The organism is Rummeliibacillus pycnus, from assembly GCF_044359855.1.
Lineage (GTDB): Bacteria > Bacillota > Bacilli > Bacillales_A > Planococcaceae > Rummeliibacillus > Rummeliibacillus pycnus_A.
The window spans coordinates 115343-173013 of sequence record NZ_CP132291.1 but is presented as its reverse complement, the minus strand read 5'-3'; the positions used below and the strand labels follow the sequence as shown (position 1 = coordinate 173013).

Here is a 57671-nt window from a genome sequence, read left to right as displayed (position 1 = left end):
TCCTCTTTCTGAATGTCTATTAAACATATTATAAAATATTCTCAACAATAATTGACAATATTTTCTGTATTTTCATCAAATTTTCTTATTATTTACCTTACGATTACCAAGATACAAATTAGAATCAGTTGTGGTGACTTCCATAAAAAAAGAGCAAAGAGAAAAATTAATCTCCTTGCTCTTCATACGAAATTTTTATTCGAACGGTACATTTTCACCATTCAGAATTAGTGAATGTGTTATTTCCGCTTTTAGTGATGCGGATACTGCACAATATTTTTCTTCACCTAATTTAATGGCTCTCCATACTTTATGTGCGTCGATATTGCCGTCTACTTTAAAAGTAAGATTTGCTGCAGTAAAAGCAGTTGGCATTTCTTCACGGCGTGTACCATCTACTACAATCTCTAGGTTTGTGATTTTATCTAAATGTGGTTTTAAAATCATCGTTACATCAATTCCGATACAACCTGCTAATGAGCTTAGAAGCATTTCAGTAGGTGTTGGTGCTTGTCCTTCTCCACCATAATTTGCAGTTGCATCCATAGCCATTTTATAGCCAGATGCACCTATTGCTTCAAATGCACGACCACCTTGCCATTTTGCTGTGATTTGCATATCTATTTCCTCCTTAGAATTCATTTACCTGTTGCAAGAATTGTTGTGCTCTTGCGGTTTGTGGGTGTTCAAAAAATGCTTTTGGTTCAGCATCTTCTACAATGACACCATCTGCCATAAATAGAACACGATCTGCGACATTCTTCGCGAAGTTCATCTCATGCGTGACAATCATCATTGTCATGCCTTCTTCTGCTAAACTTTTCATTACTTTTAGTACTTCACCGACTAGTTCTGGATCAAGCGCTGAAGTGGGTTCGTCAAATAGCATCAGTTGTGGTTCCATAGCTAAAGCTCTTGCAATTGCTACACGTTGTTGTTGGCCACCAGAGAGTTGAGATGGATAGCTATCTTCTTTTTCTGATAATCCAACTCTTTTCAATAAATTAGATGCAATCTGATGAGCTTGGTCTTTTCGCATTTTCTTCACAACTAAAAGTGCTTCCATGACATTTTCTACAACGGTTTTATGTGGATACAAATTAAATTGCTGAAACACCATTCCTGTTTCTTGGCGAATGGAATAAATGGCTTTTTGTAGTACCTTTTTTGGTGCTTTCGCATCGATTTCATGTCCATTAACCGTAATCTTGCCTGCTGTAATTGTTTCTAATCCATTAATACATCTTAAGAATGTACTCTTCCCTGAACCACTTGGTCCAATGACGGCTACTACTTGATGTGCAGGAATGGATAAAGTCAGATTCTTTAACACTTCATGACTACCATAGTTTTTGTATAGTTGTTGAATTTCTATCATTTTCTGCACCTCCTAGTAAACCGATAAGCGTTTTTCAATTTTATTTAATATAAAGGTAAAGATTGTACTCATTACCCAATACATAATACCGATTGAAAGATAAAACGGCATATACACGTAATATTGAGCAACTAATAGTTGTGCTGAACGCATTAACTCTGTTACTGCTATAACAGAAACTAAAGATGTTTCTTTTAACATACCGACAAATGTATTACCCAGAGGTGGGATTGCATAGCGAATAGCTTGTGGAATAATTATACGTCGCATCGCTTGTTTTTCTGTCATCCCTGTTGCAAGTGCAGCTTCTATTTGACCTTTTGGCACTGATTGAATGGCGCCACGGAACGCTTCTGACACATATGCACCAATATTAATACTTAATGCGATATAAGCTGCTGTTAATGGGCCTAGTTCGATACCATAATCAACTAAGCCATAGTAGACGATAACAAGCTGTACAAGTGGTGGTGTTCCTCGAATAATTGAAACATAGACTCTTGCGATATTACGCAGAAAGCGATTGCCCTTAATTCGAGCAATCGCAGCAAGTAAGCCTATTATTAAGCCAAAGAACATGGATACCACTGTAATCAGTAATGTGTAATATGCCCCTTTTAATAGAAAGGGTATATTTTCAATAACTAAATCCATGTGTGTTTCCTACTTTCTTTATTCTGCTGGTGGTTCTTCACCAAACCATTTAACGAAGATCTTCTTATAAGTACCATCATTTTTCATATCTTCAATTGCTTTGTTAATCGCTTTAACTAATTTTGGATTTCCTTTTTTCACAGCTACTGCAGCTTTATCTGCTTTAATTGGATCTCCGACAGCTTTAATTTTAAAGCTATTTTTTTCAACAATTGGTTTTAATGCATAAACATTATTGATTGTTGCATCGATACGGCCTGCATCCAAGTCTTTTAATGTAGTGATGACATCATCATACGTGTTGATTTTGAAGTTGCCGACTTTTGGCATTAAATCGTTACGTAAATAAGCTTCATCATTTGTACCAAGACCTACACCAATTGTTTTGCCTTTAAAATCCGCAGTTGATTTAATGCTGTTGTTGTCTGATTTAACAATTGCTTTTACTTCGTTTGTAATATATGGGTCTGAAAAGTCAATCGCTTTTTTACGTTCATCTGTAATCGTCACTTGGCTTACAAGGACATCAAATTTACCTTGTTGTAAGCCTGGGATTAAACCCGAGAAATCTTGTGCAACAAATTTTGCTTTTACATTCATACGTTTTGCAATTTCTTTTGCAATATCTACATCGAAACCAGTATATTGTTTATCTTTGCCCATAAAGTTGTATGGTGCATATGTTCCCATTATACCGACTGTCATTTCTCCATGATCTTGGATATTTTGTAATTGATCTGTATAGTTATTGCCATGGTTGACATCTTTTTGAGTGCCTTTATTTCCACATGCACCAAGGACAAGAACTGCTACTGCTACAAAAGCTACTAACCATTTTGCTTTTTTCACTTTTTTTCCTCCTATTTTATACACCGAAAATACCAAAAAATTCGAAGTGTACAGTTTCCTCAATTATTTCTTGTAATGATTTGTCAGCGAATGCCTGATTTGCGTTTCGTTCTGTAAACAGCCATCTGGATAGCACACCTTCCAGCAAACTCATGATAAAAACTGCTTGCATTTTAGGCTCAATTGGTCGACTAAGCATACCTAATTCTTTTGCTCGACCAATATTATTGGCAAAGGCTGTTTCCATATCAGCTTTAATTCCATCAACTTTTTGTTGCAACAAAGGCTGAGAGTGGATTCCTTTTAACAGTATGTGCATTAAATAGGAATTATCCTCGGCAAAACGAAAAATATGTACAAATAAATGATTTGAGGATACAACGGATTCTTGAATCGAAGCTTTCGATTCTCTATATCCTATCGCGATTGCCTCTAGTATACTTTCTCGCCCGGATTCAAGCATCTTCAAAGCAATGGCTTCTTTACTTTTGAAATACCAGTAAAATGTGCCTTGCGAAACATTCGCCTGTGCTACAATATCCGAAATTTTCGTATTCTCATATCCTACAGTTGCGAATAATTCAAGTGCTATTTTAATCAATTGTTGCTCTCTCTCTTGTCTACGAACATCTGCTTGAACCACAATATTCACCTCGACTGACTCATTAGTCAATTAAATCCTATAAGATTACTATATATTAGTCAATAGATTTGACTTAATTTTTTTAGAAAAATAAATAAAACTTAATTCCTTCATTAAAATTAATTGGTTTATATATAATTTGCTGATTGACAATAAATACTGAAATCTGTTGAGCAACAGACGGCGCTTTCCACGGGTTTGGTTTCAATCTCCTCGGGCCAACACGATGTTGGTCACGAAGCCGATGCCACAGGACGTGGCATTCTTAGGCTTTGATGTCTAGCATCGTCGCAAGAAGGCAATGCGAATGCATTTTTCGAGGATTCGCCGTCTTTCGCTCCACAATGAACAAAGTTGGGAATTATTAAATGTTCTTAGATTTTCATATAAATTCTGCATTATGAAATTGATTTATATTATTAATTGTAAAAAAAGACTGTAGACAAACTGGAGTTTATCTACAGTCTGAGAATCAGTGTGAAGACAGATTCTCCTCATGATACCTATAAAAACATCTTTTAATTCTACATAAATACAATTCCTCGGCCTGTAAAGCTAGCTAAGAATCTTTTTTCTGACACAATGCTATTAGATTTGCCCCATTTTGATGGATCTCGGAATGAAATCATATATTCACCTTTTTCCTTATGTCTTCCGCATGCAACGATTAGGTGACCTCCTTTTCGACCATCTTCCGGAAGTTGACCAGTGACGGAGACAATCACAGGTCCATAATTTTTTAGTAACTTTTCAAGTTCTTCGCCATTTTGTAAAGCGATAGGTTTCGCACTTAAGCCGTATTTTGCTGCAATATTTGCTAAGCCTTGATGAATCCAGCCTTTTTCACAATATGCATTTAAATGAATTCCATCATTGAGTAAGTCATAAGCTGTAGCTACTGGGATTTGGTAATGTCCCATGATCATACGAATACATGCTAAACCGCAAACACTCTCTCCCCAATAATCTGCACCTTTTCCTTCAACTAATGTATTTTCTGGCCAGTCTCCCTCTTCAAAGTGTTGCCCAAAACGTGGCATATTCAGACAAAAGTTCAAATTGATTCTCTCCCTTCAATTAACAATTGGTTTCCATTTCCCTTGAAAATATAAAAATTTGTTTATGTAAATATAATGATTTTACACTTGAAATGACGTGCCTTTTTTATGCAAAAAAGGGGAGCACATTTTTTCATGTGCTTCCCTTTTCTCTACTCACGTTCAAGCGGACAATAACCACAAGCACCGAGTCCTGGAATATCTTTTGATAAACAACAGGATTTTCGAATTGGCTGATTAACGAGTGAAGCGGGTGCAATCCCTTTTGTATAATCATAAAATAATGACTTATCGCTAAAACGCGCCCATACTTCTTTCGATTCCAACATTTCTAAATCATCCATTGCTCGATCAGCAAGTAATGGATTATCGAGTAATTTAGCATAAACGCCTACGATATGCACGAAAAAGTTATCCCATATAACTCTTGGCGAAATTGACGTAGTATTACGCAAATCTTGAACGATTTGATAGCACTGTTTATATAAAATCGTGGACATTACATATTCACGTTCTGAATCATCAACGTAGCGCCAGTCATTAGGATTGGCAAACATACAAATCGTATAGAGACCGTTTTCTTTCGTAGCATCAAACTGCAAATCTCGTTCATCGCCATCCCAAATTACATCGTTAGCTGTTAACATATAAAATTGCATCGCGACAAATTGTCCGAAGCGTTTCGAAAAATGCGAAATGGCTGCTGTTTTCGATCTAGCATTCGTAATGCCAAGCATTAAGTCCGCAAACTCATCTTCTTGGAAAAATTCTTTGTGCACACGCTCTAGCGTAAAAAGCGAGCGCTCTGGTACTGTCGTATAAATATTGTACGAATCAAGTATCAAAACTTGATCTATCGTAAGTGCTGGCATTGTATCACCTGATTATTTCATATTATTTCTTCTATATCATATTACATTTTTTGATTTTTAGCTAAAATGATACTTTTATTTTGGGATTTTATATAAGCACTATGGTAGATGATAGACTCAAAGTATTTCGATTTTTTCCCCTAGTCTTTTTTTCAATATCTTTAATAATACTAAATAATCAATTCTCTTGAAATACTAGAACAAATGAAAAAAGCCATGACTACAAAACTGGACATGGTTTTATTCGGATGTCCATAGTTTTTAGAGAAGGTTAACGTATGAACCTCTTATTAAACTTATACTTTTAATATTTATTATTATTTCTTTAGTCAAGAATCTGTAATTCCATCAATTAATCACATTGTTTAATAATTATCTACTTGAATCAATTTAATAAATCGATTTTAGGCTTTTAAATACGAACATTTTAACAAATTATCTTTTAATATTCAGTTTTCGATGTTGCGCTACAGTCGGCGCTTTCCACGGGCTTGGCTTCAATCTCCTCGGGCCAACACGATGTTGGTCACTAAGCCGTTGCCACAGGATGTGGCGTTCTTAGGCTTTGTTCCTTAAAATCGTTCCTCGGGGCTTTCAGCTCAAGCTTTTCCCGTAGGACTTTGAATGAACTTCACTGAATTAACCTCGCACGAAGAAAATGCGAATGCATTTTCGAGGACTCGCCGTCTTTCGCTCCACAATGAATAAAAATTGGATATTATTAAATGTCTTATATTTTATATGAATAATAAAATTGTTTCACTTAGAAAATCAAAAATGATAGGTAGCAAAATCGACCCTACTTATTTTGAATACTTCTCTACACGTACTTCTAATTTTTCTCTCCATACATCGGCTAATTCTGGTACATTTAGAATTTTATTCATAGCTTCGACATCTTCTGTACTGTGAAAGTAAGTATCCATACAATATAGAACAGAGACTTCTTGAGGATGTTTTTTCACTAAAGAAATTACTGAATCACTTCTTACAATACCTTCTTTTATTACTCTACATAAATAACCTACAAATCCAGTCTCGACAAGTCTCTTTAAAATGAGTTGATTATCTACCCTCCTAGAGATGGTGCTACATGGAATTCTCCCTTGTGTAATTTGAATGACGGCATCTCCAACTTGATAAATATCTCCAATACAAACATTTTCCTCTAACATATTGGTAACAGTTAAATTCTCGCCAAAAGCAGCTGCATCTAATGGTTTTCCAAATTCTTTTTCCCATTTAGCATAATGTTCAAATGGGTAAATACATACAGCTCTATCAAAGCCACCATGATGTTTTAAGTCTGCCACACCATCTCCACGAAATCCATCTTTCGTTAGATATACTTCATCAATTGATTGTTTACAAATCCCCGTATCCATTACCTGACCTTTTCCGTATTTCATTTCATTAGGTAAACCTATTGAAAAATTCATAATATTCACTTTGTTATACACTTCCAACTGTTATGCCTCCTTTTGTAACCAATGTACTCAATATTTCCAAGTATTAATAGTACCTAATTATACCATATCAACTATCATTTTTCGTTATGTTAATATAGTAAAACTCTACCATTAATGTAGCGTGTTTTTGGTAACTCTCATAATCCTGTCGATATACAACAAGAAGTGGACTATATTGGAGGGAAGTTTTGCGAGAACCCAGCTTGTCCTTTTATTTCCACATGAAGAAGTCATTTTTCGTCACGTTCTCTATGGATACATGCTCCATCAACTCCTATATGGATGACAGAATCCTTATTCGGCATCATCATCACGTCATCACTTATGGAATTTGAAGACTCGATTTTTTTGCTTTAAATTAAAAGGAAGCCAAGAATATCGGTTCATCCACATTCTTGGCTTCTTGTCTCAACGCTATTTTTTAATATCGCATTAATATTAGTACCTACCCTATCACAATAGCTAGCAATATCTTATTCCCATAATCTTGTCCAAGTATATGGAATTTTATCGATTATCCACTTTTTCTGGGTAAAGATCATGATTCATCAAACGATGCTCCGCCATTTTTTCGTATTTTGTACCTGGACGTCCATAATTGCACCATGGATCAATTGACAAACCACCTCTAGGTGTAAATTTACCCCATACTTCGATATAACGAGGATCTATCAGTTTTATCAAATCATTCATAATAATATTGACACAGTCTTCATGAAAATCTCCATGATTTCTGAAACTAAATAAATACAATTTTAATGACTTACTTTCAACTAATTTCTTGTCTGGAATAAAAGAGATATACATTGTTGCAAAATCTGGTTGCCCAGTCATTGGACATAGGCTCGTAAATTCAGGGCAATTGAATTTCACAAAGAAATCGTTCCCTGTATGTAAATTATCAACCGCTTCAAGTACATCTGGTGTGTATTCAAATAAATAGTTTGTATTTTGGTTTCCTAAAAGGGTTAAATCTTTCAACCCTTGTTCTTCAGTTCTTCCTGACATTCAAAATGCCTCCTTAATAGTGAAAGAAGCACATAACCTAAACACCCCAAAACTAAAAGTAAAAACGCTCGTACTTCTATCAAATCCACGTTATGTGGGCACTCGAGTAACTAGCGTCCGAAGCAAAATAAAAAAAGCCATGTCCGCAAAAAGTGGACATGGCATTATTCACATGTTCCATAGTTTTTTAGAGAGGGTATGCGCTATGAACCTCTTATTAAATTCATAAATATGATACTTAAATAATCTAGGTTAGTCAAGAAAAGATATTGTAAGCTTAATCATCCTCTACCTCTAAAAGATAGATTCCCTCTGAAAAGCCCCCTCGTTTTTCTTTTTTAGCCAATCGTACTTGTTCTAATTCTTGGAACGATACATTGTAAACATCCAGTGCTGCATGAACGAGCTCTAAAACATCTGCTAACTCTTCTAAGGCATCTTTTTGTCCTTTTGCTTCTTTAAATTCAAAAGCTTCTTCTTGCATCTTTAATTTAATTGCTCCTAAAAGTTGTTCTGGTGCTAATATTCTTGTTGAACATTTCTTTCTATTTTTCTCAATCACTTCGGGAATTAAATCACGGACTAATTTATTGTAAATTGGCATTTTCATCTCACCTTTTATTTAAATAATCTCTATACAGCTGATTATTCAATTACATTTTCTGATAGCTGATAAACATTCAACATATCCACTGCAAATCGGCTGAACACCTCAGCGCCCCTCACCAATACTCGATCATCGAAGTTGAATTTTGGATGATGCAAGTCTAGATTTCCTGAATCTTCTTTTGCGATACCTAAGCGAAAATATAGAGCTGGGATTTGGTCTGCGTAATAGCCAAAGTCATCCCCTCCCATAGATGGTTCATTTAATAAATCAATTTCATCATCTGCCATGAAACTTCTTGCACATTTCTCTAATTGTTCTGCTAAGAAATGATCATTGAATATATGTGGTGCACCAAATTTCATTTGATAGTCGATTTGCACATTCCACATGTTAGCTAAACTTTCGCAAATATTTTTGATTTCCGCATCAATTTTATGTCTTAGCTCTTTAGAATAGGATCTTGATGTCCCTGTCATAACAAGTTCATCTGCTACTACATTTGCAGCTTCCCCTGCGTGAATGGAGCCAATATGAATAACATGTGGCTCTAATGGATTGAATTTCTTAATATTTATGTGATTTATATGCTGAATCAATTCAGTTCCTATTACAATGGCATCAAGTGCTTGATGAGGTCGGGCACTATGGCCACCCTTTCCTTTAATTTGAATGGTAAATGTATCACAACCGGCCGTTGCATTTCCTTTTTTAATCCCAATATGACCAAAAGGAAGATGTGGCCATAAGTGAAGACCAATAATTGATTTTACATTGGGATTGAGTAAAACACCTTCATTTACTAGTCTCAATGCTGCCCCGTCTGCCTCTTCACCAGGTTGAAAAATACAGCGAACTGTTCCTTTGATAAGTGATCGATTATTATGTAAAGTTTTTACCGCTCCTAGTAAAATAGCTGTATGGCCGTCATGACCACATGCATGCATAACGCCTTTGTTTTGAGATAGGAAATCGCTAACAAACTCCTCATTGATTGGCAAAGCATCTATATCCGCTCTTAAAGCAATGGTTTCTCCTTCAGTGTCACCGACGATATCTACGAATACCCCGGTGTTTGCAATTTCTTTATATAGGATGCCCCAATTCGTTAATGTTTGTTTTATAAAAGCTGAAGTTTCAAATTCCTGAAAAGACAATTCAGGATTTCTGTGTAAATGACGTCTAATTTCAATTAAATTATTTTCTAAAGATAGACCCATTTTAACCAAAATTCTTCACTCCCTTATAAATTTTTTTTAAACAGAAAGTTAATAATTACTACACTTTCAACATCTTATACAATATGTTCTGTATATACTTTAAAATTCCTTTCGATTCTTTAAATTCCAACAAATCCATATACATAAATCCATTTTTGGTTTTTAACACGAGCATTTTAACACATTTACTTTTCACTATACAGATTTGGATGTTCCGCTACAGACTGCGCTTTCCATGGGCTTGGCTTCAATCTCCTCGTCACTACGTTGTGGGAACTGAAAAAGTGTTTAAATACAAATATTAATAGTATTTATCTAATTGCTAAATGATGTGGAATTAGCTTCGCTTTCCGCGGGCGAGCGGTGAGCCTCCTCGGAAGCCCGTACCGTGCTTCACTGGGGGTCTCACCTGTCTCGCTTTCCCCGCAGGAGTCTTCGCTAATTCCACATCAACAAAGATAGCTATACAAGATTTTCATTATAAATTTTCAACTTTTCCAGTGCATTCACTACGTTTCCCAAAGGATTTCAGCACAAGCTTTTCCCGTAGGACTATGAAAACTATGAATACACCTCACTGAATGAACATCGCACGAAGAAAATGCTAATGCATTTTCAAGGCCTCACCTTCGTAAGCGTTGCAATTAACAATATTGGATAACATAAAATGTTCGTATAATTTATATAAATTTTGCATTATGAAATTAATTTACATAACAAAAAGATCGCTCCACTTAATAGAACGATCTTTGCTCTTTACTTTAGTTTTAGTTGAATTTCTTCTTCATGTTTTCCCCATTTTACCTTTACTTTAAGAATTTCTTGATTTTTCATTAGCGCACCACCTATAGAGCCATCATTCATTTTATATTCTCTTCGAACGGTAGATGAATTTAAATCTTCATTCATTTTAATATTAGATGAACCAGCTTCATAAGAAATATTCAATTTACCTGATGCGGCTAAATCCTTTAAATCACCTTTATAACGAATAATTAATTGCCCTTTATCTTTACTATGATATTTTAGACTTCCATAATTCTCATTCCAAATCTCTGATCCTGTATATTCGTATGTCGCTTTCCAATTTTTACTTTCACCAGCAAAATGTGATTTCTTTGCATTGGTATCGAATGTGTAGATAGAATGATCAGCATCCTCTGAGTTTATTACGAGTACGCCCTCTTCTGAAAACCTAGGATGTACAAGTCTTGCCGAAATTTTATCGAATACATGTGTGTTCTTTAATTTTGTATCTGAAATAGTATAGAGTTTTACAGTACTCTCTGTCCCTATTGCAATGTAATTTTGATAAACAGCAAAGTAATTACATTTTTCTGTTTTTATAGTCGTCACTTTACCTGTTTTTGGATTCATAGTTTGCAGTTTATCATCTGCGAGATAATAGATTGCATCGTTTGCATAGGATAGATTGGTTATTATATCTGCTGATACGTTAAATTTTTTCACTTCATGCGTCGATAAATTATATATATTTAAGGCTGATTGATTTTCTTCTTTATTCGAAACTAGAAGATAATGAGCAGTTAACACTATATGACTACTAGTTTCTTTAAAATCAATTGGAATTTCTGTGATCTTTTTGTACTTAAGATTAACAATTCGGTAACTCCACTTATCTGAAGAAAATGATGAATAAGCAATTTTGTCTCCAAAAATTTGAATATCATGGGCAACTTGCTCATTTAACGAATATTTTTTGTCAGTAAGACGACTTTGTACGTAAATCTTTTTATCAGTCGCATATACTATCCATTCTTCGTTTACTGCAGCATCATTAATAGTATCTTTAATCGGCTTAATAAGTTGCTCTTCTTGTATCCAATCTAATTTATAGTTTAATATACTCTTACGATCTGAACTCAACATTATAAAAGAATGGTTTATATAGTCATATTGTGCATGCATAAGGTCAGAATATTCATAAGGCATGACTAATCGTTCAAACTTTTCATCTGCTTGTTTCTCATTTTGTGTTGCTTTTTGACTTAAAAACATAACCATCAGTAAACAAGTCATTGCAGCAAGTACGACACCAACAACAGCGGGTTGCCATTTGCGGTTAGGCTTCTTTTGCCCAGCAAGGCGTGCTTCTGCTTCTTCAAGGATTGTCTGCTGTTTCTCTTGACTTAATGTTACATGTTTTGGGACTAAATGGTCTAATATACTTTTCCAATTAGTTTTCATCAAGCATGCCCTCCTCAAATGTCGTTTTTGCTGTATGTCTTCCTCTTGCAAGTCTCGTTTTTACTGTGTTCACAGAGCATTCTAATATTCCGCTAATTTCTTGTATTGAAAAATCTTCCATATAATAGAGCCAAAGTACCTCTCTATATTTACGTGATAATGTTGCCAGTAAAGTATTTACTTCAACACTTGTTTCATTGTTAATAGCCGATTGTTCAGGATTTTCTTTGGAAACAAACCAATTCGAAATCGTTTCAGTCCATTCAAGCTTACGATGTGACCAACTTTTTAAATGATTGTGACAAAGATTGACCGTTATACGATATAGATATGTTTTAACACTCGATCTTGCTTCAAAATTTTCAAGGTGTATGTAATATTGTATAAATGCTTCTTGTACAAGGTCTTCAGCTTTTGCCTCATCCTTCACATAGGTATACGCAAGTCGAACGAGATACTTCCCATGCAAATCCATCGCAAGTTGTAATAGCCTATTGCGTTCTTCCTTTTCCATCTGCCCTACCTCCTTGGTATGTGTTAGACAACGCACCATTATAAAAAGTTTCATTTTTGATAAAAAAAGTAAATAAATTTAAAAAGAATTGCCTAATATAGCATAACATTTTAATACCTGACTATTTTTTGAAATAGACAAATAAAAAAGAACGGTGAAATTGGAAATCACCGTTCTCAAAAGGATTCATATTTTATTTAAAATTGTACTCTGTGACAATTTTTTCTCGAGTCAATGTTTGATCATTGAAATACTCATATAAACAAATTCCTAGGAATGAGCCTGACACATTCCAAACGTTGTCAAAACCTGAGTTTTGTAGAGCCATTACAGCGTTATAACTTCGTTGCCCCGAACGACAATGTACATACACAGGAATGTCTTTTGGAATTTCATCCATTCGATTGCGTAATTCACTTAATGGAATGTTAACTGCCCCAACTAAATGCCCTCTCTCAAACTCATCCTTTTCTCGTACATCAACAAAGTAGGCGTTAGTTTCTACTAATTGACGAACTTGTGATACAGTAATTTGGTTATAATGACCGTACAGTAAGTTTAATCCCACTAAAGCAGCAAGATTGACAACGTCTCTTGCTGTGCTAAACATTGGCGAGTATGTCAACTCCAGTTCTTTTAAATCTTCTAATGTGCCCCCCATTGTAATCAGTGTTGCGATTACATCGATTCGTTTATCTGCATTGCCTTTTCCAATAGCTTGCGCCCCCAGGATTCTTCCAGTTGGTACTTCGTATACTAATTTAAAATGGAGTGGATTACTATTTGGCATCAGACCGACTTTATCCGGTGCAATCAGATATACGCTATTCACGGTGAATCCGGCATTTTTTGCTGCTTTTTCATTTAGTCCTGTTGTGGCACAATTTAAATCGAAAATTTGAATACTAGATGAACCGATTACACCAATGTTTCGATTTGGAATGTTATACATATGATTCGCAGCTGCACGTGCTTGTCGTTGTGCAGGGCCTGCCAATGCCAGTCTTGTTTGGTGATGAGTTAAACGATGATAGACTTCAATTGCATCACCAACTGCATAAATCGAAGGATCTGATGTTACATAATTTTGGTTTACTTTAATACCACCAAGTTCACCGATTTCAAGTCCTGCTTCTTTAGCCAAAGAAATTTCAGGTCGTACACCAATCGCTAGAACGACAGCTTGTGCTTCAACCCGTTTGCCGGAATTTAGTTCCACATATTCATCTGAAACTTTTGCAAGACCATCATTAACAATTAGTTGAACTTCTTTGTCAGTCATTTCTTTATGCAGAATTTGTGCCATATCATAATCAAATGGCATCATGACTTGATTCGCAAATTCCACTAAAGCAATACTTTTACCTGCTAAGCGTAGGTTTTCTGCTACTTCTACGCCGATAAAGCCCCCACCAATAACCGCAATATCTTGAACATTTTCGTTACTCACATATTGGTTTAAGCGTTCAATATCTGTTACGTTTCTTACTGTGAAGACATGCGGAGCGTGAATTCCTTCGATATTGGGAACAATTGGACTTGCCCCAGGTGATAAAACTAAAGTATCGTAACTCTCATCATATTCTTCATTTAATAGTAGATTTTTTACGGTAATTGTTTTTTCCTCACGATTAATACTAACCACTTCTTGTTGCACACGCGCTTCAATATTGTATTTTGTTTTAAAAGCTGTTGGATTCATTAATACTAATCTCTTACTATTTTCAACGATACCACTTAAATGAAATGGTAATGAACAGTTTGAAAATGACACATGTGGACCTTTTTCAAACATAATAATTTCCGCTTGTTCATCTAAACGACGAATTCTTGCAGCAGTAGAAGCACCACCTGCTACACCACCAACTACTAATATTTTTTTGCCTATACCCAAAACTCCCTCTATAATTTTGACTTAATCTACTAATTTATCTTCACTTCCAATTTATACCCCGTGCGGTATTGTGTCAAGTGGAAAACATTAAACTATTACAATAACTATAAATTCAATTTTCCCCTTCAGAAAGAATAAATCTTATTCTTAAAACCTCTATCATTTTAAGTCATAAAAATAGAATTACTTTCAAAAATTATCAAAATGAACAAGCAACAAACTTTCAGATTGGAATCAAACGCTTTAGAACAAAGTTAAGAAATATTTTTCATCGATTCCTTAAAGAATCATTTATTATAGATGATACCTTAGTAATTAATTCCCCACCCACATTTTGAACAAGAGGAAAATTTTCTTGTGAAATCTATAAAAAAGATGCCTTAAAAGTTAGATATACCTGACTTTTAAGGCTTCTTTTATCTTAATCATACGTTATAATTTGATCAATAGCGTCCGAGATTCTCTCCAAGTTAGGTAGCCATTCTTCTTCAACGGTTGTTACTGGATAAGGTGAATCAAATCCCGTTACTCTAATAATAGGAGCTACTAGAGAAAAAATCGCTCTTTCACTTATTAATGCTGCAATCTCAGCACCGACACCATTTGTTTTGACAGCTTCATGAACAATTACTAGCCTCTCTGTTTTGGTTACAGACTTAACAATTGTTTCTATATCTAATGGCGCTATAGTTCTTAAATCAATTAGCTCAATAGAAATACCTTTTTGTTTATAAATTTGGACGATTTTCTTTAGTAGAATAATTGGAGGACCCCAAGAAACAATTGTAATATCATTTCCCTCTACTAATGTTGATGCTTTTCCAATGGGAATAGTATATGGATGATCCGGCACCTCTTCTTTAAATGCACGATAAAGTTTCATTGGCTCTAAAAACAATACAGGATCCTCATCCTCGATAGCAGCAAGTAAAAGCCCTTTTGCATCATAAGCACTGGAAGGCATTACTACTTTCAAGCCGGGTGTATGACTGAATAATGCTTCTAAACTATCTGAATGGAGTTCAGGAGCTCTTACTCCCCCTCCATATGGACTTCGAATTACAAGTGGTGCATTAAATCTACCTGCTGATTTGGATCGTATCCTAGCCACTTGACTAGCAATTTGGTCCATTGCTTCATAGATAAACCCCATAAATTGTATCTCTGCTATTGGTTTTAATCCATTAATACTCATCCCAAAAGCTGTTCCAATTATTGCTGATTCTGCAAGAGGTGTATCAATTATTCTGTCCTTACCAAATTTATGAATAAGACCATCTGTAACTCTAAAAACCCCTCCATTTATTCCAACATCTTCACCCAATAAGACTACACTTGGGTCTTTCTCAAGGGCTAATTCAATTGTTTGATTAATAGCTTGAACCATGGTCATTTCAGTCATTTTGTAATCCCCCTTTTTTTCGAACAATATTCAATTTGTTCTTGTAATAATAAATGGGGATTTTTATAGGCATTGCCTAAGACAGTATCCAACGAATCTGGTACTGTATTATCAACGATATGAATCGCATTTTCAATTTCTTTCTTTGTTTGTTGTAGAATCTGATTTTCCAGTTCATCTGACAACAATAATTTTTTCTTTAAATATTTTTGTAAGCGAAGAAGAGGATCTTTTGCTAACCATTTTTTTGTTTCTTCTTCAGTTCTATACTTTTTTGGTTCATCTGAAGTCGTGTGTGGTCCTTGTCGGTATGTGACTGCTTCAATTAATGTTGGCCCTCGACCTTCCCGTGCTCGTTTAATAGCTTCTTTCATCACTTGATAAACAGCAATTACATCATTACCATCTACTTGGATTCCTGGAATATCATACGCAATTGCTTTTTGTGCAATTGTTGCACTGGCCATCTGTTGATATACTGGAATACTAATTGCATATTGATTATTTTGACAGAAAAATATAACAGGAGATTTGAAAACGGATGCAAAGTTAAGCGCTTCATGAAAATCACCTTGTGATGTTGCACCATCTCCGAAATAACTTACAGTGACACTATCTTCTCCCTTAATCTTTGCTGCATGTGCAATCCCGGCTGCATGAAGTAATTGTGCTGCTATTATTACTTGAATAGGTAAGATACGCGTATTTTCTGGCATTTTCCATCCTGATGCGTATCCTTTTACATACATCAGAATACTTTCGATTGACATTCCACGAACTAGACAAGCTGCTAAATCACGATAACTTGGGCATATCCAATCTTTTTCATTTAAGGCCATTCCACTTCCAATTTGTGCTGCTTCTTGCCCGCTAAAAGGAGGATATGTGCAGATCCTCCCTTGTCTTTGCAGCCTTAATAGTTTTTCATCCAGTAGACGTGCTCGCTTCATCAAACGATACATTTCAAGTAATTCACGATCATTAACCTGAATTGATCTGCCGTTAATTATTTCACCATCTGAATTTAAAACGCTATATTGTTCTACTTTATATGTTGTTTCATTCATAAAAAGAATCACCCCTATCTAGTGTTTAACAATAGACTTTCTGGTTTTTCTATATAATCTTTTAAATCCTTTATAAATTTCCCGACAGGTTCACCGTCAATAATTCGATGGTCAAATGATAAGCTAATTCCCATTATTGTCCCAATTCCAATTTCCCTTGTTTGTAATATTACGGGTTTTTCTTTCATTGCATGGATTCCAAGTATAGCAACTTGAGGACAGCTAATCATAGGTGTTGCAAATGTTCCTCCTTGGCGACCAGTGCTTGATATCGTAAAAGTACCTCCACTAATTTCTTTCAAAGTTATTGATCCTGAACGGGCTTTTTCCTGTAAATTAATCATTTCATTTGCAATTTCTTCTATAGACTTTTGGTCAGCTTGATGAATGACAGGAACAATTATCCCCTCATTTGTCGAAACGGCAAAACCAATATTATATTGTTTTTTCAAAATAACTTCCTTATTCTCTTCATCTAATAATGCATTGAATATAGGATTTTTCTTTAATACTTCAGTAATAAATTTTATAATAATAGGCATATATGTTAACTTTACATCAGTAATAGTATCTAGTGTTTTTCGGAAATTAATTAATGCATCAACTTGGACTTCATCCATTGCCGTAGTATGCGGGATTGTGAATGCAGATTTCTCCATATTCTTATAAATTTGCTTTCTTAGTCCCTTTATTGGAATTCTAACATCCTCATTTAATACAGGATTTTTCTCGTCATTGTGTTTGGGATTTTTATTCGCTTCTGAAAAGTATTCTTGTACATCTTGTTTGGTTATTCGCCCATTCTCTTTTGAACCCTTAACATCAGATAAGTTGACACCTAAACTGCGTGCAAATTTTCGAACACTTGGTGCTGCAATTACTCTATTGATAGTTTTTGATATACTTTTTATATCATCATTTTGTTCTTTTATTTTACTTTTAGGTTCTAAAATATTCGATTCGTTATTATTTTCAATATCTATAATCGTATCGCCTACATATAATAGCTCACCCTCATTTCCGCTTCTATATATCACCTTTCCAGCTTTTGGGGATGTAATTTCCACCGTGGCTTTATCTGTTTGAACTTCCAACACTAGTTGATCTTCTTCTATAATATCCCCTACATTGATATACCATTTAATAATTTCAGCCTCATGAATTCCTTCCCCGATATCGGCAAATTTTAAAGGATAACTCATGCAACACGCCTCCTTTACATTAATACAAATTATTGAAAGACAATCTCTGATACTGCATGTCGTAACGAATATTTTTGAATGTGTAATCTGTATAATTCTGTCTGTCGTTTTAGAAAGTTGTTGATCTAAAATGCAAATACAGCTTTTTAAACATAACCTCCACCATTTTGAGAAAAAATAAATCCTTATCGTATGTTGGAAACGCTACCAAAATGCAGGAATTGTTCCTATTTAAAATAGAAAGCATAGAGAAAAACCTGTTTGTTCTGCTAAGGACCTAATAATACAAAAAATCCGATTTACGTTGGGATTTCAGTAAGTAACCCCTTCTTTTCTATATTTATGACGTTCAGTCATATTACTAAAATTGTATGCGTATATTGCTATTAAATATGACGTATCGTCAATAAATTTTTTTGGGGTGTAATATGAAAATAGATGGCCGAATAAATAGATCATTAAAAACAAAAGCAAAAATTTTAATGGCAGCACAAAATATTTTCAAAGATTTAGGTTACAAAAACACTACAGTAAATAAGATAGCAATGGCGGCTGGTGCAGCACATGGTACAGTTTATATTCATTTTCCGGAAGGTAAAGATGAAATATTGGCACACTTTATGACTGATTTAATGGATGAATTTTACTCAGTTGCAGATATAGAATTCGAACCTAAAACTACAGAGGAAGCTTACGAAATAATCAGATCTCAAATTTTTCAGTTTTTATCATTAGCTAAAAAATATCAAACAGAGCTTTTACTTTTTTATGAAGGAATTCAAGTAAGTCAGTTACTAAAAGAGAAGTGGGGATACATTAATGAAAATTTTATAAAAAGAATTTGTAGTGATATCACTTATTCACAGTCTTTAAGCCTCGCAAAGGCGGAAACTGATCCTGAGGTATCAGCACGTATATTATTTTATAACCTTGAGCATTTCCTCTGGGATATCATTCATAATCGAGTTTCTTTTACTGAAGAGTCGATTGCAAAAAATTTAACTCAAATCTATATGTATGGTCTTTATAATCAATAATTTCATGGAATTTTATGATATTAAAATATATCCATAGTAAATGCCACATAGCTAAAATTTGCTTTGTGGCATTAATATTCTTTGGAAAAACAAATTTATATTATTTTATTTATTCTTTAATCGGAAAATCAAAATCGATAAAACACAAAATACGATAGCCGCTACTACTATAACCGACAAATGAGCAGTTTGCGTCATGATATGATTTTGCCATTCATAGGTCACCCCATATAAAGACATATACTCTTCCTTCGCTTGTGGTGCTCCCTTAAAGACTTTGTCTAATGAATCACTCATAAATAAATTTCTTAACATGACAGTTGGATGGCTTAAAGGAAAATAGAGCATGAACTTTTGAACGTAGTCAGGAAGTGCACCCATAGGAACATAAACACCACATAAGAACCCAATAACAGTACCGATAATGGTGCTTAATGTTGAAAATGCGGTTTGGGATTCTACTAGAAGCGTACAAAGTAAATTAAAAGTGCTAGCTAATGTGACGGCTAGTAATAAGACGCCTATGATTTGAAGGAAAGTTGAAAAGTCGACCCATTCTCCACCAGAAGAAACAAGGAAAATTTCACAACCTATAAAAGCAAGGATTGAAAATACACTACCGATTACAAATGCATTGATAACATAACTTACAAGCAAAGTACCTCTTGATATGGGCATTGTTAAGAAATCTTCAGCTCTCTTTGTTTCTAAATCGCGCACATAGATTCCAAATGCACCGAGCGTTGTTGTAATAGCAAGAATAGAAAGTAGACCCGCTACCATCCACTCATTAACCATTGATTTTAAATCGGGTGTGACTTTCACCATTTGGGAGATGGAATCTAGTTGTGTCTTCTGAAGAAACAATGCGTAAAGTAAAATTACGATGATGACAGATAATAGTGAGAAAAAGACTGTTGTTCGCTCTCTCCTAAATACTTTCGAGTGTCTGCTTACTAAGCTCATTACTGTTGTCATTAACCATTTCCCCTTCCTCATTAATTCTGATGAACACATCATCCATTGAACCCTTTATGACTTCAAAAGATTGGATTACTTGTTCTACTTCCTTTAATATAGAAAGTGCATCCTTCGTAGATTTTAGAGGTATCACAAATGTATCTTGCTGTTGTTTATATTTATAGGAAGATAAATAATTCGCTCCCTCAACATCCTCTTGAAACACGATGAGCAATTGATCATATGCATACTGTTCTTTGAGCTCATTAGGCGTTCCTTCGGCAACTATAGCACCCTTTTTAATAACGACAATCTCGTCTGCAACCGCTGCTTCCTCCATATAATGAGTTGTCAAAAATACGGTCATATTTGTTTCTTCTTGTAGTTGTTTAATTGCTTGCCAAACAAATTGTCTAGTCTTTGGATCAAGACCCGTTGTTGGTTCATCCAAAAATAGAATGGATGGGCGATGAATAAGTGCACGTGCTATATCCGCACGACGTCTTTGACCACCAGAAAGCTTACCGTATTTTTTCTTTGCAATATCATCTAAATGTAAATGAGTTGCGACAAATTTATAATTTGTTTTCAACGCTTCATGCTTTAAGCCATAGGAAACCCCTCTATGCCAAATATTTTCGTAAACGGTCAATCGCTCATCTAATATGCTATCCTGGAATACAACCCCAATTTCTTTTCGAATCTGATCATTAGCATGATTTGAGCCAATTGTATGCCCCGCAATTTTCACCGTGCCTGCTGTTTTATTAGTTAAAGTACATAAAATATCAATTGTCGTTGATTTACCCGCACCATTCGTTCCTAAAAAAGCAAACAGTGAACCTTGTTTAACTTCAAAAGAAATATCCTTAACCGCTTCAACATCCCGAAAGTTCTTTTTCAAGTTTTGTACTTCTATAGCATTCGTCATTTTACATCTCCTGCCTTTTTTGAAGTAATTCGTTCATCTCTCGAATATCATGCTTTGCTTTTGTATAAAAGAAGAACCAAACAATCGTATAAATAATCAATTCGCTTTTAAAAACATTGATAAAGGACCAAATATTATTAAAATCAAACCAATGACCAAAATACCCTGCAACGCAAACGCAAATTGTGACCAAAATAAAGTGAATGATGATTTGAACAAAATACGATAGTTGTTCAATCTGGTAAATCATAGTACAAATGCCAATAGCAATACCAAGGATTGCGGCTACGATAAGTTGCTCTAATAGTTCTTGCCCGGTTACAGTTGCATTTGTATTTAATACATCTAGTGTAACCATACAGTAAGAGGTACTCAGGCTAATAAGGAAGCCTATTAAACCTGATTGTAACAACCCAAACCCCCACATATTACTCCCTCCCAATCCCCAATTTATTCTTTAAATCTTTTAGATATTTGCGACTAACATGGACAGTTGTTCCATTATGCAAAATTAGTTCTGTTGAGCCAAGTAGATCCAGTTGAAATGATCGAATATGGTCTACATTCACAAGCATCGATTTATTGACACGTGAAAATTGTTTATCAAACATTCTTTCAATCTCAAATAACTTCTTTTTAGACTGATACTCTTCTTCATCTGTTTGAAAATACACTTTCCCAGCTTCGACATAGACAGTGTAAATCTCTGCAACTTTTAACATTCGAATTTCTTGATCAACATAGCCATCGATAACATTTGTCACCGGTGTTTTTAGTTGCTTCATTAACTGTTCAACTTCTTCGTCAAAGCTGTGTGCATTTATGTGAACTTCAATTTCTTGATATTTGTCATCCAATGTGACATTAACCTTCATCAGCCGCTCCCCTTTCTTCACTTTGAATATAACATATAAAATTCTGTATTTTCTTATTTTTTATTAAGAGGATAAAATTTTGGATTAAGTGGTTGTTTTTGTATACTAAGTTGCATTTCCAAAAAAGTTTACATAAGAAAAAGCTGATTTGTCCTAGGACTGATCAGCTTTTTTAATTAATTTCTTATTTGAATCAATTTCATAAATCCTTTTCTAGTAAAAAAATACGAATTTTTTCTTAGTAAACAGCTCAATAATTCGGATAATATTTCATTCCCAGTATTTACTTAGTATGCCGCTCCAGATGGCGCTTTCCGCGGGCGAGCGTTGAGCCTCCTCGGAAGCACGTACCGTGATTCACTGCGGGGTCTCACCTGTCTCGCTTTCCCGCAGGAGTCGCCATCTTCCGCTTCATAGACAATCTTCTAATAGATTTGGCAAATAACAATGGCACATTTAATGTTCGTGTTTTTTATCAAATCTTTGAATTATGAAATTGACTCATTTATAATCCTGTTTTAATTTCTACTTTTATATCATCCATATTCATTTTTTTCGCAATCTCATTAATTTGTTTTTTTATTTCCACTTGATTTTTTACGATAAATTCCTGATCCTTAACTTTTACTGTGAGTATCCGTTCATCAGGAGAAAAACTTAATACTAATTCTCCGTAATTTTTTTCTAATTCTTTATAAAGTGTTTCTAATAGTTCCTCTACTCTATAATGTTCATCCATAGATACAGCCATACTTTGAACTAACGTTTGTTCATCATGCTTAATTTTAATTGAAGTAAACCAAATAATTATTGCACTTGAAATTATAATACCTAGAAGAATAAGTCGTTTTTTCCTCATGCCTACTTTGACCTCCAAACAAAATTGTTCTTCCTTCAATAGTATGTTTGGATAAACTTTAGCAGAACTTGGGACAAATTGTCGTAAAACAGAAAATAAATTCTCTTTAGTTTTAATATAGCCTTATTCGTTATGCTTTTTCAGTTGCAATTCGAACGCCGTTTAAAACAAGTACTATCCCTGTAGTTTTGTTAATTGCGATTTGGATGCTTGGTTTCATGAAGCATTTGCGAATTTCATTAATAATCGAAATGACAATTGTAAGCCTGACAATAGATAATACAACTAGAATAAATGCTAGTAAAACAAGCTATATTAGCTGACGGATTAATAAATTACAGTATTAATTTCACATATTTACTCACATAACATGCGTATTTTTCATTTATCTTTACATGTATTTGTAAACAAAAAAGACCAAAAGCAATACCGATTTTATTCGGTGATGCTTTAAGTCTTTGAATTACATTTGAAGTTTACTTTTGTGGCTGCTTATTTAGTTGCTCTTGTAACTTTACTGTCAGGTATTTACGAGCTTCAGCAGTTGTAATGTTCAGTTCTGTCTGCTGATTTTCAAATTCAAGAACTACTTGAGCACCATCTAAGTTTTCAGTTATTAATTCAATCAGATATTGCTGATTTAAGAGTGCATCAAGTTGCGCAATTTCAGCAGCTACTTGCACATATTCTGACATATGCTCCCTCCTCTATTGGTGTTTTACATCTGTAGATATATTTTGTGCTACTTCAGGTACAAATGCTGGTTCTTCATACGGATCTATCGTCCAACTATTTCCAACTGTAATCCCTAAATATTTCCCATCATCAGGATCCAATATTTCTTGTTGTGGATACTTTTTAAACCACCAATATTTCGCAAGAATATAATATAATACTGCTCCTACGAAAAATCCAATTAATGATGAATACGTTGGGAAAATATTTGCTATGATTCCACCAATGATCCAAGAGATTAACCCCGCTAGATTAAAACCTCCCAAATATCTAAATTGACCATTTGACTCATATAGACCTTGTACATTAATACGGCGTTTACGTAACAGATAATAATCAGCAAATAATATACCAACGATCGATGTTAAGATTCCACCAATAATGAGAAGGACAGAATTTAACATTTCAAATAAACTCCATGGCTGTGATAACGTTCCGATAATACCCGCAATCACTACTCCAACCCAGAAAGGTACACGTGGACCACCGATATTTGAGAATATCGTGGCTGCAGGAATCACGTTTGCAGATGTATTTGTTGACCATTGTGCCAGGACAATCATTAATAATAAGATTGCTAAGATAAAACCACTTGCTGATTGCTGTAATGCGTTAATCGGATCAGCCGACTTTACTGCCATATAACATACTGCACCGATTACAATCATGAATGTATTAACAATTGGCATGATAATCAGTGAACCAACAAGTTGTGTCCGGTTACGTTTAAACCAATTTCGTTCATTGGCAGGAGCTTTAAAAAAGCGTGATAAGGTAGGCATATCAGCAGCAAGGGTTGCCCAGAAGCCCATATTTGCCATCACGACAATCATAAAAGCTGTAAATGCTGCCATACCAGTAGTTGGTGATTCTACCCAAGACCATACACTTTTCCCTGTGGCTTCTGCTTTATCTGCTAATGTAATATACATCCAACAGGATATTAAAATAATGATTGGAGCTGCTAAATCGGCAAACCGTTCAATCGATTTAATGCCAAGTGATGTATTAAAGAGCTGCAATGCTGCAAATAAAAAGAAACAAATGAACCAATTATCAAAACCAAATAGAATGTTTAATATTCCATTTATCGCAAGCGCACCAAAGTACGTATTGATTCCGAACCAGCATGAAGCTGTAAAACCACGCATGAACGATGGCAAATGTGTCCCAAATGTACCAAATGGTGCACGCATATAGACAGGGAAAGACAAACCATGCTCGATTCCAATATCACCAATGAGCACCATGAAAATCCCTATAAGAAGCGATCCAACTAGTGTGGCTACAATTAGCATAGGCATTGATAAATGAATAATGCCTGCTGCACCAATTGCGAATGCTGCAAGTACGATGGCCATTCCAATCCAAATTACTGAAAATCCAAATGCACTAATCTTTCGTTGATCATGAGTAATTGGCAACAAATCTGGAGACTTTAAATAATCATTGTTATTGCTCATTTTTTGATAACCTCCATATTCGAATATTCAATTGGCTTTAGAATTTGGCAACCTTGCATTTTTCCAAACTGACTAGTTACTTGCAAATGATTTAAGCATCGCTTGGCGCTCGTTCCATGTCATTGCAGGTACAGTATGAGGCAATTCTTTCATTGAAATTGCACCATCTACTGGGCAAACAATTGAACATAAATTACAACCCACACAATCTTCTTCACGTACTTTAAGCATCGGCTTGCCTGTATCCTCATCCATGTAACGCTCAATACATTGATGCGAGGTGTCTTCACATGCAATATGACACTTGTTACAATTAATGCACACATCATTGTTAATATTCGCGACAATTTTATAATTTAGATCAAGGTCACCCCAATCAGAATATTTTGGTACCGAACGACCGACTAAGTCCATTACAGAAGCTAGTCCTTTTTCATCTAAATAATTATTTAAACCATCAATCATATCTTCAACAATGCCAAATCCGTGATGCATAGCTGCAGTACATACTTGCACGCCTGTTGCACCCATCAATAAGAATTCAGCTGCATCTTGCCAATTTGAAATACCTCCGATACCAGAAATCGGTACGTTTATATGGGAATTTCTTGCACACTCCCCGACCATATTTAGTGCAATTGGTTTAACAGCTGGACCACAGTAACCACCATGAGCGCCTTTTCCCGCAACATGCGGGATTGTATTCCACGTATTCAAATCGACTCCTGCTAAACTATTAATTGTATTGATCATACTAATTGCATCAGCCCCACCCTGTACAGCAGCTTCTGCTGTAACAGTAATGTCTGTAATATTGGGTGTCAATTTGACAATCACAGGTTTAGTCGCTGCTTCTTTCGCCCATGCGGTTTGCTTTTCAACGAGTGCTGGTACTTGGCCAGATGCAGAGCCCATCCCACGTTCTGCCATCCCATGTGGACATCCGAAATTCAACTCGAACCCATCTACTCCAACTGCTTCAACACGCTTTACAATTTCATGCCACTTTTCTTGTTTTGGCTCTACCATAAGTGATGCAATAATGGTGTGATTCGGAAATCTCTTTTTTGTTTCATAGATTTCTTTTAAGTTTACATCTAGAGGACGATCTGTAATCAATTCGATATTATTAAACCCCGCAACACGTTGACCATTAAAGCTTACTGCAGCAAAACGAGATGAAACATTTAAAATAGGATCTCCTAATGTTTTCCAAACAGCACCACCCCAACCTGCTTCAAATGCACGCTGCACCTGATATCCTGAGTTTGTCGGTGGTGCAGATGCAAGCCAAAATGGGTTTGGTGATTCAATACCGGCTAAGTTAATTCGTAAATCTGCCATAATAGTCCCCCCTCAAGGAATTACGCGATTTCGGATATACTTTCAATTTGTCGATGAATTGCATATGCACAATCTTTTCCTTGTTGTGCAGCTGATACAACAGTTGCATCACCATAACCATTTCCATAGATTACATCGCCACATGCGAAAACCTTTGGGTTAGATGTTTGTAACGTTTCTTGATCAACCTCTACAATTCCTCGTTTATGCTCAAGACCAAACTGTTCGATTAATTCCATATGCCGTGTCTGTCCGATTGCTCGAATAACTGCATCTACTTGAATGATGAAATTTGACTCTTTGATTTCATGGAGTTTCGCTTTCCCCTCAACTTCCTCACCTAGCTCCATTCTTACGCACTCTAATCCAATGACATTGCCTTCATTATCACTTATAATACGTTTTGGTAAAGATAGCCAACGGAATTCAACGCCTTCTTGTTTTGCAAAATCATATTCAAACGGATATGCCGTCATTTCATTTGCAGTTCGACGATAGATAATTTGTACTTGTGCAGCTCCCAATCGAATCGAGCATGTCGCTGCATCAATCGCTGTATTACCTGCTCCTATGACAGCTACGCTTTTACCAACAAAGTCTCTTGTGATTACATTTTTTGTACTTTTTACAAAGTCGATGGCATCGTATACACCATTTAACGTTTCACCTTCAATTTCGAGATTTGGTACTGTATTCATACCAACTGCAATCAGTATGCGATCGTAGTTATTGACCAGTTCGTCTACTGAAATATTGTCTCCAACACGATGATTTGTTTTAATTTCTACTCCAAGTTTCTTTACCTGCTCGACTTCCCATTGAACAATATGCTGTGGTAGACGAAATGAAACAATGCCATATTGATTTAAGCCACCAGCCTCTGCATCTGCTTCATAAATTGTGACAGAGTAGCCTAATCGACACAGTTCACGTGCTGCCGATAGCCCTGCAGGACCACTTCCTATAATGGCTACTTTCTTGCCATTACTTGGTGCAGCTTCAAACAATGCGACTTCATTTTCTCGAGCCCAATCAGTTGCATGACGTTGTAAATCACCAATTTTAATTGGCTTTTCAGCATGGTTAAGTACACATGCGCCTTCACAAAGTTCTTCTGTTGGGCAAACACGTGCACAGCTAGCACCAACTGGATTTGCATCCAAAATCACTTGAGCAGAGCCTTTTAAATTACCCGATGCAATTTTTTTAATAAAGCTAGGTACATTAATACTTGTTGGACATGCTTTTATACATGGTGCATCATAGCAAAATAAACATCGGTTCGCTTCTTCAAGAGCAGCGTATTGCGTTAAACCACCATGGGCTTCATCAAAATTCTTTTCCAATGAGCTCAACTCTTTCATAGCTATTGCCCCCTGTTATTTTGTTGTGTTTTATTTTGTAATTACTGGTTTTTCTTCTTTTTTCACTTCACGTCGAATATATTGGCCACTTCCAAGTTTACCAACAAACTCTTTGTCCTTAATGACAAATTCACCACGACTTAATACACTAACCGGCTCACCTTTTACTTCAAGGCCTTCAAACGCATTATAATCCACATTCATGTGATGTATTTCTGCAGAAATCACTCGTTCTACATCTGGATCAAATAAGACGATATCTGCATCTGAACCAATTGCAATTGTTCCTTTTTGCGGGAACAAACCAAATGTTTTTGCAGCACTAGTTGATACTAAATCAACAAATTCATTTAATGTAATTCGTCCCTTCGCGGCCCCCTCAGAATAAAGAACACTTAAGCGATCTTCGATGAACGGACCACCATTTGGAATTTTAGAGAAATCCTCCTTGCCGAGTTGCTTTTTACCGTTAAAGCTGAATGAGCATTGATCAGATCCAATTGTTTGTAATTGTTTTGCCTTTAATGCATTCCAAAGAACTTCTTGATGTTCTTTTGGACGAAGTGGTGGTGACCAAACATATTTTGCTCCCTCAAAGTTTGGTTTTTCTAGTGCCGTTTGATCAAGCACTAAATAAGGAGGGCATGTCTCGCCATAAACTTGGTAGCCTTTCTCACGTGCACGAATGATTTCATCTACTGCTTCTTTGCAAGTTACATGTACAACATATAACTTAGCACCTGCAAGATTTGCTAATTCAATCGCACGTTTTGTGGCTTCGCCTTCCAATTGAGGTGGACGAGTAAGTGCATGATAAATTGGTTCTGTGTGTCCCAATGATTTTGCTTCTTCCACTAATTCATCGATGACAGAACCATTTTCACAGTGCACCATCACAATAGCATCTTTTTCTTTCCCTACTTTAAACGCTTGGAATAATGTACGATCAGTAGCTTGGAATTCCTTTGCATAAGCCAAAAATACTTTTACAGAATTAATACCAGCAACCTCTAATGCTTCTGGAAGCTGATTTAATGTATCTTCTGTTAAATCAGCAATCATCAAATGGAAACCATAGTCAATGACTGCCTTATCCTTCGCTTTGCTATGCCACTTATCGACCGCATCTAGTAATCTAGCTTCACCAGTAGTTAGGCAAAAATCTAGTATTGTCGTCGTTCCACCGAACGCAGCCGCAATAGTACCAGATTCCCAATCATCATCAGTTACAGTGTTATTAAATGGCATGTCTAAGTGTGTGTGGGGATCAATTCCACCTGGGAAAACGTATTTTCCAGTCGCATTGATGATTTCTGCACCTTGTGATTTAATACCTTGTCCAATTTCTGTAATTTTGCCGTCCTCGATTAATAAATCTGCTACATACTGATCTGCTGCTGTTACAATTGTTCCACCTGTAATAATTTTTTTCATACTGTTAGCTCCCTTACAATGTTTTCAATTCTTGTTTTGAAATTTTTTGTTGTAAAGCAAGTACCGTACTCAGTAAAACATTTGCTCCTTTAGCACAATCTTCGAAGTTTGTTAACTCTTCCTCACAGTGACTTTTCCCCTTCACACTTGGTACGAAAATCATAGCAGAAGGAATATAACTTGCCATAAATTGCGCATCATGTCCTGCACCACTATACATACGTTTGTACGAGTAGCTATATTCCTCACATGCATTTTGAACATGGGCACAAATGGATTCATCAAATTCTACAGTATCTCGACTCCATAATTTCTCAAAGGAAACTCGACAGCCATTTTCTTCTTCTGGTAAACCGAAAATAACCTCTTCAACTTCCTTTATCTTTCTAGGATCTTGATGACGCGCTTCTAAAGTAAAAACAACTTTATTTGGAATGACTGTATGAATATTTGGCGTTACGTTGACACGCCCCATTGTAAAGACTAATTCATCATCAATATCACTTAATTGTTTACGCATTTCTGTAATCAAATCTGTTGCTAAAAAGAATGGGTCTTTTCGTAATTTCATTGGAGTTGTACCAGCATGATTTGACTCACCAGTAATTGTTATTTCATAACACACCATACCTAGAACGCCTTCAACAACACCGATTTCAAGCTCTTCACTTTCAAGTACTGGACCTTGTTCAATATGCAACTCTAAATATGCAAGCGCTTTCTTTAATCTATTCGACTCATCACCAACATAGCCACTTGCTTCAAGTGCATCTTTAAATATCACACCATTTTTGTCTGATGAGCGCAGCATTTTTTCCTTTTCAAACTTATTTGCTAAAACGCCTGAACTCATCATCGCTGGGTCGAATCTCGCCCCTTCTTCATTCGTAAAGTTCATGACAACAATTGGTGCATCCAACTCTTGTTTGTGATCAATTAATGTTTTAACGACTTCAAGTCCTGTTAAAACACCTAAAACTCCATCAAACCGTCCGCCTTTTTCTACTGAGTCTAGATGTGAACCAATAACGATTGGAGGCATGTCCTTTTTACCCTCAAGTTTTGCATACATATTCCCCATATCGTCCCAAACTACATCTAACCCTAATTCTTCACAACACTTGCGAAAATAGTTTCTTGCCTGCACATCTTCTTGTGAGAAACAAAGCCGTGTTACACCATTATTTGGTGTCTTACCAAACGAACTAAACTCATTAAGCGTTCCTTCAAGTCTACTCTTGTTACACGTATACATGAGATATCCCCCTCAATTGGTTTATTCCCTAATAAGCTTTAAATCACAACGATGAAAGAATTTTTAGAAAATTTAGATTAATTATAATTTGGTAGCTTATAAAATGTCAATCTATCGGGCATTAAAATAGTATGAGGCAATTTATGTATATATGATTTTTGATTTTCCCCAAAGTAACTTGTAGTATAACCGCCACTAAGGAGAGTACTGAAAAAAGTGTAATAATAAAAATATTCACAGAATATATATCTGCTATTGAATGAAGTGGAATTAGCTCCGCTTTCCGTGGGCGAACTGACAAGCCTCCTCGCTGCGCTGCGGGGTCTCGTCTAGCTCGTTTTCCCACAGGAGTCTCCGCTAATTCCACTTCAACGAAGATAGCTATACCAGATTTGTATCATGAATTTACTTCTATTTTTACTTTTTCAGTACACTCCCACTGAAATCCTGCAGCGTCCCGCTTTTCCCGCTGGAGTTGCCGCTCTCCACTCCAATCAACTCGCGTTGCCCAATCGAAAATCTTACTCAAGAACTTACTCAAGATATAAAAAACGGAAATATTTACTTTATAATTAAATGAACAGACTTCAGGTCCTGTCTCATGATTTCAAATCAAGAATCCGTAAACTTAAGCCCTTATGGCAAAGAAAGCTATAATTAATCCTAAAGATAACATGCTTCACCATATCAATGATCTTCGTCGACTATTCACTTATCCTAGAATAACTTAAAACAACAAACTGTTTAGATAATGGACGCAATGTAATTCCACCAAATGGAAATCCAAGGTGTTATAACGATATTTGCAGTCAGTCTCAAACGAAATTTGAAATTACTGCATGAAAAAAGGAAAAATAAACAAAGAAATCCGGCACTTTTTGTTCAACATCGAACTAATAGTACCGGATCTTGATTTTAAAAAACCTAACCCTTTTAAAACCGAAAGTTTTCAGCGCCTTTTACTTAAGTGAAATCTTACTTTATCTATTTTTTTCATCTGAACCTTCAATTAATGTATTTGCAAGAAGCATGAATTCAAGTGTAATACGATTATGACCGGACATAAACTCTTTACCTAGCAATGTCTCAAGCTTTTTCAAGCGGTGATACAGTGTTTGACGAACGATAAAGAGTTGATTGGCTGTTTCTTGCTTGGAACCATTTGTTCGTAGATAAACTTCTAATGTTTCCATCAATCGTCCGTTATGTTGCTTGTCATATTCGATAATTGGATGTAAATAATCATTGACGACCTCTTTTAAATTCACTTGCATTTGCAGTTTGTAAATTAAATGAAAAAGGTGTAAATCATCATAAAAATAAGAGTTCGTCTTTACTTTACGGCAAATATAAAGTGTATCTAATGCTGTTTGATAGCTCTTCGAGATTTCTGATATGCAAGAAACAATTTTGCCAACTGCAAATTGGTAGCCCTTTCGCTGTTGTTTCACATAAAATTCAGAATCCTTTAATGCCTTGATGATTTTATTTAAATAAACTCTCGTTGTTTGCGAACCTTGCTTATTTAATAAAATAAAAACAATGTAGCTTTTACGTTCAAATAAGAATGGCACAAATCCATTCCGTTCAAATAAATTTCGATAATATAGTTTGCTATACACTATGTCTTCATGCGATTTATGGATTGCTTGAGGTGAAGATAATATAAATACTGTCCCACCATTGTTCTCATAATTAGCTTGATGTGAAAGCACATATTTATATATTTCTTCTTTTTTAAGCTTATCGTCAATCCAATACGATAATGTCTGTGCATCTTCAATATCACGCTTTTCCTCAATATAGAATGCACGCATCAAAATTTGGGCAAGTGCTGTTGCAGTACGATCAAAAATTAACATCTCAAATTCTGTAAATACACCATTTTCTTTAAAGATCGTCATATCTGCATAATGCTGATCAAGAATAAAAATTGGTTGTCGTTTCATTAAATCCTCATTTTCAAGCCGTTTTAGAAAATCTTGACGTTTTTTTTGTGTCATATTAGGATAAAAAATCGTCTCTCTTCCCTGAATATCGAGCATTATTTGACTGTTTAAATGACTGTGCATATTTTTTAAAATACCATCGATGTTTTGATCGCTTAAAGCACCTTTATTCAGTTGTTGAGAATAAGCTTCAAGCGTAGAAATCATTAAATACTGTTGATTCATGATTACATTATGTAAATCCTGTGTGATACTGACGAACGATACGACTTCATGAAAAACAATAATTGGAAAGTCATGAGTATTTGCTAACGCAATAACTTCTTTAGGGATTGATCGAATGTAACTTCCGTATTCAATACATAAGCCAGCACAATTGGAATCAATTAATGATTTTACAAAAACTAAAAATTGCTGATTACTTTCTTTTAAGCTAATCCCAGTCGTTAAGATCAGTTCATGACCAGCTAATAAGTTTTCAATTTGGACAATCTCGACTACATGAACCCATTTAAACATCTTTTGTAATCCATTTTCCCCTGCAACCACTTCTGCACTTTTAAATTGTTGACTTTTCATCGCATCTTTTACTTGCAATGTATATTGAATCACTTGTAATCCCCCAATCACCCCTAAACGTATTCAGCACTGCCCATCTAGTTAATTCTCTATTATTCTAATTAAATGCATTTTTTTCTAGTTTATATCATCTTAACACTTTTTACGATTAGTAAAACTTCAGAAACTTTTATTTAACGTTTTGTCTATTCGTATATCATAGGAAAATTGTTAGACTTAAATCGAACAATATTTCAAAAATGAAAACCTAGATAAATGAATCAAACTAATAGGAAGAGGTGCTTTTATTATGACAGTTGAACAAAAAGTAAAAACATTAGCTCATTTTATTAATGGTGAAGAGGTAATTGGCGCAAGTGCTCGTTATTCAGAAGTCTATAATCCATCAACAGGTGAAATCATTGCCCAAGTTCCACTAGCTTCAAAAGAAGAAGTTCAAAATGCAATCGAACTTGCAAAGAAAGCTTTTCCTGCTTGGAAAAACACTTCTATCGGCAAACGTGTTGAAATCGTACACCGTTTCCGTCAGTTATTAGTTGAACGAGAAGAAGAGCTAATTGATGTAATCTGTGAAGAGAGTGGAAAAACAAGAGAAGATGCAAAAGGTGAGATTGTCCGAGGCATCGAATCAGTCGATATGGCAATCGCTGCTCCTCAAATGTTAAAAGGAGAGTATTCCGTAAACGTTGGTGGGAATATTAACGCCTTTTCTACAAAATCACCTCTAGGCGTTGTAGCTTGTATTGCACCATTTAACTTCCCTGTTATGGTACCACTTGCGATTACAAGCATGGCAGTTGCAGTTGGTAATGCAGTGATATTAAAACCTTCTGAACGTGTACCTATCTCTGCTCTATTTATAAGTAATTTATGGAAAGAAGCAGGACTACCAGCTGGTATTTGGACTGTTATTAACGGAGATAAAGATGCAGTAAATGAGCTTTTAGAAAACAAAACGATTCAAGCCATTTCATTTGTTGGCTCTACCCCTGTTGCCGAGTATATTTACCAAACAGGTACAAAAAACAATAAACGTGTAGCTGCATTCGGCGGCGGTAAAAACTTCATGATTGTTATGCCAGATGCCAACCTTGAACAAACGGCTAATGCGTTCCTTGGAGCCGCTTATGGTGCAGCTTCTCAACGCTGTATGGCGATTTCAGGAGCAATTGCAGTAGGTGCTGAAACTGAAAAAAAATTCATCGAAATCTTAAAAGAAAAAATCGCGAACTTAAAAGTTGGGCCATATACAGATCAAGCGGTTGACTTTGGACCAGTTATTACAAAACAATCGAAAGATAACATTATCAAACATATTGAACTTGCTATTGAAGAAGGTGCTAGTGTAGCGGTTGACGGCCGCACTCCAAGTATTTGCGAAACATCAAATGGATTCTATTTAGGACCAACTTTGCTTCATGATGTAAAACCAGAAATGACGATTTATAAAGAAGAAGTGTTTGGACCTGCTCGTATCGTTGTCGGAGCTGATACATTGCAACAAGCAATTGACCTTATTAATGATCACGAACTAGGTAACGGTGTAACAATCTTCACAAACAGCGGTCCTGCTGCTCGTAAATTCCAAGAAGAAATCGAAGTTGGAATGGTAGGTATCAATGTACCTATTCCAATTCCAGTTGGCTATCACAATTTTGGTGGCTGGAAACGCTCCAAATTTGGTGAAGGTCATATGTTTGGACCAGATCAAGCTCGTTTCTTTACAAAAGCAAAAACCATTTCAGAAAGATGGCCAGATGAATCAGAAGACACGACTACTTCATTTGCCTTCCCTAGTAATGATGAACTGAAAACAAATAAGTAAGTTGAATTAAATAACTAAAGGAGTGAAGACTTTGGTAAAAACAAATACGAATAACGATATTTTAGAAAAAGATGAGCAATATGTATGGCATTCTATGAAGCCATACAACCCTCAAGCAACCTATGTTGTAAAAGATTCGTTCGGTGCAACTGTTGTCGATACTGATGGCAATCAATATATTGATGCAATGGCAGGTTTATGGTGTGTCAATGCTGGATATGGTCGTGAAGAAATCGCTAAAGCCGCTTATGATCAAATGTTAAGAAATCCATATTCCCCTCTTTCTCAAGGGCATGTCCCTGCAGTAGAATTAGCAGAGAAAATCAACGATATGCTTGGAGGTGGCTATGTCGTATTCTTCTCAAATAGTGGTTCTGAAGCAAATGAAACTGCATTTAAAATCGCACGTCAATATCACCAACAAAAAGGTGAAAATTCGCGCTATAAAATTATTTCGCGCTATCGTGCCTACCACGGCAGCTCATTAGGTTCATTATCTGCTACAGGTCAAGCAGAACGCAAATATAAATACGAACCTCTTGCACCAGGCTTTATCCATGTTGCTCCACCTGATATGTATCGTCAACCAGAAGATGCTTCACTTCTACCAGAACAATTAGCAAGTGTTCAGGCTGTGGATCAAACCATGACATGGGAGTACAGTGGTACAATTGCTGCAATGATTTTAGAACCTATTATTACAGGTGGTGGTGTTATTATGCCACCGGATAATTATTTAAAAGGTATTCAAGAAGTATGTAAAAAACATGGCGCATTAATGATTGTCGATGAAGTTATTTGTGGCTTCGGCCGTACAGGTAAGCCTTTTGGATTTATGAATTACGATGTGCAACCTGATATTATAACGATGGCTAAAGGCCTAACAAGTGCTTATTTACCGCTCTCTGCAACTGCTGTAAAACGTGAAATTTTTGAAGCTTTTACAGGAACCGATGCATATGACTATTTCCGTCATGTCAATACTTTCGGTGGTTCCCCAGTTTCATGTGCAGTAGCACTTAAAAACATTGAAATTTTCGAACGTGAAAGTCTATTTGAACGATCTGCAATCAAAGGTGATGAAGTTCTCGCAACACTTCGCGAAAAACTTGACGATCACCCAAATGTAGGCAATATTCGAGGCAAAGGGCTATTAATCGGCATTGAACTTGTAGCAGACAAAGCAACGAAACAGCCACTCGCTGCAGAGAAAGTAAATGCCATTATTGCAGACTGCAAAAAGAATGGCGTTCTAATTGGAAAAAATGGTGCAACAGTAGCTGGATTTAACAATGTTTTGGCACTTTCACCACCTTTAAATATTTCTCAGGAAGATATTGATAAAGTTGTGACTACTCTAGTGAATAGCATTAAGAATATTGATTCAGTGTAAGAAGCTTTTAATTTTTTTGAGTTTCTACCTATTTAAATATTCACTATGTACCCTCTAAATAATTGGATAACGATGGGGCTGTCCATTAACTGGATCAGCCCCTTTTTGATATTTTATTTTTGAAATTTAACAAAAGCTTTCTCAACCTAAGTCTTTAACCATTGTATAATAGCTGCTTCCAGGTGGATAATCTTTGATTTCACCAACTACTTTATATCCTTTTAATTCATAAAAAGTACGCGCTTGAAACTCAAATGTAGTTAATAATGCCTTTTTTGCACCTTTCTCTTTAGCGATTTGTTCCGTTTTTTCAAGTATTATCCCTCCTAGACCCTTTCCCCTAAATTCTTCTTGAAACCAAAAATTGTTGATTTCCACCCAGCCCCAATATACATCGGCATTTACCCCACCAACCCACTCTTTTCGTTCATCTGAAACAATGATATTTATTGATTGTACGGATTCTTTTTTTCTTACCTCTTTATGATGAATTGAATGTTTATTATTAAACTCTCTTATCATCTTTTCTAGAAAAGATGAAAATTCATTATCCTTTTTCAAAGAGACTTCTATATTATAGTTCATCTTTTATCTTCCTTTATCAGATTTTAAGAGCAAGAAATTAAAGCTTTTTTATTAATTGCAATATTTTTTCAACACTTTTTCCTTTAAGTACATATACTGATTCTCATTACAGTCCATAAGTGCTTCTCTTCGGTTAGAAGCAATATCTTCATATAAAATAGATTCACTAAATTGTGACACGGTAAAATCATAACGTTTATGTTCAATCATATTGTAAAAATGCCATCCCTCAGGTAACTTTGTTTTTAAAATTTGACCACCCAATAGATCATTGACAACTAAAGCTGTTACTCCACATTGTCCTTTTGCAGGATTATCACTACACCATTTTGAACTTGATGCTAATGACCAAGAACTCGCCAATGCACTTTTGAGACATTCAATATTTTGTGAATTAAGTTCATTCATTCTATTTTTCCTTTCACAGAAAATATTTTTCAGGTGATTTAGGTTAACTCTAATTGATGAATATAGATCTTCATACAACCGAATCCTCAGTCATAAAGCCGACTCCATCAATCACTTGTTTTCGTTCCTTGATGAAATACCATTTTCCATCTTCCTTCACTAAGTTTCCAAATAGAGCTACGTATGGAATGTTGTTTGCTTTCTACATTATAAATACGATATGTAGCTAACACTATTTCTTCAGATAATGGATGAATTTCAAAATTACTTAGAGTCATCTTTACTACAGCTATACCATCCTGTGAAATCCCCTCATTTTTGTACAATATCTTTCCGGAACTTCCGAATTCAAAAAAATTTTCTGAAAGTAAATTACTAAGTTCTGTTTGAGAGCTCCGAATTTCAGGTTTTAAAAGTTTTTCTTCTAATTGAAGAATGTGCTCTTTTAATGAATAATTCATATGTAAGGACACTCCCTATCTTTTTAAAAATTATTATACAAATGAATCAATTTCATAAGTCCATTTTCGGTTTTTAAATCCGGACATTTCAACACATTAACTTTTCACTATTTAGATTTGGATGTTCCGCTACAGACGGCGCTTTCCACGGGCTTGGCTTCAATCTCCTCGGGCCAACACGATGTTGGTCACGAAGCCGTTGCCACAGGACGTGGCGTTCTTAGGCTTTGTTCCTTAAAAGATGTGCTCCTGCATCGCTTCGCTAGCTTCGTCGCAAGAAATTCTTTTTAACAAAAGAATTTCTTCCTGCGGGGCTTTCAGCTCAAGCTTTTCCCGTAGGAGTCGCAGTCTTTCGCTTCACAATTAATAATATTGGATACCATTAAATGTTCGTATATTTCATATGAATTTTGCATTATGAAATTGAATTAAATAAAGATAATAGCAAAAAAAGAAGGTATCCCTTAAGTTTTAATAGAAAATCTTTAATAGATTGTTATAAAAATGGAGATATTTATTAGGCATTAAATTAGCACCCCCGCTTTATATCAAGCGCGAGAACGAACCGTGTGAGACAACGCAACTGGCTCATTCGGTTTGTGCGCTTAGAGGGGGTGCTTAGCAGAATAATTTTTCGAATGTTTTTTATCCAAGTAAGAAGGTTACTTTTTACGATTTAAATTACTAACAACATTGGATTTTCTAAATAATAAACAACATCTTCTAAAAAGGCAGCAGCTTCGCTTCCATCAATAATTTGATGATCGAAAGTTAAGCTTAATGGCATTTTCAGTTCATAATACGGTTTGCCTTTTTTGTCTAAGCTTACTTCTTTTACTAAAGATCCTAACCCTAGAATACCTGTTTCGGGAGTATTTAGGATTGGTGTAAAGTATTCGACCCCACTTGTACCTAGATTAGTAATTGTGAATGTAGATCCTGTTAAGTAAGCACCGCTTTCACCATTTCTTGCCTTTTCAGTAACAGTAGCCATATTCTCTGAAATTGTCGAAAGAGATAGCTTATCTACATTATGAATTACCGGTACCATTAGGCCGTTACGAACTGAAGTGGCAATACCTAAATGTACTTCATTATGTTCGATATATGATCCATTTGAATACGTAGAATTCATTTGTGGGTTCTTCTTTAGTGCTAATGCAACAGCTCGCGCAACAAATACCGTATATGTAATCGGTATTTCAACATTTGCTTGTTGTAATTTTTGTTTTAATTTATTGCGGAATTTCGCAAGTTTATCCAATGATGCTTTGCGATGTAATGTTAATTGAGCTGTAGATACCATACTTTTATGCATTCGTTGCGCAATAATTTTACGCATTCCAATTAATCCTTCTCCAATGTTGAGTTCTGCAGCTACAAATTTTTCAATTTGTTTTTCTTCTGGAGTCGAAGCTACATTTACTTCAATTGTATCATCTAAACCTTTGTCTAATACGCGTTCAATATCACGTTTTGTGATTCGGCCATTTCCGCCTGTCCCTCGAACAAATTGTAGTTCGATATCGTATTCTTTTGCTAACCGTTTAGCTAATGGCGAAGCAAAAATACGTTCTCCATCTGCTCTTTTTTCAGATTCCTGTTGGGTAATGTTTTCTACTTTAAGCACCTTAATATCTTGTTTAGTAATTTCTATTTTTGAAGTTGCTGCAGTGATTCCTATTTCTGCAGATTCATCTATTAAGCCGATCACGCCTTTTACAGGGATATCCTCATCCACTGTTGCGATTATTTTGGTTAAGTAACCATCTGCTTCCGCTTCCACTTCCATCGTCAGCTTTTCAGAAGCAATCAGGCAAATGACGTCGCCTTTTTTCACAGCATCGCCTTCTTTTTTATACCATTCTTGCACAGTACCTTCTGTCATTGTTAGTCCTAATTTAGGCATTAATACTTCTGTTGCCATGATGGTCCCCTCCTACTTCACTTTTTTTAAATCAAAGATTAATTCATCTGCAACCTTTAATACTTTTTCTGCATTCGGTAGGTATAGTTGTTCTAGGTTTATAGCAAATGGTACGGGACTATTAGGAGCACATACAGTTTTGATTGGGCCATCCAAATAATCAAATGCACGGTCGCCAATAATAGAAGCAATATCTGTTGCCGTATTGTTATGCGGATTCGCTTCATCAATTACAATTAAGCGGCCTGTCTTTTTAACAGATTCAAGAACTGTTTCTTGATCCCATGGTGCTACTGTAAGAAGGTCTATCACTTCAACTTCTATGCCTTCTTCTGCTAATTTGTCTGCTACTTCTAAACCGACATATAGCATTTTGCCAATCGTCACGATTGTTAAATCGGAACCAATACGTTCGATATGCGCTTTTCCAATATCTACTTTGTAATATTCCTCTGGCACTTCACCCTTAAGTCCATAAAGAGTTTTATCTTCAGAATAAATGACGATATTGTTATCTTCTATCGCAGAAAGTAATAACCCTTTTGCATTATATGGGTTAGAAGGTACAACTACTTTGACACCTGGAATCGCGCCAAACATTCCATATAAAGATTGAGAATGTTGAGCTGCTGCACTTGCACCTGCACCATGTGTTGTACGGATAGTTAGAGGAATTTGTGCTTTTCCTCCAAACATATAACGCATTTTAGAGCCTTGACATAATATCATATCTAAGCAGAAGCCAATGAAATCATTAAACATTAATTCAGCAACTGGACGTAATCCCGTTGCCGCTGCACCAACTGCAGCACCGATATAACCATTCTCCGAAATCGGTGTATCAATCACTCGTTCACGACCAAATTGTTGGACAAGGCCTTTTGTAACACCAAATACGCCTCCCCATGCGTCCTCATTTTCAAAACCATCCACTTTTGCTCCACCAGCAATATCTTCGCCCATTAATATAACCTTATCGTCATTTGTCATCGCTGTTTGCATAGCCTCGTTAATCGCTTGCATCATTGTGATTTTTCTTGTCATGATCTGTACACTCCCTTTTATTAGTCTGCGAATACGTCTGTTAACAAAGATTCAGGTTTTGGAACTGGACTGTTTTGTGCAAATTCGACTGCATCTTCAATCGTTTTTACTGACTTCTTCTCAATGGCAGTAGCTTGTTTTTTTGTTAATAAACTATTTTCAATAGCATATTGTTTAAACAGATTTAATGGGTCTTTGTCCACTGGGTGTAATTTCTTTTCATCTTTTGTTTTATATTTTTGTTCGTCACCTTCAAAATGACCATAGTTTCGATACGTAATGCATTCGATTAAAGTTGGCCCACCACCGTTGCGAGCACAATCAATCGCTTCTTTTGACGCTGCATAGACAGCCGTTAAGTCATTGCCATCCACTCTTATTCCAGGAATATTGTAAGCTTTAGCTCGGTCAGCAATTGTTTTTGAAGCACTTGTATAACGAATTGGTGTCGCTTCAGCAAAACCGTTATTTTCACAAACAAAGACTACTGGTAGATTCATAGAGGCAGCCATATTAATACCTTCATGGAATGTTCCTTCGTTTGATGCACCATCTCCAAAGAAGCAGACAGCAACACTTTGGTTATTCAGATATTTACTTGTAATCCCTGCTCCAACAGCAATTGGGAATCCACCACCAACGATACCATTCGCCCCAAGCATCCCCTTATCAACATCCGCAATATGCATGGAACCGCCTTTTCCTTTACATAGGCCATCTTCGCGACCATAGATTTCTGCCATCATACCATTAATATCGCACCCTTTCGCGATACAATGACCATGACCACGGTGAGTTGAAGTGATGTAATCGGCATCTGTTAAGTTTGCACAAACACCTGTTGCAATTGCTTCTTCACCTGCATATAAATGTACGAAACCAGGGATCAGTCCAGCTGAGAAATGCTTATGCAATGTATTTTCAAAGTTTCGGATATTGTGCATTGTTTCATAAGCCCATAAAGCCTTTTCTTCTGTTAACTGTACTTCTTGTATTGCTTTGTTTGTTGTCATCCTGAATTCCTCCTTTTATTGTTCAATCTATGCATGAATCGCTGTGCCTAATAAAGCATCTGCGGTTTCACCAATCTGTTCAGAAATACTTGGATGCGGGAAAATGACATCGGACAATTCATTTATTGTCCCTTCTGCTCCATACGTTGCTAAAATAGAGTTCATCATTTCCGTAGCGCCTTCTCCCACAACGATTGCTCCTAATATTTCACCAAATTCTTGGTCTACAATCATTTTGATGAAGCCCTCTATGTTTCCTTCAGCCATTGCTTTTCCATTTGTTGAGAGTGGTACTTTCTTCACTTTTACATGCTTGTATCCTGCAGTTATAGCTTGTTCTTCTGAGTATCCAAACGAAGCAATTTCAGGGATTGTATAGACACATCGTGGAATACTTTGTGGCTTCACCATTTCACCTTGTCCACTATGGATATAATCCACAGCATGTAATCCTTCTGCTGATGCTGCATGTGCTAGCTGGTAACCCCCAATTAAGTCGCCAATCGCAAAAATATGATTTTGCGACGTTTCATAATGCTGATTTACTTTCACATATTTCCCATTCATTTCTAAACCTAAAGATTCAGCAATTTCAACATTTGGCTGTCTTCCAGTTGCAACAAGCAAATTGGTATATTCAACTAAATCGTTATCTAACACTACTTCATTTTTACGTACGGATTGGATCTTCACATTTGTTTTATATTTAATGCCAATTTTATTCATTTTGGTTTTAATAACAGTTCTTGCATCAACGTCTTCTGTTAGTAAAATATCTGGAGCTACCTCTAAAATTGTTACATCTGTGCCTAAAGGTGCAAGGCTAAATGCTAACTCTACGGCAATAACACCTCCACCGATTATCACCAATTTTTTTGGTAGTTCCTCTAAATCAAAAAATGTATCCGTTGTTTCATAGTTGATATTGTGTAAACCATCAATTGGTGGAACAAATGGTCTACTACCCGTTGCTAGAATAATATCTTTTGAGTAAAAACTTTTTCCAGCTACATAAACAGTATTCCTTTGATCAACCTTTGCTTCACCTTCAATAAATGTGATGGCATTCTTTTTAATCAATCCTTGAACACCTAATATAAGGCTATTAACTACTTGGTCTTTTCTCTTCTTTAACTTTCTAAAGTTAATCCTTTCAATATTCGCTTCAATTCCCCAATCATTTGCTTTTTTAATATCTAAAGCCAGATGGCTATGTTTCAACATGACTTTTGATGGGATACAACCTACGTTTAAGCATGTTCCACCTATTTTATGTCTTTCAGCTAGAGCAACAGATAACCCCATCTGAGCTGCATGAATTGCAGCAACATAACCTCCAGGACCTGCACCAATAATAGTAAGATCAAAACTTTTCATGTATGCTTCACCTCATCTTGATTGATGGTACCGTTTACATTTTCAAATTACCATATAACCGAAACTATAACAATAAATGACTGAAAACTTCCATTTTTTCGACAATAAAATTACTTATTTTGTACATATGTCGAATTAGAAGCTCCTATTCAAAAATATTTACGTTTGAAATAATTTACTTACCGCCTAAATTTTTGTAAAATCTTAATAACATAAAGGAGAAGATTAAATGATGATGATTTTAAAGAAAACAGTAGTGACAGAGGAGTTAAATGGAGTGCAGAGCATTAATGGTACTTTGTCATTTCAAGGGGTTACTTTGAATGTTTATTCTTATGTCACAGATGGAATACTCATAGATACAGGTGGAAAAAGGTTACAAAAACAATTTGCGCCTTTTCTACTTGAACAAGATTATGATCAAGCATGGATTACCCATCATCATGAAGATCATACTGGTGGTGCAGCTTTTATAATGGAAACTCGCAATGTTCCCGTTTTTATTCATAAAATGTCTATAGAGGAAGCCAAAGGTAAACCTGACTATCCTTTATATCGTCAGCTTTTTTGGGGTAGACGTAAAGCATTTGAAGCCCTACCTTTTTCAGATACTATGAAATCAAGAAGTGCTACGTGGGATATTATTGAAACACCTGGACATTCTAATGATCATCTTGCCTTTTTAAATCGTCAAACTGGTCAACTTTTCACAGGAGATTTGTATGTCACTCCTAAAACAAAAGTTATTATGCAAGATGAAAGTATTCCAACAATTATCAATTCATTGGAGCGTGTATTAACTTATGATTTTGAAGATGTCTTTTGCCAACATGCAGGTTTAGTACAAAATGGTCGTAAATTGCTCATTCAAAAGAAGGAATATTTAGAGGATATTCAGCATCAGGTATTAAAGCTTCATGATGAAGGCTATTCGAATAAAGAAATTCAACAGAAACTCTTTCCAAGGAAATATCCAATTACAACGTTTTCTTCTGGTGATTGGGATTCGCTTCATATTATTGAGTCTGTGTTGGTCAATGCAAATTAAAACGATTCCTTTATAGGGAATCGTTTCTGCTATTTATGAATATTTTTCTACCTATTGCATCTCAAATACTTTTCGATACTCTTCATATTTATTTTTCCACAGTTCATCATCTACTACTTCACCCGTTTCTTCAGCTAGATGGCGAATTTTTTCAATACAAACATACCAGCCAGCTAAATCCTTTGGTGTATGTTTAACAATTTCATTTAGCGTTTCAAAGAACACTAGTTCCGTAAAACCATCCTTCTCAATCAATTGAAAATCGACGGTATTTCCCGCCCATTCAAAACCGATTAATTTTTTGTTTTCCTTTCGAAAAACGTTTAACTTCATGTCCATATTTCCATCAAACCATCGGTAATATCCGAGGGCATCATCCTCATGATAGCTCATTTCAGGAAACCATTTTTTGATTTCATCATTATTTGTTAATTCGGTCCAAACTTTTTCTGGCAAAGCTTTAATCTCTTCCTTAATTTCAAATTTCAATTTCCCCATCAGATTATCCCCCCAACTTCTATACTACTTTCATTCCATCCTACTTGAAAAAATATGTAAAAAGCAAATATAATTATATACAAAAATTATCCTTAGTTAATCAATAGGTTTTTAGTGTTTTAATCCCCAAACCTGTTATAATAATAAAAAACATGTTAAAGGAAGTATTCAGATGCAGAAGAAAATCTATATCTTACATGAAAATAATGAATGGACAAATCATCTTGTGAAACGTCTCGAAGAACTTAATTTGCCATACGAGAGCTGGCATTTAGATGAGGGTATTATCAACCTTACAGAAGTACCACCAGAGGGTATTTTCTACAATCGCATGAGTGCTTCATCTCATACACGTGATCATCGTTTTGCTCCTGAGCTTACAGGCGCGGTTATTGATTGGTTGGAATTTCACGGACGTAAAGTTTTAAACGATAGTAATGCCCTGCGCTTAGAATTAAGCAAAGTAAAACAATACACACAACTAGAACGATTTGGCATTCAAACACCAAAAACGGTTGCAGCCGTTGGTAAAGAAAACATATTAGAAGCTGCTAAATCATTGAATATGACACCATTTATCACTAAGCATAATCGTGCTGGTAAAGGTCTTGGGGTGCAATTATTTTACTCACTTGAAGCATTAGCGGAATATGTAAACGGTCCAAACTATGAAGAACCAGTTGATGGCATTACTTTGATCCAACAATATGTTAAATCTCCTGAATCTTTTATCACACGTGTTGAATTTGTCGGTGGTAAAAATATTTATTCTGTACGCGTGGATACTTCTGAAGGCTTTGAACTTTGCCCTGCGGATGCTTGCCAAGTTGGTGACCTATTCTGCCCAGCAGGTGAACAAGCACAAATGATAGAAAAATTCGAAATCGTTGAAAATCCTCATAAAGATCTTATCGATAAATATGGAATATTCCTTGCTGAAAGCGGTATTGACGTTGCAGGTATTGAATTTATCGTAGATGAAAATGGAACAGCTTATACGTATGACGTGAATACAAATACGAACTACAATAGTGATGCTGAAGCAAAAGCGCAACAATTTGGTATGCTTGAGCTAGCTAAACTTCTTGGAAGCGAATTAGAAAAGCTATAATAAAAAAGGTTGTTTCAACATGTGCAAATACACATTTGAAACAACCTTTTTTATAATTACTCCAATATTTATCCTCTAGCAATATCTTATATATCATATGTACCATAATTTTCAAAGTAATCATTTTACTCTCTTCTTGTCCAAATTGACATTAAAAATTTTATTTCCATATTCTTTGTACTTCTAGAAGTTTATTTTTTGAAAAAGTTAACTTATATATATCAGGTTTGGTGGTACTCTTCCAAAAATCATATCCGTACTTTGAATTAAAATAGTTCATAATAATTGTCATAATATTTCCGTGAGTACCAATAATTATTGTTTTACCCTCATAATTATTTAAAATACTTTTGATTATTGGCAAAGACCGATTTTGCACATCTCTTAAAGACTCACCACCAGATAAATAAAAATCATGATCTTCGTATGATTTTTTAATAGCGTGATGGATTTCTTTTTCAGGTAATTTATAATCCCCTTTTAGCTGTCTTTCCTTTAAGTCTTCATAAACTTTTATTTCTAAATTTTTATCATTAGCAATACCTTCAATTGTTTGGATTGCCCTCATATACGGACTTGAAATGATCGCATCAATTTCCTTGTGTCTCATTAAATCTGTGACTCTTTTTGAGTCTGCTTCACCTTGTAAGGATAATTTTCTCCTTCTCTCTTGCCCAAAAACAAAATGTGATTTTGAGTGTCTTATCATATATATTGTAGTTTTCATTTTCATTTCCTCCTCTTAATGTTAATCGAACTATCTTTTCGCTTAGTTCAACAAATAATGAGGATATTCCTTCATGGCGGAATGCATCCCCCGCACCTATAACAAAAATAAGGTGTAATACAGTTTAAATCTGCATTACACCTTATTGATTCAATTATTTTTCAATCACACCACAAGCAATTCTTCCTCCTGAATTTCCACTTGGGTCTGTTTTGTAATCGTCTTTGTCTGCATGAACTATAAAGGCACTACCATTTGAATCAAAAAGTGAATTCGCTACTCCTGTTTTTAAAGAAAAAGCTTTCGTTGTAAATTCCACATCTACCGTGCCATCCTTTTCCACTTGTAAATTCGGCAAATCGCCTAAATGATAACCCTTAGGATTATAGTAGCCATGCTCCTTTTGTGTTGGATTATAATGAGCACCTGCTGTTTCAAATTTTGGTTTTTCACATATTCCTACTTCATGAATATGGATGCCATGCTCACCAGGGGGTAGATCGTGCAATTTCAAACTAATTTTAACCCCATTCTCATCTTCGGACATATTAGCTGTACCTATATCTTTTCCATCAGAATTTATAAATTTTGCAGTAGCACTTAGACTCTTTTCACCATTTACTGGTGTCATTACTTTGTTCTCTTTTGATAATGAACAACCAGCTACTAAACATAATGTGGCTACTATTAATATTAACTTTTTCATTTGACAACACTCCTTTATGTCAGAATGTGCAAATTTGCGCACATTTAATCAGGACAAAAAGGAAAATCAATTTACAGATTACTTATTCGTAAATTTATTTTTTAAACATGAATATCAAAGTTAAGTTTTTGCATATTTTAGAAGGTTGATTGTATTTTTTGAAATTTCAACTTTTTCGTTAACGAATATTCAGATACACTTTTTATATACTTAGTATAGGAGGAGATGTATTAAATGAAGATCACAACGTTTATAGGAAGCTCGAGAGAAAATGGAAATACTGAAATCTTAACGGATATTGTCACAAAGAATATTCAGCACAATAAAATTTATCTTAGAGATTTAAACATTAAACCGATTCACGATCTACGACATGATGTAAATGGTTTCCAACCTGTTGATGATGATTATGATCAAATTATTAAAGCCCTTTTGGAAAGTGATTTGCTCATTTTTTCAACACCTGTGTACTGGTATACAATGTCCGGTTTAATGAAAAATATGGTTGACAGAATAAGCCAAGCAATTCGAGATGCACGGTACCCACAATTAAGAGGGCAATTGAAATCGAAAAATGCCATCGTCGTAACAGTTGGTGGTGATGATCCCTATATTAAAGGACTTCCACTCATTCAGCAGTTCAAATATACATTCGATTTCTTAAATATGAATTTTCCTGCCTATATTATTGGAGAAGGCCATCGCCCAGGTGATATTTCTCAAGATAAACAAGCAATAGCTTATGCAGAACTATTAAATGAAAAATTGAAAGAAGTGACTGTCACAGGCACATTTAAGTAATTTCTAATTTGAAACGGTAATGTTTTGCTATTAATAAACAGTTAAATCAAATTGAAGGCAAAAAAACTTGAACTGAATATATTCCTGGCAACCTCCAGCAGGTTGCAGGCATTAAAAAAGTGCAAGACTTTGTACATTAACAATACATAAAGTCTGCACTTTTTAATTTTGAAACATTTAAATGAATTTCATAATTCAAAGATTTAATAAAATACACGAACATAAAATGATTTGTCTATAAAGCGGAAGATGGCGACTCCTGCGGGAATGCGAGACAGGTGAGACCCCGCAGTGAAGCACGGTACGTGCTTCCGAGGAGGCTCAACGCTCGCCCGCGGAAAGCGCCATCTGGAGCGGAGTTCTAAGTAAATTCTGTAGAAAGTATTAGTATTTTTTAACTAGAAAATTATTTACTACTATTAATTTGCATTTCGTCCATTCTAACAACTATTTTTAAGGTTTCGTTTTATGTTCTATTGATTGCTTTCGATTCATCATAAAAAATGAAAGTGGAATAGATATCACAAGAATAACGAATGCTACAAAAAATGTGTCATTGGATGCAAGAAGAAAAGCCCCTTGCTTCAATGCTTCCCCTACATTCTCACCTTTCAATTCAGAAAGATGTGTTTGCGTTCTTACTGCTAAAATGCTACTAAAAACTGCAATAGACAAAGCGGCCACAGCTTGACGAAGCCAGTTTGCGATGGATGTAGCGTGTCCTACTAGTTCAGGTGGAACAACACTCATTGATATTGTAGCGATTGGAGATGTTGCAAGCCCAACTCCAATATATCGTATAACCATAAATAAGGTAATCGTAGCTACTGTTGTATTCATTTTCAAATCACTAAATAACCATGTTGCAACACTTAAAAGGATTGCTCCTCCCATTACAAACCAACCAGGGTCAAATTTGTTATTGAATTTGCCTGTGATTATTGTGACTACAATCATTAATAATGCTCCTGGAAGCATGACTAAACCGCTCACAAATGAAGAAGCTCCTTGCGCTTCTTCCAAAAACAAGGGAATCAGATAAACACTTGAGTAAAGTCCAATCGAAATAAGGCAATTTAAAAGAGTTCCTATCATAAATTTGGGATATTTTAAAACACTTATATTCAACAAAGGTTCTTTTGCCGTTAATTCTCTCCATATGAAAATAACGATGCCAATTACACCTACGAGTAATAATGCTATCGCAGAAACAGAAAACCAGCCTAATTCGGAGCCCTTCGTGAAATACATTAATAAGGAAACATTTCCTATTACAACTGTTATTAACCCCACAATATCTAGTGATACTGTACTTCCTTTTTTACTTGAAGGAATAAAGAAAATTGCGCAAAGTGTTGCAATGATCCCTACTGGTACACATGAGAAAAACAACGCCTTCCACCCGAATGCATTTGTCAATAATCCCCCTAAAGTTGGGCCAATTGCAGGAGCAACCATGATCGAGATCGTCCATAAACTTATCGCCATCGCTTGTTTTTCTTTTTTTACAGACTGATAAATAATCGTCATTGTCGATATTTGAATCAAGCCAGAACAAATCCCTTGTAAAATCCGAAAAATAATTAATGTAACAATATTCCCTGCTAAACCGCATAACGCAGAAGATACGGTTAAACCGATAAGAGCAAATACATATAACTGTTTATATCCAAATTTGTTGCCCAAATACCCAACAACTGGAGCAATGGTGCCAATCGCAAGCATAAACCCGGTCACAATCCATTGAACCGAATTTAAATTCGAATGTAGCTCCCTCATAATAGATGGTATAGCCACATTGACAGTACCTGAATTAATAAAAGCTAAAAAATTACCCAAAAATATGGCTAATATAATAAAAAGATATGAATCTCTATCTTTTTTTACGTTTTTCAAATTTTTCATCACCTCATATATAACATATATCTCAGTATGAACATAATTAATATTAATGTAAAATTACAATTTTTAATGCTAATATAAGTATTATTAATATTAAGAAGGAGAACTCCTTATGAACCTAGAACAAATGGAGTACATTAAAGAAATTATCCATACAAAGTCAATTTCAATAGCTGCACAGAATCTTCATGTTTCTCAGTCTGCCATAAGTCAGTCTATTGCGTTGTTAGAAAAAGAATTAGGTATTCGATTATTCAAAAGATCTCGCTTTGGAACAACACCCACTGAAGAAGCACAAACCATTATTCATAAAGCTCTATTAATCGCTGAGAACATTGAAAAAATTAAGGAAGATGCACAAACCATTACCTCTTCTTTTAAAGGTGAACTCAAAATTGCAGCAATACCTAGTTTAATGAACTATTTACCTAAAATTCTTTCTCTATTTAAAAAAGACTTTCCTCAAATAAAAGTCACTGTTATTGAGATGGAGAGCAAAAGAATTCTTGAAAACGTTAAACAGCATACTTTGGATTTAGGATTTACATCCATAAAAAAATCTTTTGAGAAGACTCTTTCTGAGCACTTATTATTTAAAAAACTTGAATACACTGCAGATTTTAAAGTAATTGTGCCGAAAGATTCTCCCCTAGCATTCAAACAACTGTTATCGTTGCAGGATCTATATGACTATCCAATCGTTTTGTATACAAGTCAATTTTGGGAAGATTTTATATACTCTTTATCAGAAAATAACGAAACGATAAACGTACTTTTCCATACTTCTAATTCAGAAGTCATTAAGAAAACGATTGCTGAAGGATTAGCCATTGGCTTGTTATCTAGCTACCTTTTAGATGATGATCCTTACGTTGAAACTGGACGAATTATTCCCATCTCATTGGCAGACACTCATTTTGTTCCAGACCTTTCATTTGGGTGTCTCTTCACAGAAAAAAACCCCCAACATGGCTTAGTTAAAAAGTTTCTAGAGTACATCCAACTATCTGGAAATTTACTACCCTAAATAAGAAGAGGTGCATTCTTAATTTGAACTGACCCCATTGGGTTAGACAAAACAAAAAAGCATCTTTAAAGGAATTCGGGTATTAGTTACCTAACTATTTCTTTGGAGGTGCTTTTTCTAATGGGGACAAGAGTAAGTTATCCGTATGAAGTAAAAATGAAAGCAATTGAGATGAGATTAGCGGGGGTGCCAGTACGAAAAGTAATGGAAACTTTGAACATTCGAAATAAAACACAAGTAGAAACATGGATGCGATGGTATAGAAATGGAGAAATTCATCGCTTTGAACAACCAGTTGGCAAACAATATACCTTCGGTAAAGGTCCTGAATATGAAAGCGAACAGTCAAGATTAGAAAAGGAGAATCGCTATTTGAAACAACAGATTGAAGTGTTAAAAAAGTACGCAGAATTGGAGAGGAAGTGGTTGGACAAGTAGCTGTCGATTTAATCGATTCATACAAAGGGAAAGTAACAATACAAACAATTTGTGCTCATTTAGGTGTTCCAAGATCTACTTATTATCGTTGGAAGAAATTATCAACCGATGAAAAATCAAAAACAGCTCTTGAACAAAAGATAGGTGATTTATGTAAATCAAATAAATTCAGATATGGTTATCGAAAAATTACAGCACTTCTACGAAAAGATCGACTAGTAAATCATAAAGTTGTTCAACGTGTTATGCAAAAATATAATTGGCAATGTCGTGTGAAAGTGAAAAAACGTAAAGCTACTGGACAGCCCTATCATGTAGCTGAAAACTTAATGAACAGAGAATTTACAGCAACGCAGCCACTTCAAAAACTAGTAACCGATATTACTTACTTGCCTTTTGGTGGCAAACAATTATATCTTTCAAGTATTTTAGATGTATTTAACAGTGAGATTGTAGCGTATTCGATTGGAGATTGTCAGGACACAACATTTGTACTGGATACACTGTCTCAAATCGATAATTTACCCGAAGGATGTATTCTTCATAGCGATCAAGGATCGGTTTATACGTCCTATACGTATCAAAGAGCAGTAAAAGCAAAAGGCATTACCATGAGCATGTCCCGTAAAGGAACGCCCGCTGATAATGCCCCAATTGAATCGTTTCATGCGACGCTTAAGTCAGAAACGTTCTATCTCGATGGATTAACTCGCACTACAACCGCCATTGTAGAGCAAACCGTACGAGAATATATAACCTATTATAACAATACTCGAATCCAAATAAAACTAAACAACCAGTCGCCGATTCATTATCGACAACTGGTTGGATGATGCTTTTTTGAGACTGTCTCATTTAAAGGGTTCAGTCCCATCGAATGCACCTCTTCTTTATTGAATCTTTAATGTTTAATACCCATTTCCTTACTTCCATTTAACTTAAGTATTGTTTAAATCATTTTCAACAAAGCGTCTTCCCCAACCATTCCCTTTGTAATTCCAAGTTCTTCTGCTTCATACGTTACAGATTCTAGCGGTGCATGTAACAAATCATCAATTGTTTTTACACCAACAGCCCGGCCAGCAATGATTTTGCGATCCACTAATCGAGTATTCAAAAGTCCCACGTCTAACGCGCCGCACATAATATAGCCCTTGTCATTTGAGATTGTTAGCAATGTCGTCTTAGGCAAAAAAACAGAAACCGCTGTGAACGAATGCCCTTGAATAATTAATGTTTCTGTAGAAACCATTCCTTATCCCTCCTCCATATATACATATGGAATTGAACGATAAGTGGTTCGAAAAATTTTATTTACTGAAAAAATTACAATTCGTAAAGCCGCTAAAAATGGCGCTTTCCATGAGCTTAGCTTCGATCTCCTTATCACTACGTTGAGGCACTGAAAAACAATTTTACCCCTAACTTTTATAGTACAAATCTCCTTTAACATGAAGTGGAATCAGCTTCGCTTTCCTCGGGCAAACCGACGAGCCTCCTCGCTTGTTCTCCTGCATCGCTTCGCTAGCTTCGTCGTAGAGAAAATCTCGCTGTAGGGTCTCTCTGGTTCGCTTTCCCGCAGGAGTCTTCGCTGATTCCACTTCAATAATAATTGCATCACAAAATTTTATTATTAAAATTTCATGCAATTTAACTTTTTCAGTGGCCTCCACTACTATCCTGCGGAACTTTCCGCTTAAGCTCTTCTCGTAGGACTTTGAATATACCCCACCGAATGAACAGCGCATGAAGGAAATGCGAATGCATTTTCGAGGACTCGCAGTCGAAGCGTTGCAATGACCAAAAGTGGATTTCATTATGTTCGTATATTTTATATAAATTTCGCATTATGAAATTGATTCAACAGTAAACTTTTCTTTCTATATTAATAGCTTTGAAATTTCTCTTTCAAAACTACTTGGTTTTATCTTTCAAACTACTTCAAATTGTGATCGTCTGTTACCTGATCGTGTTTGCCATGGCTTCTTTATTGCTATTTTTGTTGTGTTTATTATTTTTAGGGGTTACTGTATTCATCCAGTATAGGGCGCTTTCCATCTTTAAAATCCCTAATTCTATCTGGAAGCTATTGTCATCAATTCCTCTCCTCATATAAAATAAATGCAATATTTCATAGGGGGTTCTGACATGTCCAATATTGAGGAATTACTATATACTTTACCAACAACAGCAATTTCTGATGCACTTGCTGGTACGTCTAATATAAATGCCGCCATTAAACCTTTAGAAGATCATTATCATATAGCTGGTCGTGCTGTTACAGTGCGTTTACCAATCGGCGAGAATGGTGCTTTGTTAGAAGCAATTCGTATTGCAAAGCCTGGTGATATATTAGTGGTAGACGCAAAAGGTGATACTAATCGTGCAGTAGCTGGAGATTTCGTTGTTTCTTTGATGAAAGGAATGGAGATACAAGGGCTTGTCGTTGATGGAGTGATCCGAGATATTCAAGCGATTCGAGACCTAGACTTCCCTGTTTTTAGTTTAGGCACTACAGTCGCTGCTGGTAATAAATTTGGTGGCGGTGTCATTCAAGTCCCTATCGCTGTAGGTGGTATGAGCGTCCAACCAGATGATTTCATTATTGGAGATGCTGATGGTGTTGTCGTTATTCATCAGGCTCAAGTAAACGAAGTTGTTCAAAATGCGTTAAAGAAAATAGAAAAAGATGAAGAACGTGCGCAATCGGTTGCTGGTGGCAAAGAAGAAATTATTGCCTATTTAGATCAAGCTTTAGGGAATGCAAAGGTATAGAAAATAGCATTAATTAAAGAAAACCCATCCAAGTATCTTCTTGGATGGGTTTCACTAACAATAATAAATCAATTTATTTATTCAATAATAATTTCTCTGCATTCGTTTTTGAAGTTCTTACTTCAATCGTTAATGAGCTTTTACCATAAATTGTTTTGATCAATAATGGAGCATCGCTCATATTTTGAAATCTAAAATCTAAGGTACCATATGAAACAGTGGCATCCCTTCCTTTTGGTACGTAGCCTATATTGATTGAATGGTGATGTTTTTCTAAATATTTTACCTGTATTTGGTCAACTGCATTAAAAAGTGTTGAAGATGTTTGGCAAACGCCTCCGCCAATTCCCATCACAAGCTTCTTATTGATGATTTCAGGGGCAGGTTGGTATCCATTTTCTTTGTCCCTCGGTCCAACAATCGTATTAAATGAAAAATAATCTCCTATCCCAACAATGACATTGTTTAAAGCTTTTGCGGATAGTTCTATATTTTTATTTCTATTTTCTTTAGACGGATCAAAATAAGTGGTATAGGAAGCAACCGTCATTTCTCCGAATGTTGATATTTCATCAGGATTATAATTACTATTGGTAATATATAATGGTAATTCAACGACTCCACCAATAAAGGAAGTCTTCAATATTTTATCTACAAGTTCACTTTCTTTTAGAACAACTAAGGGATTACCTTTCAATATCTCTCCATTTTCCCCTATTTTATCAAGCTTCATCCTTTGGTCATAACCAGGAGTCGTTTCCGTCCCACTTGCTAATTCTTTCGCAATTTCCTTTATTTTACTTTCGTATTCTTCGTAATTTGTATCGAACCATAGTTCTTTTGGAGAAAAGGTTTTAATGACTTCGGAAGTATTTGGATCAACAATATTAATAACAGTTGGTTTTGTTTCTACAGTCTTCTTATTTTTACGATCTTTTGCATTTGCTTCGAGTTGTTGATCAATCTCTGTTACCTTCTTGTCTAACTTTTTCTCCTGTACTTCTGTGCCAAGACAACCTACCAATCCGATTGAACATATTAATAATAGGAAAAACATCCATTTTTTCATCACAAACTTATTTAACACCTACCCATAAAATTATTCACTTAGACATTCTATTCAATAATATTTGAATATGTGTGTACTCTTATTTTGCCTCATAATCAATTTACAAATACCAAAATGTTTTATTCCGAATAAAAAAGGACATGAATAGTTTATGTAATTAATTTGGAGGTAATTAAATGGCAAATAAAAAGGATGACCAATTAAAAAAATTTACGATTAATAACGAAGATCAGGTGCCTTTAACTACGAATCAAGGTTTAAAAATGACTGAGGATGAGTTTTCTTTAAAAGCAGGCTTACGTGGTCCTACTTTAATGGAAGATTTCCATTTTAGAGAGAAAATGACGCATTTTGATCATGAGAGAATTCCAGAACGGATTGTTCATGCTCGTGGTGTAGGTGCTCATGGTATTTTTCAACTTTATGAGTCATTAGAATCCTACACGAAAGCTGATTTCCTATCAGATAAATCTAAAATCACACCGGTTTTTGTACGATTTTCAACCGTACAAGGATCTAAAGGGTCGGCCGATACGGTCAGGGATGTACGTGGTTTCGCAACAAAATTTTATACAGATGAAGGCAATTTTGATTTAGTCGGAAATAATATACCTGTATTCTTTATTCAAGATGCCATTAAATTCCCTGATTTTGTGCATGCAGTTAAACCAGAACCAGATACGGATATACCACAAGGTGCTAGTGCTCACGATACATTTTGGGACTTTGTTGGACAAAACCCTGAAACAGCACATATGGTCATGTGGTTAATGAGTGATCGTGCTATCCCTCGTAGTTTACGAATGATGGAAGGTTTTGGTGTGCATTCTTTCCGTCTTATAAACGCTAAAGGAAAAGCACATTTCGTGAAATTCCACTGGAAACCTAAACTGGGCTTACATTCTTTAGTTTGGGATGAGGCACAAAGAATCTCAGGAAAAAATCCCGATTTCCATCGTCAAGATTTGTATGATGCTATTGATCAAGGAGAATATCCAGAGTGGGAGCTTGGTTTACAATTAATACCTGAAGAAAATGAACATCAATTTGACTTTGATATTCTAGACCCAACGAAAATATGGCCTGAAGAAGATGTCCCCGTAAAAATAGTTGGGAAATTGACTTTAAATCGAAATGTCGATAACTTCTTCGCAGAGACGGAGCAAGTAGCTTTCCATCCTGGCCATGTAGTACCAGGTATTGATTTCTCAAATGATCCACTTTTACAAGGTCGCTTATTTTCTTATACGGATACCCAGCTTTCACGTCTTGGAGGACCAAACTTCCACCAGATTCCAATCAATCGACCTGTCTGCCCCTTCACTAACAATCAACGTGATGGGATACACCAGATGGTCATTCATAAAGGTCAAACAAGTTATCATCGAAATGCTTTAAATCACAATCAGCCCGCTCCTGTTCCAGCTAATCAAGGAGGATATGAGCATTATCAAGAAAAAGTAGATGGCCGTAAAATTAGAGGGCGTAGTGTAAGTTTCCGTGATTTCTTCTCCCAAGCGAAATTATTTTATAACTCTCTTGCTATTTATGAACAACAACATCTAAAAAGTGCGCTTAGCTTTGAAATTGGAAAATGCAAATCGGAGATGGTGAAGATCAATGCCGTTGCAATTTTGAATCATATTGATCGACAAATAGCACAAGAAGTGGCTGACAAAATTGGCGTTCCGTTACCTGAAGAAAATCATGAAGTGACATCAACTAAAAAATCTCCAGCACTTAGCATGGACAATACAATTTTCAAAGCAGATACAAAGAAAGTGGCTATTTTATTGAACGGTAAACCTGATGAGAACCAATTAAGAAAATGGATGATGAAATTATTAGAACATAAAGTAAACTATAGTATCATCGATAAAAAAATTCATGACTTAAATTCTGTCGGAAAAGTTACAGATACTTTTGAAACTGCAGATTCTACTCTTTTTGATGCGGTCTTATTAATTAGTAGTGAAACAGAAATTCCAGCACACGCTTTAGAATTCTTAGAAACTGAATTTAAACATTACAAACCGATCGCATTAGCCCTTAGCCATCCTAAACCAATGGAATACAGTCGTGTAAAATTAAGTGCACCGGGTGTCTACGATTTAACAAGCACACTTATTGATCCATTTATAGAAGGTATTGCAAAGGGACGATTCTGGGAACGTCAATTATAAAATCTAGGTAAATATTGCATTATACCAGACTTTAGTCATTTTCTGACTTTAAATATATACAACTTCACCGTATATTATAATTAAGAAATGAATAAATTAAAAAAGATCATTCGATGTTGGTGCACCAAATAATCAATTATAATAGTTAGTTCCCTTAAAGGGATTGGCTGTTAACGTTATAAACCCATCCGAGCCACGTAACTCAAGGATGGGTTATTTCTTTTGGTTAAACGCCAGAATAGAAACAACCAATGTTACAAATGCAATCACAAACATAAATGCTTCAAATACTGACATCTTCACCACCTCCTTGCCCACACAATATGGGTTATACCCGACAAGCAGGAGAGTGCCAACCACCCTAGTTGTTGTCCTACTTATTTTCGAGAGTTTCGTTAAAAATTACATTGAATTTGCATTTCCTTAAAAAGTAATTTGTATACTTTACATATAGAAAATGTATTGGAGGGTTGCTTATGAAACAATCAAAAAGATTTCTATTTGAAATACAGCATATTGTTCC

The 57671-nt window shown here is 35.5% G+C and carries 54 protein-coding genes (1 of these 54 cut by a window edge); 11 read left to right on the top strand and 43 right to left on the bottom strand.

Annotation, left to right across the window (positions count from 1 at the left end; genetic code table 11):
- Positions 1 to 195 precede the first annotated feature (195 nt).
- The 17 genes from Q8X41_RS00790 to Q8X41_RS00710 form a co-directional block, all read right to left on the bottom strand.
- The gene (locus tag Q8X41_RS00790) at positions 196 to 618 is read right to left on the bottom strand and encodes an OsmC family protein (RefSeq protein ID WP_397538370.1); all 423 of its coding nucleotides are present in this window, start codon (positions 616 to 618) and stop codon (positions 196 to 198) included.
- 13 nt (positions 619 to 631) lie between these two features.
- Positions 632 to 1378 carry an amino acid ABC transporter ATP-binding protein gene (locus tag Q8X41_RS00785; RefSeq protein WP_397538369.1) on the bottom strand — a complete coding sequence of 249 codons (747 nt, stop codon included), beginning with the start codon at positions 1376 to 1378 and terminating at the stop codon, positions 632 to 634.
- A gap of 12 nt (positions 1379 to 1390) precedes the next feature.
- Positions 1391 to 2032, bottom strand: coding sequence for an amino acid ABC transporter permease (locus tag Q8X41_RS00780; protein WP_397538368.1), 642 nt, complete (start codon positions 2030 to 2032; stop codon positions 1391 to 1393).
- 18 nt (positions 2033 to 2050) lie between these two features.
- Complete coding sequence (locus Q8X41_RS00775) at positions 2051 to 2881, bottom strand: substrate-binding periplasmic protein (protein WP_397538367.1); 831 nt, start codon at positions 2879 to 2881, stop codon at positions 2051 to 2053.
- A gap of 16 nt (positions 2882 to 2897) precedes the next feature.
- Positions 2898 to 3533, bottom strand: a complete 636-nt coding sequence (locus Q8X41_RS00770; protein WP_397538366.1) for a TetR/AcrR family transcriptional regulator — start codon at positions 3531 to 3533, stop codon at positions 2898 to 2900.
- A gap of 515 nt (positions 3534 to 4048) precedes the next feature.
- The gene (locus tag Q8X41_RS00765; protein ID WP_397538365.1) at positions 4049 to 4582 is read right to left on the bottom strand and encodes a C39 family peptidase; all 534 of its coding nucleotides are present in this window, start codon (positions 4580 to 4582) and stop codon (positions 4049 to 4051) included.
- Positions 4583 to 4734: 152 nt separating this feature from the next.
- Positions 4735 to 5454, bottom strand: coding sequence for a Fe-S oxidoreductase (locus tag Q8X41_RS00760; protein ID WP_397538364.1), 720 nt, complete (start codon positions 5452 to 5454; stop codon positions 4735 to 4737).
- Between the two features lie 803 nt (positions 5455 to 6257).
- The gene (locus Q8X41_RS00755; protein WP_397540171.1) at positions 6258 to 6893 is read right to left on the bottom strand and encodes an MOSC domain-containing protein; all 636 of its coding nucleotides are present in this window, start codon (positions 6891 to 6893) and stop codon (positions 6258 to 6260) included.
- Positions 6894 to 7430: 537 nt separating this feature from the next.
- A complete protein-coding gene (gene queF, locus Q8X41_RS00750) occupies positions 7431 to 7931 on the bottom strand; it encodes a preQ(1) synthase (RefSeq protein WP_397538363.1) in 501 nt (166 codons plus the stop codon).
- Between the two features lie 277 nt (positions 7932 to 8208).
- Positions 8209 to 8535, bottom strand: a complete 327-nt coding sequence (locus Q8X41_RS00745) for a phosphoribosyl-ATP pyrophosphohydrolase (protein ID WP_397538362.1) — start codon at positions 8533 to 8535, stop codon at positions 8209 to 8211.
- A 41-nt stretch (positions 8536 to 8576) separates the two neighbouring features.
- Positions 8577 to 9758, bottom strand: a complete 1182-nt coding sequence (locus tag Q8X41_RS00740; RefSeq protein WP_397540170.1) for a M20 family metallopeptidase — start codon at positions 9756 to 9758, stop codon at positions 8577 to 8579.
- A 756-nt stretch (positions 9759 to 10514) separates the two neighbouring features.
- On the bottom strand, positions 10515 to 11966 hold the full coding sequence (locus Q8X41_RS00735) for a hypothetical protein (RefSeq protein WP_397538361.1): 1452 nt from the start codon (positions 11964 to 11966) through the stop codon (positions 10515 to 10517).
- The gene (locus tag Q8X41_RS00730) at positions 11956 to 12480 is read right to left on the bottom strand and encodes a sigma-70 family RNA polymerase sigma factor (protein ID WP_397538360.1); all 525 of its coding nucleotides are present in this window, start codon (positions 12478 to 12480) and stop codon (positions 11956 to 11958) included. The genes Q8X41_RS00735 and Q8X41_RS00730 overlap by 11 nt, the downstream gene beginning before the upstream one ends.
- Positions 12481 to 12673: 193 nt before the next feature.
- A complete protein-coding gene (locus tag Q8X41_RS00725) occupies positions 12674 to 14368 on the bottom strand; it encodes an FAD-dependent oxidoreductase (RefSeq protein WP_397540169.1) in 1695 nt (564 codons plus the stop codon).
- A gap of 427 nt (positions 14369 to 14795) precedes the next feature.
- Positions 14796 to 15776, bottom strand: coding sequence for an alpha-ketoacid dehydrogenase subunit beta (locus Q8X41_RS00720; protein ID WP_397538359.1), 981 nt, complete (start codon positions 15774 to 15776; stop codon positions 14796 to 14798).
- Positions 15773 to 16843, bottom strand: a complete 1071-nt coding sequence (gene pdhA / locus Q8X41_RS00715; protein ID WP_397538358.1) for a pyruvate dehydrogenase (acetyl-transferring) E1 component subunit alpha — start codon at positions 16841 to 16843, stop codon at positions 15773 to 15775. The genes Q8X41_RS00720 and pdhA overlap by 4 nt, the downstream gene beginning before the upstream one ends.
- A gap of 14 nt (positions 16844 to 16857) precedes the next feature.
- On the bottom strand, positions 16858 to 18045 hold the full coding sequence (locus tag Q8X41_RS00710) for a dihydrolipoamide acetyltransferase family protein (protein ID WP_397538357.1): 1188 nt from the start codon (positions 18043 to 18045) through the stop codon (positions 16858 to 16860).
- 428 nt (positions 18046 to 18473) lie between these two features.
- On the opposite strand from Q8X41_RS00710, the gene Q8X41_RS00705 reads away from it, so the two are divergent.
- On the top strand, positions 18474 to 19082 hold the full coding sequence (locus Q8X41_RS00705; RefSeq protein WP_397538356.1) for a TetR/AcrR family transcriptional regulator: 609 nt from the start codon (positions 18474 to 18476) through the stop codon (positions 19080 to 19082).
- A gap of 105 nt (positions 19083 to 19187) precedes the next feature.
- Here Q8X41_RS00705 and Q8X41_RS00700 read toward each other — a convergent pair whose 3' ends face one another.
- The 12 genes from Q8X41_RS00700 to Q8X41_RS00645 all read right to left on the bottom strand — a co-directional run bounded on the left by Q8X41_RS00700 (position 19188) and on the right by Q8X41_RS00645 (position 32863).
- A complete protein-coding gene (locus tag Q8X41_RS00700; protein ID WP_397538355.1) occupies positions 19188 to 20060 on the bottom strand; it encodes an ABC transporter permease in 873 nt (290 codons plus the stop codon).
- Positions 20014 to 20973: an ATP-binding cassette domain-containing protein gene (locus tag Q8X41_RS00695; RefSeq protein WP_397538354.1), complete on the bottom strand. Its 960-nt coding sequence runs from the start codon at positions 20971 to 20973 to the stop codon at positions 20014 to 20016. Before Q8X41_RS00695 ends, Q8X41_RS00700 begins: the two co-directional genes overlap by 47 nt.
- 1 nt (position 20974) lies before the next feature.
- Positions 20975 to 21400: a DUF3021 domain-containing protein gene (locus Q8X41_RS00690; RefSeq protein WP_397538353.1), complete on the bottom strand. Its 426-nt coding sequence runs from the start codon at positions 21398 to 21400 to the stop codon at positions 20975 to 20977.
- Position 21401: 1 nt separating this feature from the next.
- The gene (locus Q8X41_RS00685) at positions 21402 to 21848 is read right to left on the bottom strand and encodes a LytTR family DNA-binding domain-containing protein (RefSeq protein ID WP_397538352.1); all 447 of its coding nucleotides are present in this window, start codon (positions 21846 to 21848) and stop codon (positions 21402 to 21404) included.
- A 505-nt stretch (positions 21849 to 22353) separates the two neighbouring features.
- The gene (locus Q8X41_RS00680; RefSeq protein ID WP_397538351.1) at positions 22354 to 22707 is read right to left on the bottom strand and encodes a hypothetical protein; all 354 of its coding nucleotides are present in this window, start codon (positions 22705 to 22707) and stop codon (positions 22354 to 22356) included.
- Positions 22708 to 23183: 476 nt separating this feature from the next.
- The gene (locus tag Q8X41_RS00675; RefSeq protein WP_397538350.1) at positions 23184 to 23402 is read right to left on the bottom strand and encodes a hypothetical protein; all 219 of its coding nucleotides are present in this window, start codon (positions 23400 to 23402) and stop codon (positions 23184 to 23186) included.
- 12 nt (positions 23403 to 23414) lie between these two features.
- Complete coding sequence (locus Q8X41_RS00670; protein WP_397538349.1) at positions 23415 to 24905, bottom strand: NCS1 family transporter; 1491 nt, start codon at positions 24903 to 24905, stop codon at positions 23415 to 23417.
- A gap of 72 nt (positions 24906 to 24977) precedes the next feature.
- A complete protein-coding gene (gene preA, locus Q8X41_RS00665; RefSeq protein WP_397538348.1) occupies positions 24978 to 26249 on the bottom strand; it encodes an NAD-dependent dihydropyrimidine dehydrogenase subunit PreA in 1272 nt (423 codons plus the stop codon).
- A gap of 20 nt (positions 26250 to 26269) precedes the next feature.
- Positions 26270 to 27613 carry an NAD(P)-dependent oxidoreductase gene (locus Q8X41_RS00660; RefSeq protein WP_397538347.1) on the bottom strand — a complete coding sequence of 448 codons (1344 nt, stop codon included), beginning with the start codon at positions 27611 to 27613 and terminating at the stop codon, positions 26270 to 26272.
- Positions 27614 to 27643: 30 nt separating this feature from the next.
- Complete coding sequence (gene hydA / locus Q8X41_RS00655) at positions 27644 to 29047, bottom strand: dihydropyrimidinase (protein WP_397538346.1); 1404 nt, start codon at positions 29045 to 29047, stop codon at positions 27644 to 27646.
- Positions 29048 to 29060: 13 nt separating this feature from the next.
- Positions 29061 to 30302: a Zn-dependent hydrolase gene (locus tag Q8X41_RS00650; protein WP_397538345.1), complete on the bottom strand. Its 1242-nt coding sequence runs from the start codon at positions 30300 to 30302 to the stop codon at positions 29061 to 29063.
- A 980-nt stretch (positions 30303 to 31282) separates the two neighbouring features.
- Positions 31283 to 32863 carry a PucR family transcriptional regulator gene (locus Q8X41_RS00645; RefSeq protein WP_397538344.1) on the bottom strand — a complete coding sequence of 527 codons (1581 nt, stop codon included), beginning with the start codon at positions 32861 to 32863 and terminating at the stop codon, positions 31283 to 31285.
- A 256-nt stretch (positions 32864 to 33119) separates the two neighbouring features.
- On the opposite strand from Q8X41_RS00645, the gene Q8X41_RS00640 reads away from it, so the two are divergent.
- Together Q8X41_RS00640 and Q8X41_RS00635 are read left to right on the top strand one after the other, a co-directional pair.
- Complete coding sequence (locus Q8X41_RS00640) at positions 33120 to 34655, top strand: CoA-acylating methylmalonate-semialdehyde dehydrogenase (protein WP_397538343.1); 1536 nt, start codon at positions 33120 to 33122, stop codon at positions 34653 to 34655.
- 31 nt (positions 34656 to 34686) lie between these two features.
- Positions 34687 to 36048, top strand: a complete 1362-nt coding sequence (locus Q8X41_RS00635; RefSeq protein ID WP_397538342.1) for an aspartate aminotransferase family protein — start codon at positions 34687 to 34689, stop codon at positions 36046 to 36048.
- A 141-nt stretch (positions 36049 to 36189) separates the two neighbouring features.
- Here the strand turns inward: Q8X41_RS00635 and Q8X41_RS00630 are convergent, their stop codons facing one another.
- The 7 genes from Q8X41_RS00630 to lpdA form a co-directional block, all read right to left on the bottom strand.
- A complete protein-coding gene (locus Q8X41_RS00630) occupies positions 36190 to 36633 on the bottom strand; it encodes a GNAT family N-acetyltransferase (RefSeq protein WP_397538341.1) in 444 nt (147 codons plus the stop codon).
- 51 nt (positions 36634 to 36684) lie between these two features.
- Positions 36685 to 37041, bottom strand: coding sequence for a hypothetical protein (locus tag Q8X41_RS00625; RefSeq protein WP_397538340.1), 357 nt, complete (start codon positions 37039 to 37041; stop codon positions 36685 to 36687).
- A 107-nt stretch (positions 37042 to 37148) separates the two neighbouring features.
- Positions 37149 to 37502, bottom strand: coding sequence for a DUF4440 domain-containing protein (locus Q8X41_RS00620; protein ID WP_397538339.1), 354 nt, complete (start codon positions 37500 to 37502; stop codon positions 37149 to 37151).
- Between the two features lie 676 nt (positions 37503 to 38178).
- Positions 38179 to 39429, bottom strand: coding sequence for a dihydrolipoamide acetyltransferase family protein (locus tag Q8X41_RS00615; RefSeq protein ID WP_397538338.1), 1251 nt, complete (start codon positions 39427 to 39429; stop codon positions 38179 to 38181).
- Positions 39430 to 39441: 12 nt separating this feature from the next.
- Positions 39442 to 40473 carry an alpha-ketoacid dehydrogenase subunit beta gene (locus Q8X41_RS00610; RefSeq protein ID WP_397538337.1) on the bottom strand — a complete coding sequence of 344 codons (1032 nt, stop codon included), beginning with the start codon at positions 40471 to 40473 and terminating at the stop codon, positions 39442 to 39444.
- A 20-nt stretch (positions 40474 to 40493) separates the two neighbouring features.
- A complete protein-coding gene (locus Q8X41_RS00605) occupies positions 40494 to 41486 on the bottom strand; it encodes a thiamine pyrophosphate-dependent dehydrogenase E1 component subunit alpha (protein WP_397538336.1) in 993 nt (330 codons plus the stop codon).
- A gap of 27 nt (positions 41487 to 41513) precedes the next feature.
- Entirely contained in the window at positions 41514 to 42863 is a 1350-nt protein-coding gene (gene lpdA, locus Q8X41_RS00600) for a dihydrolipoyl dehydrogenase (protein WP_397538335.1), read from the bottom strand.
- 235 nt (positions 42864 to 43098) lie between these two features.
- Here lpdA and Q8X41_RS00595 point away from each other — a divergent pair, with 235 nt between their 5' ends.
- On the top strand, positions 43099 to 43911 hold the full coding sequence (locus Q8X41_RS00595; RefSeq protein WP_397540168.1) for an MBL fold metallo-hydrolase: 813 nt from the start codon (positions 43099 to 43101) through the stop codon (positions 43909 to 43911).
- 51 nt (positions 43912 to 43962) lie between these two features.
- Here Q8X41_RS00595 and Q8X41_RS00590 read toward each other — a convergent pair whose 3' ends face one another.
- Positions 43963 to 44409: an SRPBCC domain-containing protein gene (locus Q8X41_RS00590; RefSeq protein ID WP_397538334.1), complete on the bottom strand. Its 447-nt coding sequence runs from the start codon at positions 44407 to 44409 to the stop codon at positions 43963 to 43965.
- A gap of 172 nt (positions 44410 to 44581) precedes the next feature.
- Here Q8X41_RS00590 and Q8X41_RS00585 point away from each other — a divergent pair, with 172 nt between their 5' ends.
- Positions 44582 to 45520 (top strand): RimK family alpha-L-glutamate ligase, encoded by a 939-nt coding sequence (locus Q8X41_RS00585; protein WP_397538333.1) that lies wholly within the window; start codon positions 44582 to 44584, stop codon positions 45518 to 45520.
- Positions 45521 to 45680: 160 nt separating this feature from the next.
- On the opposite strand, the gene Q8X41_RS00580 is transcribed toward Q8X41_RS00585, so the two are convergent.
- Together Q8X41_RS00580 and Q8X41_RS00575 are read right to left on the bottom strand one after the other, a co-directional pair.
- Positions 45681 to 46247, bottom strand: a complete 567-nt coding sequence (locus Q8X41_RS00580) for a histidine phosphatase family protein (RefSeq protein ID WP_397538332.1) — start codon at positions 46245 to 46247, stop codon at positions 45681 to 45683.
- A 154-nt stretch (positions 46248 to 46401) separates the two neighbouring features.
- The gene (locus Q8X41_RS00575; RefSeq protein WP_397538331.1) at positions 46402 to 46953 is read right to left on the bottom strand and encodes a superoxide dismutase family protein; all 552 of its coding nucleotides are present in this window, start codon (positions 46951 to 46953) and stop codon (positions 46402 to 46404) included.
- Between the two features lie 234 nt (positions 46954 to 47187).
- Here Q8X41_RS00575 and Q8X41_RS00570 point away from each other — a divergent pair, with 234 nt between their 5' ends.
- Entirely contained in the window at positions 47188 to 47754 is a 567-nt protein-coding gene (locus Q8X41_RS00570; protein WP_397538330.1) for a flavodoxin family protein, read from the top strand.
- Between the two features lie 453 nt (positions 47755 to 48207).
- On the opposite strand, the gene Q8X41_RS00565 is transcribed toward Q8X41_RS00570, so the two are convergent.
- Entirely contained in the window at positions 48208 to 49650 is a 1443-nt protein-coding gene (locus Q8X41_RS00565; RefSeq protein WP_397538329.1) for an MDR family MFS transporter, read from the bottom strand.
- Between the two features lie 118 nt (positions 49651 to 49768).
- On the opposite strand from Q8X41_RS00565, the gene Q8X41_RS00560 reads away from it, so the two are divergent.
- Together Q8X41_RS00560 and Q8X41_RS00555 are read left to right on the top strand one after the other, a co-directional pair.
- Entirely contained in the window at positions 49769 to 50683 is a 915-nt protein-coding gene (locus tag Q8X41_RS00560; protein WP_397538328.1) for a LysR family transcriptional regulator, read from the top strand.
- Positions 50684 to 50803: 120 nt separating this feature from the next.
- Positions 50804 to 51954 (top strand): IS3 family transposase gene (locus Q8X41_RS00555; protein WP_397537045.1). Its coding sequence is split into 2 segments (ribosomal slippage): positions 50804 to 51077 and positions 51077 to 51954, totalling 1152 coding nucleotides; the frame shifts between segments, so codons are not numbered across the junction.
- Between the two features lie 116 nt (positions 51955 to 52070).
- Here Q8X41_RS00555 and Q8X41_RS00550 read toward each other — a convergent pair.
- Positions 52071 to 52373: a YunC family protein gene (locus tag Q8X41_RS00550; RefSeq protein WP_397538327.1), complete on the bottom strand. Its 303-nt coding sequence runs from the start codon at positions 52371 to 52373 to the stop codon at positions 52071 to 52073.
- Between the two features lie 896 nt (positions 52374 to 53269).
- Between Q8X41_RS00550 and Q8X41_RS00545 the strand changes: the two genes are divergently transcribed.
- The gene (locus Q8X41_RS00545; protein ID WP_397538326.1) at positions 53270 to 53896 is read left to right on the top strand and encodes an RraA family protein; all 627 of its coding nucleotides are present in this window, start codon (positions 53270 to 53272) and stop codon (positions 53894 to 53896) included.
- A gap of 73 nt (positions 53897 to 53969) precedes the next feature.
- On the opposite strand, the gene Q8X41_RS00540 is transcribed toward Q8X41_RS00545, so the two are convergent.
- Positions 53970 to 54965: a VanW family protein gene (locus Q8X41_RS00540; RefSeq protein WP_397540167.1), complete on the bottom strand. Its 996-nt coding sequence runs from the start codon at positions 54963 to 54965 to the stop codon at positions 53970 to 53972.
- A gap of 176 nt (positions 54966 to 55141) precedes the next feature.
- Between Q8X41_RS00540 and Q8X41_RS00535 the strand changes: the two genes are divergently transcribed.
- The gene (locus Q8X41_RS00535) at positions 55142 to 57148 is read left to right on the top strand and encodes a catalase (protein WP_397538325.1); all 2007 of its coding nucleotides are present in this window, start codon (positions 55142 to 55144) and stop codon (positions 57146 to 57148) included.
- Between the two features lie 213 nt (positions 57149 to 57361).
- Here Q8X41_RS00535 and Q8X41_RS00530 read toward each other — a convergent pair whose 3' ends face one another.
- Positions 57362 to 57451 carry a putative holin-like toxin gene (locus Q8X41_RS00530; protein ID WP_397538324.1) on the bottom strand — a complete coding sequence of 30 codons (90 nt, stop codon included), beginning with the start codon at positions 57449 to 57451 and terminating at the stop codon, positions 57362 to 57364.
- Between the two features lie 173 nt (positions 57452 to 57624).
- Here Q8X41_RS00530 and Q8X41_RS00525 point away from each other — a divergent pair, with 173 nt between their 5' ends.
- On the top strand, positions 57625 to 57671 hold the 5' end (the start) of the coding sequence (locus Q8X41_RS00525) for a phosphate-starvation-inducible protein PsiE (protein ID WP_397538323.1). Its footprint extends 421 nt past the window's final position; only the first 47 of its 468 coding nucleotides appear in the window; the start codon lies at positions 57625 to 57627; its stop codon lies beyond the right edge, outside the window.

Excerpts from the sequence above, each read along its gene's own strand:
- pdhA (WP_397538358.1), bottom strand. The coding sequence starts at position 16,843 with ATGAATGAAACAACATATAAAGTAGAACAATATAGCGTTTTAAATTCA.
- Q8X41_RS00670 (WP_397538349.1), bottom strand. The coding sequence starts at position 24,905 with ATGAGCAATAACAATGATTATTTAAAGTCTCCAGATTTGTTGCCAATT.
- Q8X41_RS00620 (WP_397538339.1), bottom strand. The coding sequence starts at position 37,502 with ATGAATTATTCATTAAAAGAGCACATTCTTCAATTAGAAGAAAAACTT.
- queF (WP_397538363.1), bottom strand. The coding sequence starts at position 7,931 with ATGTCAGGAAGAACTGAAGAACAAGGGTTGAAAGATTTAACCCTTTTA.
- Q8X41_RS00700 (WP_397538355.1), bottom strand. The coding sequence starts at position 20,060 with ATGACAACAGTAATGAGCTTAGTAAGCAGACACTCGAAAGTATTTAGG.
- Q8X41_RS00580 (WP_397538332.1), bottom strand. The coding sequence starts at position 46,247 with ATGAAAACTACAATATATATGATAAGACACTCAAAATCACATTTTGTT.
- Q8X41_RS00675 (WP_397538350.1), bottom strand. The coding sequence starts at position 23,402 with ATGTCAGAATATGTGCAAGTAGCTGCTGAAATTGCGCAACTTGATGCA.
- Q8X41_RS00730 (WP_397538360.1), bottom strand. The coding sequence starts at position 12,480 with ATGGAAAAGGAAGAACGCAATAGGCTATTACAACTTGCGATGGATTTG.
- Q8X41_RS00745 (WP_397538362.1), bottom strand. The coding sequence starts at position 8,535 with ATGCCAATTTACAATAAATTAGTCCGTGATTTAATTCCCGAAGTGATT.
- Q8X41_RS00535 (WP_397538325.1), top strand. The coding sequence starts at position 55,142 with ATGGCAAATAAAAAGGATGACCAATTAAAAAAATTTACGATTAATAAC.
- Q8X41_RS00690 (WP_397538353.1), bottom strand. The coding sequence starts at position 21,400 with ATGTGGGGGTTTGGGTTGTTACAATCAGGTTTAATAGGCTTCCTTATT.
- hydA (WP_397538346.1), bottom strand. The coding sequence starts at position 29,047 with ATGAAAAAAATTATTACAGGTGGAACAATTGTAACAGCAGCAGATCAG.
- Q8X41_RS00625 (WP_397538340.1), bottom strand. The coding sequence starts at position 37,041 with ATGAATGAACTTAATTCACAAAATATTGAATGTCTCAAAAGTGCATTG.
- Q8X41_RS00540 (WP_397540167.1), bottom strand. The coding sequence starts at position 54,965 with ATGAAAAAATGGATGTTTTTCCTATTATTAATATGTTCAATCGGATTG.
- preA (WP_397538348.1), bottom strand. The coding sequence starts at position 26,249 with ATGGCAGATTTACGAATTAACTTAGCCGGTATTGAATCACCAAACCCA.
- Q8X41_RS00685 (WP_397538352.1), bottom strand. The coding sequence starts at position 21,848 with ATGAAGGTTAATGTCACATTGGATGACAAATATCAAGAAATTGAAGTT.
- Q8X41_RS00650 (WP_397538345.1), bottom strand. The coding sequence starts at position 30,302 with ATGTATACGTGTAACAAGAGTAGACTTGAAGGAACGCTTAATGAGTTT.
- Q8X41_RS00720 (WP_397538359.1), bottom strand. The coding sequence starts at position 15,776 with ATGACTGAAATGACCATGGTTCAAGCTATTAATCAAACAATTGAATTA.
- lpdA (WP_397538335.1), bottom strand. The coding sequence starts at position 42,863 with ATGAAAAGTTTTGATCTTACTATTATTGGTGCAGGTCCTGGAGGTTAT.
- Q8X41_RS00610 (WP_397538337.1), bottom strand. The coding sequence starts at position 40,473 with ATGACAAGAAAAATCACAATGATGCAAGCGATTAACGAGGCTATGCAA.
- Q8X41_RS00705 (WP_397538356.1), top strand. The coding sequence starts at position 18,474 with ATGAAAATAGATGGCCGAATAAATAGATCATTAAAAACAAAAGCAAAA.
- Q8X41_RS00790 (WP_397538370.1), bottom strand. The coding sequence starts at position 618 with ATGCAAATCACAGCAAAATGGCAAGGTGGTCGTGCATTTGAAGCAATA.
- Q8X41_RS00710 (WP_397538357.1), bottom strand. The coding sequence starts at position 18,045 with ATGAGTTATCCTTTAAAATTTGCCGATATCGGGGAAGGAATTCATGAG.
- Q8X41_RS00550 (WP_397538327.1), bottom strand. The coding sequence starts at position 52,373 with ATGGTTTCTACAGAAACATTAATTATTCAAGGGCATTCGTTCACAGCG.
- Q8X41_RS00630 (WP_397538341.1), bottom strand. The coding sequence starts at position 36,633 with ATGAACTATAATATAGAAGTCTCTTTGAAAAAGGATAATGAATTTTCA.
- Q8X41_RS00585 (WP_397538333.1), top strand. The coding sequence starts at position 44,582 with ATGCAGAAGAAAATCTATATCTTACATGAAAATAATGAATGGACAAAT.
- Q8X41_RS00780 (WP_397538368.1), bottom strand. The coding sequence starts at position 2,032 with ATGGATTTAGTTATTGAAAATATACCCTTTCTATTAAAAGGGGCATAT.
- Q8X41_RS00605 (WP_397538336.1), bottom strand. The coding sequence starts at position 41,486 with ATGACAACAAACAAAGCAATACAAGAAGTACAGTTAACAGAAGAAAAG.
- Q8X41_RS00760 (WP_397538364.1), bottom strand. The coding sequence starts at position 5,454 with ATGCCAGCACTTACGATAGATCAAGTTTTGATACTTGATTCGTACAAT.
- Q8X41_RS00785 (WP_397538369.1), bottom strand. The coding sequence starts at position 1,378 with ATGATAGAAATTCAACAACTATACAAAAACTATGGTAGTCATGAAGTG.
- Q8X41_RS00545 (WP_397538326.1), top strand. The coding sequence starts at position 53,270 with ATGTCCAATATTGAGGAATTACTATATACTTTACCAACAACAGCAATT.
- Q8X41_RS00640 (WP_397538343.1), top strand. The coding sequence starts at position 33,120 with ATGACAGTTGAACAAAAAGTAAAAACATTAGCTCATTTTATTAATGGT.
- Q8X41_RS00570 (WP_397538330.1), top strand. The coding sequence starts at position 47,188 with ATGAAGATCACAACGTTTATAGGAAGCTCGAGAGAAAATGGAAATACT.
- Q8X41_RS00615 (WP_397538338.1), bottom strand. The coding sequence starts at position 39,429 with ATGGCAACAGAAGTATTAATGCCTAAATTAGGACTAACAATGACAGAA.
- Q8X41_RS00660 (WP_397538347.1), bottom strand. The coding sequence starts at position 27,613 with ATGAAAGAGTTGAGCTCATTGGAAAAGAATTTTGATGAAGCCCATGGT.
- Q8X41_RS00755 (WP_397540171.1), bottom strand. The coding sequence starts at position 6,893 with ATGAATTTTTCAATAGGTTTACCTAATGAAATGAAATACGGAAAAGGT.
- Q8X41_RS00680 (WP_397538351.1), bottom strand. The coding sequence starts at position 22,707 with ATGAGGAAAAAACGACTTATTCTTCTAGGTATTATAATTTCAAGTGCA.
- Q8X41_RS00560 (WP_397538328.1), top strand. The coding sequence starts at position 49,769 with ATGAACCTAGAACAAATGGAGTACATTAAAGAAATTATCCATACAAAG.
- Q8X41_RS00595 (WP_397540168.1), top strand. The coding sequence starts at position 43,099 with ATGATTTTAAAGAAAACAGTAGTGACAGAGGAGTTAAATGGAGTGCAG.
- Q8X41_RS00575 (WP_397538331.1), bottom strand. The coding sequence starts at position 46,953 with ATGAAAAAGTTAATATTAATAGTAGCCACATTATGTTTAGTAGCTGGT.
- Q8X41_RS00735 (WP_397538361.1), bottom strand. The coding sequence starts at position 11,966 with ATGAAAACTAATTGGAAAAGTATATTAGACCATTTAGTCCCAAAACAT.
- Q8X41_RS00695 (WP_397538354.1), bottom strand. The coding sequence starts at position 20,973 with ATGACGAATGCTATAGAAGTACAAAACTTGAAAAAGAACTTTCGGGAT.
- Q8X41_RS00590 (WP_397538334.1), bottom strand. The coding sequence starts at position 44,409 with ATGGGGAAATTGAAATTTGAAATTAAGGAAGAGATTAAAGCTTTGCCA.
- Q8X41_RS00740 (WP_397540170.1), bottom strand. The coding sequence starts at position 9,758 with ATGGGTCTATCTTTAGAAAATAATTTAATTGAAATTAGACGTCATTTA.